At 57.1% G+C, this 57,671-nt stretch carries 53 protein-coding genes, 1 tRNA gene and 1 pseudogene (2 of these 55 cut by a window edge); 24 read left to right on the top strand and 31 right to left on the bottom strand.

Translation table 11 applies throughout. From position 1 onward, the window contains the following. The 4 genes from ACTG36_RS01935 to ACTG36_RS01920 form a co-directional block, all read left to right on the top strand. Window positions 1-641: the 3' portion of a sterol desaturase family protein gene (locus ACTG36_RS01935; RefSeq protein WP_375279654.1), read on the top strand. 343 nt of this gene lie to the left of the window's left edge; only the last 641 of its 984 coding nucleotides appear in the window; its start codon lies off the left edge, out of view; it ends in the stop codon at window positions 639-641. 99 nt (window positions 642-740) lie between these two features. After that, window positions 741-1,904 carry an acyl-CoA dehydrogenase family protein gene (locus ACTG36_RS01930; protein ID WP_375279653.1) on the top strand — a complete coding sequence of 388 codons (1,164 nt, stop codon included), beginning with the start codon at window positions 741-743 and terminating at the stop codon, window positions 1,902-1,904. 298 nt (window positions 1,905-2,202) lie between these two features. Beyond that, window positions 2,203-4,209, top strand: coding sequence for an acetate--CoA ligase family protein (locus tag ACTG36_RS01925; RefSeq protein ID WP_375279652.1), 2,007 nt, complete (start codon window positions 2,203-2,205; stop codon window positions 4,207-4,209). Next, window positions 4,206-4,988, top strand: coding sequence for a carnitinyl-CoA dehydratase (locus ACTG36_RS01920; protein WP_375279651.1), 783 nt, complete (start codon window positions 4,206-4,208; stop codon window positions 4,986-4,988). Before ACTG36_RS01925 ends, ACTG36_RS01920 begins: the two co-directional genes overlap by 4 nt. Here ACTG36_RS01920 and aroQ read toward each other — a convergent pair. Then, entirely contained in the window at window positions 4,985-5,416 is a 432-nt protein-coding gene (gene aroQ / locus ACTG36_RS01915; RefSeq protein ID WP_375279650.1) for a type II 3-dehydroquinate dehydratase, read from the bottom strand. The genes ACTG36_RS01920 and aroQ overlap by 4 nt on opposite strands. A gap of 39 nt (window positions 5,417-5,455) precedes the next feature. After that, on the bottom strand, window positions 5,456-6,076 hold the full coding sequence (locus ACTG36_RS01910; RefSeq protein ID WP_375279649.1) for a class I SAM-dependent DNA methyltransferase: 621 nt from the start codon (window positions 6,074-6,076) through the stop codon (window positions 5,456-5,458). Window positions 6,077-6,129: 53 nt separating this feature from the next. Between ACTG36_RS01910 and ACTG36_RS01905 the strand changes: the two genes are divergently transcribed. Further along, window positions 6,130-6,996, top strand: coding sequence for an SDR family oxidoreductase (locus ACTG36_RS01905; protein ID WP_375279648.1), 867 nt, complete (start codon window positions 6,130-6,132; stop codon window positions 6,994-6,996). On the opposite strand, the gene ACTG36_RS01900 is transcribed toward ACTG36_RS01905, so the two are convergent. Then, entirely contained in the window at window positions 6,950-7,600 is a 651-nt protein-coding gene (locus ACTG36_RS01900) for a hypothetical protein (RefSeq protein ID WP_375279647.1), read from the bottom strand. The genes ACTG36_RS01905 and ACTG36_RS01900 overlap by 47 nt on opposite strands. 68 nt (window positions 7,601-7,668) lie before the next feature. Between ACTG36_RS01900 and ACTG36_RS01895 the strand changes: the two genes are divergently transcribed. Further along, the gene (locus ACTG36_RS01895) at window positions 7,669-8,436 is read left to right on the top strand and encodes an ion transporter (RefSeq protein WP_375279646.1); all 768 of its coding nucleotides are present in this window, start codon (window positions 7,669-7,671) and stop codon (window positions 8,434-8,436) included. Window positions 8,437-8,526: 90 nt separating this feature from the next. Here ACTG36_RS01895 and dxs read toward each other — a convergent pair whose 3' ends face one another. From dxs to ACTG36_RS01865, 6 genes are all read right to left on the bottom strand, one after another. After that, window positions 8,527-10,434 carry a 1-deoxy-D-xylulose-5-phosphate synthase gene (gene dxs, locus ACTG36_RS01890; RefSeq protein ID WP_375279645.1) on the bottom strand — a complete coding sequence of 636 codons (1,908 nt, stop codon included), beginning with the start codon at window positions 10,432-10,434 and terminating at the stop codon, window positions 8,527-8,529. Between the two features lie 15 nt (window positions 10,435-10,449). Continuing rightward, window positions 10,450-11,334 carry a polyprenyl synthetase family protein gene (locus ACTG36_RS01885; RefSeq protein ID WP_375279685.1) on the bottom strand — a complete coding sequence of 295 codons (885 nt, stop codon included), beginning with the start codon at window positions 11,332-11,334 and terminating at the stop codon, window positions 10,450-10,452. Between the two features lie 3 nt (window positions 11,335-11,337). Further along, on the bottom strand, window positions 11,338-11,574 hold the full coding sequence (locus ACTG36_RS01880) for an exodeoxyribonuclease VII small subunit (RefSeq protein ID WP_375279644.1): 237 nt from the start codon (window positions 11,572-11,574) through the stop codon (window positions 11,338-11,340). Continuing rightward, a complete protein-coding gene (locus ACTG36_RS01875) occupies window positions 11,571-12,494 on the bottom strand; it encodes a histone deacetylase family protein (RefSeq protein WP_375279643.1) in 924 nt (307 codons plus the stop codon). The genes ACTG36_RS01880 and ACTG36_RS01875 overlap by 4 nt, the downstream gene beginning before the upstream one ends. Before the next feature lie 82 nt (window positions 12,495-12,576). After that, a complete protein-coding gene (locus tag ACTG36_RS01870) occupies window positions 12,577-13,278 on the bottom strand; it encodes a response regulator (protein WP_375279642.1) in 702 nt (233 codons plus the stop codon). A 4-nt stretch (window positions 13,279-13,282) separates the two neighbouring features. Further along, window positions 13,283-13,813 carry a MarR family winged helix-turn-helix transcriptional regulator gene (locus ACTG36_RS01865; RefSeq protein ID WP_375279641.1) on the bottom strand — a complete coding sequence of 177 codons (531 nt, stop codon included), beginning with the start codon at window positions 13,811-13,813 and terminating at the stop codon, window positions 13,283-13,285. A gap of 119 nt (window positions 13,814-13,932) precedes the next feature. Between ACTG36_RS01865 and ACTG36_RS01860 the strand changes: the two genes are divergently transcribed. Continuing rightward, window positions 13,933-14,802: a branched-chain amino acid aminotransferase gene (locus ACTG36_RS01860; protein ID WP_375279640.1), complete on the top strand. Its 870-nt coding sequence runs from the start codon at window positions 13,933-13,935 to the stop codon at window positions 14,800-14,802. A gap of 160 nt (window positions 14,803-14,962) precedes the next feature. On the opposite strand, the gene ACTG36_RS01855 is transcribed toward ACTG36_RS01860, so the two are convergent. From ACTG36_RS01855 to ACTG36_RS01810, 10 genes are all read right to left on the bottom strand, one after another. Beyond that, a complete protein-coding gene (locus tag ACTG36_RS01855; RefSeq protein ID WP_375279639.1) occupies window positions 14,963-15,904 on the bottom strand; it encodes a DMT family transporter in 942 nt (313 codons plus the stop codon). A 21-nt stretch (window positions 15,905-15,925) separates the two neighbouring features. Then, window positions 15,926-17,020, bottom strand: coding sequence for a PQQ-dependent sugar dehydrogenase (locus ACTG36_RS01850; protein ID WP_375279638.1), 1,095 nt, complete (start codon window positions 17,018-17,020; stop codon window positions 15,926-15,928). A 5-nt stretch (window positions 17,021-17,025) separates the two neighbouring features. After that, a complete protein-coding gene (gene queG / locus ACTG36_RS01845; RefSeq protein ID WP_375279637.1) occupies window positions 17,026-18,060 on the bottom strand; it encodes a tRNA epoxyqueuosine(34) reductase QueG in 1,035 nt (344 codons plus the stop codon). A 90-nt stretch (window positions 18,061-18,150) separates the two neighbouring features. Next, entirely contained in the window at window positions 18,151-18,816 is a 666-nt protein-coding gene (gene fzlA / locus ACTG36_RS01840; RefSeq protein WP_375279636.1) for an FtsZ-binding protein FzlA, read from the bottom strand. A 67-nt stretch (window positions 18,817-18,883) separates the two neighbouring features. Continuing rightward, complete coding sequence (mtgA, locus tag ACTG36_RS01835) at window positions 18,884-19,612, bottom strand: monofunctional biosynthetic peptidoglycan transglycosylase (RefSeq protein WP_375279635.1); 729 nt, start codon at window positions 19,610-19,612, stop codon at window positions 18,884-18,886. Between the two features lie 45 nt (window positions 19,613-19,657). Next, window positions 19,658-20,587: a Hint domain-containing protein gene (locus ACTG36_RS01830; protein WP_375279634.1), complete on the bottom strand. Its 930-nt coding sequence runs from the start codon at window positions 20,585-20,587 to the stop codon at window positions 19,658-19,660. A gap of 29 nt (window positions 20,588-20,616) precedes the next feature. Beyond that, on the bottom strand, window positions 20,617-20,790 hold the full coding sequence (locus tag ACTG36_RS01825; RefSeq protein ID WP_375279633.1) for a hypothetical protein: 174 nt from the start codon (window positions 20,788-20,790) through the stop codon (window positions 20,617-20,619). Window positions 20,791-20,905: 115 nt separating this feature from the next. Continuing rightward, complete coding sequence (gene gltB / locus ACTG36_RS01820; protein WP_375279632.1) at window positions 20,906-25,444, bottom strand: glutamate synthase large subunit; 4,539 nt, start codon at window positions 25,442-25,444, stop codon at window positions 20,906-20,908. Window positions 25,445-25,484: 40 nt separating this feature from the next. Further along, complete coding sequence (locus ACTG36_RS01815) at window positions 25,485-26,186, bottom strand: hypothetical protein (protein WP_375279631.1); 702 nt, start codon at window positions 26,184-26,186, stop codon at window positions 25,485-25,487. Window positions 26,187-26,228: 42 nt separating this feature from the next. Continuing rightward, window positions 26,229-27,698: an NAD(P)-dependent oxidoreductase gene (locus ACTG36_RS01810; RefSeq protein WP_375279630.1), complete on the bottom strand. Its 1,470-nt coding sequence runs from the start codon at window positions 27,696-27,698 to the stop codon at window positions 26,229-26,231. Between the two features lie 213 nt (window positions 27,699-27,911). Between ACTG36_RS01810 and ACTG36_RS01805 the strand changes: the two genes are divergently transcribed. After that, on the top strand, window positions 27,912-28,715 hold the full coding sequence (locus ACTG36_RS01805) for an undecaprenyl-diphosphate phosphatase (RefSeq protein WP_375279629.1): 804 nt from the start codon (window positions 27,912-27,914) through the stop codon (window positions 28,713-28,715). Here ACTG36_RS01805 and ACTG36_RS01800 read toward each other — a convergent pair. Beyond that, on the bottom strand, window positions 28,712-29,689 hold the full coding sequence (locus tag ACTG36_RS01800; RefSeq protein WP_375279628.1) for a complex I NDUFA9 subunit family protein: 978 nt from the start codon (window positions 29,687-29,689) through the stop codon (window positions 28,712-28,714). The genes ACTG36_RS01805 and ACTG36_RS01800 overlap by 4 nt on opposite strands. 191 nt (window positions 29,690-29,880) lie before the next feature. Here ACTG36_RS01800 and ACTG36_RS01795 point away from each other — a divergent pair. From ACTG36_RS01795 to ACTG36_RS01760, 8 genes are all read left to right on the top strand, one after another. Then, window positions 29,881-29,967: transfer RNA gene (locus ACTG36_RS01795), tRNA-Leu, on the top strand. A 35-nt stretch (window positions 29,968-30,002) separates the two neighbouring features. Next, on the top strand, window positions 30,003-30,614 hold the full coding sequence (locus tag ACTG36_RS01790) for a ribonuclease D (RefSeq protein WP_375279627.1): 612 nt from the start codon (window positions 30,003-30,005) through the stop codon (window positions 30,612-30,614). Then, a complete protein-coding gene (locus ACTG36_RS01785; protein ID WP_375279626.1) occupies window positions 30,614-31,573 on the top strand; it encodes a KpsF/GutQ family sugar-phosphate isomerase in 960 nt (319 codons plus the stop codon). Before ACTG36_RS01790 ends, ACTG36_RS01785 begins: the two co-directional genes overlap by 1 nt. Continuing rightward, the gene (locus ACTG36_RS01780) at window positions 31,574-32,161 is read left to right on the top strand and encodes a hypothetical protein (RefSeq protein ID WP_375279625.1); all 588 of its coding nucleotides are present in this window, start codon (window positions 31,574-31,576) and stop codon (window positions 32,159-32,161) included. 13 nt (window positions 32,162-32,174) lie between these two features. Continuing rightward, on the top strand, window positions 32,175-32,660 hold the full coding sequence (gene lptA / locus ACTG36_RS01775; protein WP_375279624.1) for a lipopolysaccharide transport periplasmic protein LptA: 486 nt from the start codon (window positions 32,175-32,177) through the stop codon (window positions 32,658-32,660). After that, entirely contained in the window at window positions 32,660-33,412 is a 753-nt protein-coding gene (gene lptB / locus ACTG36_RS01770) for an LPS export ABC transporter ATP-binding protein (protein WP_375279623.1), read from the top strand. The genes lptA and lptB overlap by 1 nt, the downstream gene beginning before the upstream one ends. Before the next feature lie 211 nt (window positions 33,413-33,623). Then, entirely contained in the window at window positions 33,624-34,199 is a 576-nt protein-coding gene (gene hpf, locus ACTG36_RS01765; protein ID WP_375279622.1) for a ribosome hibernation-promoting factor, HPF/YfiA family, read from the top strand. A 29-nt stretch (window positions 34,200-34,228) separates the two neighbouring features. Then, window positions 34,229-34,693 carry a PTS sugar transporter subunit IIA gene (locus tag ACTG36_RS01760; RefSeq protein WP_375279621.1) on the top strand — a complete coding sequence of 155 codons (465 nt, stop codon included), beginning with the start codon at window positions 34,229-34,231 and terminating at the stop codon, window positions 34,691-34,693. On the opposite strand, the gene ACTG36_RS01755 is transcribed toward ACTG36_RS01760, so the two are convergent. The 6 genes and pseudogenes from ACTG36_RS01755 to cysQ all read right to left on the bottom strand — a co-directional run bounded on the left by ACTG36_RS01755 (window position 34,690) and on the right by cysQ (window position 41,957). After that, window positions 34,690-36,114, bottom strand: coding sequence for a sulfotransferase family 2 domain-containing protein (locus ACTG36_RS01755; RefSeq protein ID WP_375279620.1), 1,425 nt, complete (start codon window positions 36,112-36,114; stop codon window positions 34,690-34,692). The genes ACTG36_RS01760 and ACTG36_RS01755 overlap by 4 nt on opposite strands. Before the next feature lie 3 nt (window positions 36,115-36,117). Then, a pseudogene (locus ACTG36_RS01750) lies at window positions 36,118-37,812 on the bottom strand (DUF5927 domain-containing protein). Beyond that, window positions 37,809-38,819 (bottom strand): glycosyltransferase family 2 protein, encoded by a 1,011-nt coding sequence (locus ACTG36_RS01745; RefSeq protein ID WP_375279619.1) that lies wholly within the window; start codon window positions 38,817-38,819, stop codon window positions 37,809-37,811. The pseudogene ACTG36_RS01750 and the gene ACTG36_RS01745 overlap by 4 nt, the downstream one beginning before the upstream one ends. A 152-nt stretch (window positions 38,820-38,971) precedes the next feature. Then, window positions 38,972-39,949: a glycosyltransferase family 2 protein gene (locus ACTG36_RS01740; protein ID WP_375279618.1), complete on the bottom strand. Its 978-nt coding sequence runs from the start codon at window positions 39,947-39,949 to the stop codon at window positions 38,972-38,974. A 74-nt stretch (window positions 39,950-40,023) separates the two neighbouring features. Beyond that, window positions 40,024-40,917 carry a UTP--glucose-1-phosphate uridylyltransferase GalU gene (gene galU, locus ACTG36_RS01735; RefSeq protein WP_375279617.1) on the bottom strand — a complete coding sequence of 298 codons (894 nt, stop codon included), beginning with the start codon at window positions 40,915-40,917 and terminating at the stop codon, window positions 40,024-40,026. 242 nt (window positions 40,918-41,159) lie between these two features. Continuing rightward, on the bottom strand, window positions 41,160-41,957 hold the full coding sequence (cysQ, locus tag ACTG36_RS01730; protein WP_375279616.1) for a 3'(2'),5'-bisphosphate nucleotidase CysQ: 798 nt from the start codon (window positions 41,955-41,957) through the stop codon (window positions 41,160-41,162). Window positions 41,958-42,101: 144 nt separating this feature from the next. Between cysQ and ACTG36_RS01725 the strand changes: the two genes are divergently transcribed. Together ACTG36_RS01725 and ACTG36_RS01720 are read left to right on the top strand one after the other, a co-directional pair. After that, the gene (locus tag ACTG36_RS01725) at window positions 42,102-42,923 is read left to right on the top strand and encodes an ABC transporter permease (RefSeq protein ID WP_375279615.1); all 822 of its coding nucleotides are present in this window, start codon (window positions 42,102-42,104) and stop codon (window positions 42,921-42,923) included. After that, window positions 42,920-43,513, top strand: coding sequence for an SH3 domain-containing protein (locus tag ACTG36_RS01720; RefSeq protein WP_375279614.1), 594 nt, complete (start codon window positions 42,920-42,922; stop codon window positions 43,511-43,513). The genes ACTG36_RS01725 and ACTG36_RS01720 overlap by 4 nt, the downstream gene beginning before the upstream one ends. 6 nt (window positions 43,514-43,519) lie before the next feature. Here ACTG36_RS01720 and ACTG36_RS01715 read toward each other — a convergent pair whose 3' ends face one another. Next, entirely contained in the window at window positions 43,520-44,155 is a 636-nt protein-coding gene (locus ACTG36_RS01715) for an alpha-ketoglutarate-dependent dioxygenase AlkB family protein (protein WP_375279613.1), read from the bottom strand. Window positions 44,156-44,308: 153 nt separating this feature from the next. Here ACTG36_RS01715 and dnaK point away from each other — a divergent pair, with 153 nt between their 5' ends. From dnaK to radC, 3 genes are all read left to right on the top strand, one after another. Next, entirely contained in the window at window positions 44,309-46,222 is a 1,914-nt protein-coding gene (dnaK, locus tag ACTG36_RS01710) for a molecular chaperone DnaK (protein ID WP_375279612.1), read from the top strand. 72 nt (window positions 46,223-46,294) lie between these two features. Next, window positions 46,295-47,440 carry a molecular chaperone DnaJ gene (gene dnaJ / locus ACTG36_RS01705; RefSeq protein ID WP_375279611.1) on the top strand — a complete coding sequence of 382 codons (1,146 nt, stop codon included), beginning with the start codon at window positions 46,295-46,297 and terminating at the stop codon, window positions 47,438-47,440. A gap of 39 nt (window positions 47,441-47,479) precedes the next feature. Then, a complete protein-coding gene (radC, locus tag ACTG36_RS01700) occupies window positions 47,480-48,298 on the top strand; it encodes a RadC family protein (protein WP_375279610.1) in 819 nt (272 codons plus the stop codon). Here radC and ACTG36_RS01695 read toward each other — a convergent pair. The 3 genes from ACTG36_RS01695 to secA form a co-directional block, all read right to left on the bottom strand. Continuing rightward, window positions 48,295-49,548, bottom strand: coding sequence for an OmpA family protein (locus ACTG36_RS01695; protein ID WP_375279609.1), 1,254 nt, complete (start codon window positions 49,546-49,548; stop codon window positions 48,295-48,297). The two genes, radC and ACTG36_RS01695, sit on opposite strands and share 4 nt — an antisense overlap. 287 nt (window positions 49,549-49,835) lie before the next feature. Continuing rightward, window positions 49,836-50,978 carry a hypothetical protein gene (locus tag ACTG36_RS01690; protein ID WP_375279608.1) on the bottom strand — a complete coding sequence of 381 codons (1,143 nt, stop codon included), beginning with the start codon at window positions 50,976-50,978 and terminating at the stop codon, window positions 49,836-49,838. 123 nt (window positions 50,979-51,101) lie between these two features. After that, a complete protein-coding gene (gene secA, locus ACTG36_RS01685) occupies window positions 51,102-53,813 on the bottom strand; it encodes a preprotein translocase subunit SecA (protein WP_375279607.1) in 2,712 nt (903 codons plus the stop codon). Window positions 53,814-53,999: 186 nt separating this feature from the next. On the opposite strand from secA, the gene ACTG36_RS01680 reads away from it, so the two are divergent. Genes ACTG36_RS01680 through mutT form a run of 3 tightly spaced genes read left to right on the top strand, consistent with a single transcriptional unit; the run spans window position 54,000 to window position 56,463 of the window. Next, a complete protein-coding gene (locus ACTG36_RS01680) occupies window positions 54,000-54,854 on the top strand; it encodes a peptidylprolyl isomerase (RefSeq protein WP_375279606.1) in 855 nt (284 codons plus the stop codon). Next, entirely contained in the window at window positions 54,854-56,068 is a 1,215-nt protein-coding gene (argJ, locus tag ACTG36_RS01675) for a bifunctional glutamate N-acetyltransferase/amino-acid acetyltransferase ArgJ (protein ID WP_375279605.1), read from the top strand. Before ACTG36_RS01680 ends, argJ begins: the two co-directional genes overlap by 1 nt. Next, window positions 56,065-56,463 (top strand): 8-oxo-dGTP diphosphatase MutT, encoded by a 399-nt coding sequence (gene mutT / locus ACTG36_RS01670; RefSeq protein ID WP_375279604.1) that lies wholly within the window; start codon window positions 56,065-56,067, stop codon window positions 56,461-56,463. The genes argJ and mutT overlap by 4 nt, the downstream gene beginning before the upstream one ends. Window positions 56,464-56,795: 332 nt before the next feature. Here mutT and infB read toward each other — a convergent pair whose 3' ends face one another. Next, window positions 56,796-57,671: the 3' end of a translation initiation factor IF-2 gene (gene infB, locus ACTG36_RS01665; protein WP_375279603.1), read on the bottom strand. Its footprint extends 1,608 nt past the window's final position; the window shows 876 of its 2,484 coding nt (coding positions 1,609-2,484); the start codon falls outside the window, past its right edge; it ends in the stop codon at window positions 56,796-56,798.

The following is a 57,671-nucleotide window of genomic DNA, read 5'->3' as shown; positions in this document are numbered from 1 at the left end:
CGTTTCCGCGCAACGGACGGATGTTCACGTTTTCCAGCCAACTCAAAGACAATATCTTCTGGACCATCGCGTCAGGCGTAACGATCTGGTCGTTGTTTGAAGCGTTCATGTGGTGGTCTATGGCCAACGGCTATGCCGCTGTGATCACATATCAGACAAACCCTGTCTGGTTCATCGCGATCTTCTTTCTGATCCCGGTTTGGGAAAGCTTCTACTTCTATTGGATGCACCGTTTTTTGCACACGGACGTTATGTACCGCTTCCACGCTTTGCATCACCGCAACAGCGATATCGGCCCGTGGTCTGGCCTGTCGATGCATCCCGTTGAACATCTGTTTTACTTCGGATCGGTCTTGATCCACTTCGCCATCGCGTCCAACCCGGTCCACATCATTTTCCATCTGATGTTTTATGGCCTCTTGGCAATCACGACCCATACTGGGTTCGAAGGCGTGCTGTTCCGAAACAAAAAACGCATGCATCTTGGAAACTTCCACCACCAAATTCACCACCGCTACTTCGAATGCAATTATGGAAACCTCGATGTGCCATGGGATAAACTCTTTGGCAGTTGGCACGACGGCACTGCCGCCGGCAAAGCCAAGCTGGCCGAACGCCTGAAGGCCCGAAGACGGACATGACTTTTTTCGACGATCTGACAAAATGGACAAGTACACGGCGCTTGGGACGACAAAGCAGGCCCTAAACCAGCTTGTTTTCTATTTCTCAAAGGCACCCACATGACCATGTACGGCCTCACCGATGAACATACGATGATCGCAGACACCGTCCGCAGCTTCGTTGAAAATGAAATCTATCCCCACGAAGACCTCGTGGAACGCACAGGCGAGGTCCCCGCCGAGATTGCGCAAGACATCAAACAGAAAACCATCGACCTCGGCTTCTACGCCTGCAATTTCCCCGAAAGCGCAGGCGGCGCTGGCCTGAACCACGTGGAATTTGCACTGGTTGAACGCGAACTTGGGCGTGGGTCCATGGCGCTGACGCATTTCTTCGGGCGCCCCCAGAACATTTTGATGGCCTGCGAAGGGGACCAGATCGAACGCTACCGTGACCCGGCGGTCAAAGGCGAAAAGATGGATGCGCTGGCCATGACAGAACCCGGCGCTGGGTCCGACGTGCGTGGTATGAAATGCAGCGCAGTGCGCGATGGCGGCGATTGGTTGATTAACGGCACCAAACACTTCATCTCAGGCGCGGAGCATGCAGATTTTGTGATCGTCTTTGTGGCGACCGGCGAAGACGACACGCCGCGCGGTCCCAAAAAACGCATCACAACCTTTCTTGTGGACCGTGGAACCCCCGGATTCACCATTCGGGACGGGTATAAATCGGTCAGTCATCGCGGCTACAAGAATATGATCTTGGAATTTGACGACTGCCGCCTGCCAGACAAACAAGTCCTGGGCGAAGTCGACGGTGGCTTTGCCGTTATGAACGAATGGCTCTACGCCACGCGCATCACCGTCGCTGCCATGTCTGTTGGTCGGGCCCGTCGGGTCTTTGACTACGCATTGGCCTATGCTGCCGAACGCGAACAGTTCGGACAGAAAATCGGTAAATTCCAAGGAGTGAGTTTTCAGCTCGCTGATATGATCACCGAGATTGATGCCGCGGACTTATTGACGCTGGCGAGCGCGGATCGGTTGGACAAGGGCCTGCCCGCCAACCGTGAAATCGCCAGCGCAAAACTCTATGCGTCGGAATGTCTGGCGAGGGTGACAGACGCGGCCATTCAGATACACGGCGGGATGGGGTTGATGGACGATTATCCCTTGGAACGGTTCTGGCGGGACGCGCGGGTTGAACGGATCTGGGACGGAACATCCGAAATCCAGCGCCACATCATCAGCCGAGATTTGCTGCGGGCTTTGGGGGCATGATCTGCGATCAGCGCATGCTGCGGGCGGGGGACAGGGGGCTAGCCCCCTCGCGCTTACGCGCTCACCCCCAGAGTTTTCGGATCAGAAGAATAGATGCAGGTCCACCCCCCGAACCATTCCAGTCGCGGGGGGCTTCTCCTGATACAACCCATCGGTCTCCACCTAGGATTGCCCCGTCACCATGGTCGATTAAGGTTAACGATCCGTTACCGGGTGGCAGAGCGACATCCCCCGTTCTTCTGATCCGCAAACTCCCGCCGGAGGCTCCGACCTCGCACCATCGAACCGCAGTGCGCCCATGACACGCATGCTCAGCCGCCTCCTCCGTCCAAAATCCATCGCCGTCATCGGCGGAGGTGCGTGGTGCCGATCTGTCACCGAACAACTGGTCAAAGCGAACTATCAAGGCGAGGTCTGGCCAGTTCACCCACGTGCAGAAGACATCTGTGGCCTGCAGGCTTACCCCACGGCCATAGACCTGCCTGGTGCACCCGATGCCACTTTTGTCGGGATCAATCGCGATGCGACGATCGGGGCGGTGGAACGATTGGCCCGCATGGGTGCGGGTGGCGCGGTTTGCTTCGCCAGCGGTTTTCAGGAAACTGAAGATGGGCATGACGCGAACGCACGGCTGCTGAAGGCGGCCAAACGGATGCCAATCCTTGGCCCCAATTGTTACGGAATGATCAACGCATTGGACGGCGCATCTTTGTGGCCCGATCAGCATGGCTGCCGACCTGTGGACACCGGTGTGGCCATCCTCACCCAGAGTTCCAACATCGCGATCAACCTCACGATGCAACGCCGCGGATTGCCAATCGCCTACGTGGTCACGTGTGGAAATCAGGCCCAGCTGTCCATGGCGGAAATCGCCCATGCGATGTTGGAGGATCCCCGTGTGACGGCAATTGGTCTCCATATCGAAGGGTTCAGCGATTTGCTTGCATGGCAGGCTTTGGCCCGCGCGGCGCATCAAAAGAACGTCCCGCTTGTCGCGATCAAGGTTGGAAAATCGGATGAGGCCCAATCTGCTGCTATTTCTCACACCGCCTCACTTGCGGGCAGTGACGCGGGGGCGCAGGCGCTTTTGGATCACCTTGGAATTGCACGGGTCGATGATCTACCGAGCCTGATCGAGACCCTCAAACTGTTGCACGTGGCGGGGCCGTTGCATTCGAACCAAATCGCGTCCATCAGCTGTTCGGGGGGAGAGGCGAGCCTGATTGCCGACATGGCCCATGACACGCCTTTGACCTTCCCGCCACTGAATGATCGCCAAAGCACTGAGCTGGGCACCGCACTTGGTCCGAAAGTGGCGGTGGCAAATCCGTTGGATTATCACACCTACATTTGGCGGGATACGGAAGCGATGACACAAGCGTTTTCCGCCATGATAGACCCTATTTTGGCCCTCACGTTCCTTGTGGTCGATTTCCCCCGCGATGATATTTGCGATCCCTCTGATTGGGACTGTGTCATCGCAGCCGCCATTGCGACGAAGGCGCGAACCGGTGGTGTAATTGCGATGGTCGCGACCATGCCTGAACTGATGCCCGAAGACGTAGCCACCCGTCTGATGGCAGGCGGGATCATCCCCATGTCCGGTCTTCATGAGGCCCTAAATGCCGCAAGTGCCGCGCGAGTCCGGCAACCGGCCTCCGAAGATTTAATCGTGCCAAAGCCGACGTCGGAGACCGCTGACCTAAGCGAAACCGACGCAAAGGCTGCCCTTTCCTCGTTTGGCGTTTCAATCCCGCAGTCGTGGTCTGGAACGGTCGATCAGGTTATTACACAGGCAACCGGTGGTCCCTATGTCTTGAAATCCACTGGATCGGCGCACAAGAGCGAAACGGGTGGCGTCATTTTGAACCTGAATGGCCCCGAAGAGGTCCGCGCGGCGGCGGCCCGTATTCAAACCGAGCAAATGCTGCTTGAGGACATGATTTCAGACACTGTTGCAGAGCTTTTGATCGGGATTGTCAAAGATCCCGCACATGGCTTCGTTCTGTCGATCGGGGCGGGCGGCATCTACACCGAGATCATGCGCGACGTTGCATCCACCCTGTTTCCGGCGACGCGCGAAACCCTTAAACAGTGTCTAACACAGCTTAAGATTGCCCCAATTCTGCAAGGCTACCGCAATCAACCTGCCGCAAATTTGAACGTCATTCTTGACGCGATAGAGGCGGTTCAGGCCTATGTTCTTGCCAACATCGACACGGTCGAGGAGGTCGAAATCAATCCTCTCATCGTGACCCCCACCCGCGCAATCGCAGCGGATGCCCTGATAAGGAAAGCCCAATGACCGATCCCATCAAGACCAGCCGCGAAGGGGCGATCCTCGAAGTGACCCTCGACCGGCCCAAGGCCAACGCCATCGATCTGGCGACGTCAAAAATCATGGGCGACGTTTTTGCCGATTTTCGGGACGATCCGGACCTGCGCGTCGCGATCCTGACCGGTGCGGGAGAGAAGTTCTTTTGCCCCGGATGGGATCTGAAAGCCGCTGCAGATGGCGATGCTGTGGACGGGGATTATGGCGTGGGCGGTTTTGGCGGGCTGCAGGAACTGCGCGACATGAACAAACCGGTGATTGCAGCAGTGAATGGCATTTGTTGCGGTGGCGGGCTCGAACTGGCGTTGTCAGCGGACATTATCCTTGCGGCGGATCATGCCACCTTTGCCCTCCCCGAAATCCGAAGCGGGACAGTGGCAGACGCGGCTTCGGTGAAGCTGCCCAAGCGTATCCCCTATCACATTGCGATGGAACTGTTGCTGACCGGCCGTTGGTTCGACACGTCCGAAGCTCTCAATTGGGGCCTGATCAACCACGTTCACCCCGCTGCGGACCTCATGGACCAAGTATGGGAAATGGCCCGCCTGCTGGCCTCTGGCCCACCGCTGGTCTACGCCGCCATCAAAGAGGTCGTGCGCGATGCCGAAGACGCCAAGTTTCAAGACGCCATGAACCGAATTACCAAACGACAATTGGCGAGTGTTGATAGGCTCTATTCCAGCGACGATCAGCTTGAAGGCGCGCGCGCCTTTGCCGAAAAACGCGACCCTGTATGGAAAGGCCGCTAAAGCCGCTCCACGGCCTCTCGTAGGGCGATTGAATACCCCTCAACCCCTTTGCCGATGATCGATGCATCTGCGCGGTAGGCGACGTAGGAGTGGTGGCGAAAGTCTTCGCGTTGATGAATGTCGGAGATATGGACCTCAATCACCGGGCCTTCAAACACGTTCAATGCATCCAGAATGGCGACGGATGTATGGGTGTAGGCGCCAGGATTGATCACGATCGCGGCCATATCGGTACGGGCCTCTTGGATCCAGGTTACCAACTCGCCCTCGTAGTTGGACTGTTTGCAGGTGACCTGAACGCCAAGCTCCGCCCCCAAGGTCTCCGCGCCCCGTTCAACATCGGCAAGCGTCGTATGTCCGTAGACCTCAGGCTGGCGCACGCCCAGCATGTTCAGGTTTGGACCGTTCAAAAGCAAAATCTGTTTCATGATGCGACCTAATGCGATGGACCGATGCAAGGCAAGCGATCAGATCGTCCGAAAGATGACCAAACGCGCCCTATCATACCGGTGGGATAGGTCCGCCTTGTCAGAATAAATCCGGATGTCTTCAAAAACAGGTGCGGTGATCCGGCCCGCCATCGACGCAAACGCCGCCTCAAAATCCGCGCTTTTGAAATGTTCCAGATTAACCGACAGCACAAACAGGCACCCAAGGCGTGCCGCATCCAACAACGGTGGCAGCCCTTCAGGTCCCACATGCCCCAATGTGAAGGTTCCGGCGCTCACCACGCCCGAATACCCTGAAACGGGCAGGGCTAGGGTCACATCGGCTGCAATCAAATCACGGTAAATCCCTTTCTGTCGTGCCACGTCGAGCATCTGCGGCGACAGGTCGAGGGCATCAACAGGCCCGGCACCAATGCCGGCCAACCCCTCCCCCACAAGACCGGTCCCTGCGCCCACATCCAACACAGGTCCGGCGCCACCGTGGGCCGAAAACGCACGAACAACTTCACGCGGAATTTGATAGCCCTGCGCGTCGCCAAACTCCGTATCATAGGTCTTCGCCCAATCTGCATACAGCCGCTTCGCGTCATCCGCTGTTTTCAGCGCGTAGGCGTCTGTCAAATCTGGATCATTGCTCATGCGCAAAGACTAACACATCTTGCACCCTCTTGTCGCCTGCGCCACCAAGGGGCATGACACAAACGCTTCTCTCCTTTGGCCATGGCTACTCCGCCCGCGCCCTAACGAAATTGCTTTCAGATGATTGGCGCATCATCGGCACCACACGGTCCGAGGACAAGGCCAACGCGCTGATGGCCGAAGGGACCGAACCTCGCATCTGGCCCGGTGCCGATCTTACCCCCGCATTGAACGCAGCAACCCATCTTTTGATTTCTGCGGGACCGAACGAAGATGGCGATCCCGTTTTGGGCCAGCTCAGGGGCGAAATCGCCGCCCGACGCGATCAATTCGAATGGGTCGGTTACCTGTCCACTACCGGTGTCTACGGCGATCACCAAGGCGGGTGGGTGGATGAAGACACCCCCCTCACCCCGTCCACCAAACGCGGACAAATGCGGGTCGAGGCCGAAGCCGCATGGCGGGCCCTTGACCTTCCCCTCCATATCTTCCGGCTGGCAGGCATCTACGGCCCCGGGCGCGGTCCCTTTGCGAAGGTCCGCAATGGCACGGCGCGACGCATCATCAAAGACGATCAGGTCTTTAGCCGCATCCACGTCGATGACATCGCACAGGTGGTCGCCGCGTCCATCGCGCATCCAAACCCCGGTGCGGTCTATAACCTTTGCGACGATGACCCGGCCCCGCCGCAAGACGTGATCGCTTATGCCGCTGAACTGTTGAACCTACCCGTTCCGCCCGCGCAAAATTTCGAAGACGCGGACATGACCCCCATGGCCCGCAGCTTTTATGCCGAAAGCAAAAAGGTCCGAAACGACCGGATCAAAGACGAACTGGGCGTCAAGCTGCTTTACCCTGACTACCGCGCGGGGCTTAAGTCTCTGCTGGCCGTGGAAACAGGCGGCGCATCGCAAAGCTGACGCTCGCAAACGCGGCCAAGACAACCACGGCAACCGCGAAATTGACGCCGTAGAACGTGGCGCGACCCGCCAGATCCAGATTGTTCAAGAACGGATAAGGCAGCCCGCTGGTCACAGAACCAACCGGGCTGTCATTCATCGGCCCGACGATCAATTCCGCCCAAATAACGTAGCCGGCAATCACCCCAGCCAACAGCCCAAGCGTCCGCCATAGCTTGCGAAATGCACGGTGGATAAACGTCGCATCAATCCACTGCAACGCAGGCCCCAGTGCGTGCATGTACAGCTCCAACCACAAATCCCCCAGTTGTCCGTCCCGCGTTACCGATGCGGGGTCCGCGAAATAGAGCCGCCAGTACAAGATAACGACCATAGCATTCACAACCGCGGTCGTTGCCACAAAGGCATCCCACCGCCGTGTTGTTCGACCCTCTTCCAGCGCAATCATGCGGCTGGCAGCAAAGAATGACATGAACAACGCCCAGATCGTCAAATAGCGGAACGGGCCGCCAAATCCGTCAAAGCTCCCGAAAAAGATCGTCCGCAGGCAGTACCCCGCCGCCAAAAGAAACACGACCCACCGGTAGATCAAAACCCAACGCATCCGAAATACTCCCCACTTGCCTCAGCCCCTTGCAATGGGCATATCGACCCAAAGGAAGGGACACCAGTATGACGCTCCGTGACAGGATTTCCGCATTCGTCGAAAACCCGCAATTTCAGCGGTTCATCATTGGCGTGATCATCTTCAACGCGGTGCTCTTGGGATTGGAAACGTCGGACACCGTCATGGGCGCAGCAGGCGGCCTGATCCTCGCATTGGATGCGGTGTGCCTTTACATTTTTGTGGTCGAGATCGTCCTCAAACTGTTTGCCCATCGTCTTGCCTTCTTCCGGTCAGGCTGGAACATCTTTGACTTCGCGATTGTGGGCATCGCACTCGTCCCCGCCGCACAATCGTTCTCGGTCTTGCGGGCCCTGCGCATCCTGAGGGTGTTGCGCGTCATCTCCGCCACGCCGTCACTGCGCCGCGTGGTCGAAGGCTTCCTGACCGCACTTCCCGGCATGGGAAGCGTCTTCATGCTGATGTCGCTGATTTTCTATATTGGCTCTGTCATGGCGACAAAGCTGTTTGGCGATGCCTTCCCCGAATGGTTCGGCAGCCTGGGCGCCTCCGCCTATAGCTTGTTTCAAATCATGACGTTGGAAAGCTGGTCCATGGGCATCGTGCGCCCGGTCATGGAACAATTCCCCTACGCCTGGGCCTTCTTCGTGCCCTTCATCATGGTGACGACCTTTGCGGTGGTGAACCTTCTGGTCGGCCTCATCGTGAATTCCATGCAGGACGCCCATGCTGAGGAATCCAACGCCGCCACAGACACCTACCGTGACGAGGTTCTCAAGCGGCTTGAGTCGATCGAAAAACGTCTGCCCAAATAGCGCCGCGTCCCCCTTCATCTGGCCCAAAAACTCCCGCCGGAGGCCGCGCGATGGTGGGAGGGGCGTCGGCGCAGCCGCGCGTTGACCCCATCACGCCCGTTGGCTCAACACCTCAACACCCAGCACATCCAGAACCTTCGCCTCAATATGCTCCGCATTCATCGCCGCGGTGTCGTACATATCGCGGGGGCTGGATTGGTCGATGAACACATCCGGCAAGACCATCGACCGGAACTTCAGCCCATGATCAAATACACCTTCGTCTGCCAAAAGTTGCGCCACATGTGACCCGAACCCGCCGACAGCGCCTTCTTCCACGGTGATCAACGCCTCATGACCGCGCGCCAATGCTAGGATCATCTCTCGGTCCAGCGGCTTGGCAAACCGCGCATCTGCCACCGTGGGCGTCACCCCTCGTGCCTCCAACGCCTCAGCCGCCTTTTCGACTTCTTGCAGGCGCGTGCCGAAGGACAGGATCGCCACACGGGACCCCTCGCGGATCATACGACCTTTGCCGATCTCCAGCGGCTTCGCATCCTCGGAGATGTCTACGCCCACACCTTCCCCGCGGGGGAAACGGAACGCAATCGGGCCTTCGTCATGGGCCACAGCCGTGGCCACCATCCGCACCAATTCGGCCTCATCCGCGGCGGCCATCACTACAAAACCGGGCAGGTTGGCCAAATAGGCCACATCGAAGGACCCCGCATGGGTCGCGCCATCGGCCCCGACCAATCCGGCGCGGTCGATGGCAAACCGCACAGGCAACCGCTGCAGGGCCACATCATGCACCACCTGATCATAGCCGCGCTGCAGGAATGTCGAATAGAGCGCGCAAAACGGTTTCATCCCGCCCGCAGCCATACCGGCGCAAAACGTCACCGCATGTTGCTCCGCAATGCCGACATCAAAGCAACGCGATGCAAAACGCTGCATGAAACGGTCCAACCCTGTGCCGTCCGGCATCGCTGCCGTAACCGCCACGATCTTGTCGTCCCGCGTGGCCTCTTTGATCAGCGCATCAGCAAAGACAGAGGTGTAGGAAGGCGCATTGCTCGGCGCTTTTTTCTGTTCGCCTGTAACCACATCAAACTTGGCGGTCGCATGTCCACGGTCTGCGCGATGTTCAGCGTAGCCTTTGCCCTTTTTGGTAATCGCATGGATCAGAATGGGCCCCGTTGCGCGGTCCTTGACCGTCCGTAATACTGACAGCAACTGCTCCATATCGTGGCCATCAATCGGCCCAAGATAGGAAAACCCCAGTTCCTCAAACAAGGTCCCGCCGACAGTCATGCCCTTCAGCATTTCTTTCGCCCGGCGCGCGCCTTCCTGAAATGGCTCCGGCAAAAACGACACGGCCCCTTTCGCCGCCGCCTTGAACTCCTGAAACGGCGCACCAGCATACAGTCGCGACAGGTAAGACGACATCGCGCCCACGGGGGGCGCAATCGACATTTCATTGTCGTTCAAAATCACGATCAGACGTTTCTTCAGATGTCCGGCATTGTTCATCGCCTCATAGGCCATGCCTGCCGACATGGACCCATCGCCAATCACTGCAATAGCGTCCCCGCCTTCACCGCCCAAATCCCGCGCCACAGCAAACCCCAATGCCGCAGAGATCGAGGTGGAAGAATGCGCCGCCCCAAATGGATCGTACGAAGACTCGCTGCGCTTGGTGAACCCGCTCAATCCGTCCTTCTGGCGCAAAGTGCGGATGCGGTCGCGCCGTCCTGTCAGGATCTTGTGGGGGTAACACTGGTGGCTCACATCCCAAATGATCTTGTCCTTGGGCGCGTCAAACACCGCATGCAGGGCCACGGTCAGTTCAACCACCCCAAGCCCGGCCCCTAAATGTCCGCCCGTCTCAGACACCGTTGAAATCGTCTCAGCCCGCAGCTCATCAGCAAGCGTGCGCAACTGACCGTCACTCAACCCTTTAAGGTCGCTGGGCAAATCAACCCGGTCCAATGTCGGAGTGTTCAGTCTATCAGCCATAGGTCCGGCCCTTTCTCAGTGCGACCGCGCGATCACAAACCGCGCCGCCTCGCGCAGTGTATCCGCTGCTTCGCCGTAGACAGATAGCGCATCACACGCCTCATCCACCAAATCTTTGGCGCGACGCTTCGCCCCATCTAGCCCCATCAACGACACGAACGTGGCCTTACCCGCGTCCGCATCCTTGCCCACGGCCTTGCCCACGGTCGCTGCATCGCCTTCCACGTCCAGCACATCATCTGCAATCTGAAACGCAAGGCCAAGCTTGTCGCCATAGGTTTCCAACGCATGTGTTTCGGCCTGCGCCAACATGGCACCTGCCATCGCCGACCATCGGATCAAGGCACCGGTTTTTCCGTTCTGGACCGCCTCAATCTGGTCCAGCGTATGTCCCGACACCCGGCTTTCTGCCTCGATGTCCAGCATCTGCCCGCCAACCATGCCAACACGCCCTGCCGCAACAGCCAGCGCATACCCCAAATCGCGCGACACCTCGGCCCGGCCAATGTCACCATGGGCCAACAACTCAAACGCCATAGCCTGCAGGGCATCACCGGCCAAGACAGCAACGGCCTCATCCCACTTGCGATGGACTGTGGGCTGACCCCGGCGCAGATCATCATCATCCATGCAGGGCAAATCATCATGGATCAGCGAATAGGCATGGACACATTCGATCGCCAAAGCAGCCATGCTAGCAGGTCCAATCTGCACATTGTGCAGCCGTGCACCCTCCAGCACCAAAAATCCCCGCAGCGCCTTCCCACCCACAACCGCATAGCGCATTGCCGATGTCAGGTTATCGCCCCGTTCAGGCAGCATGGCATCCAGACAGGTCTGAACGACCCGCTGCGCCCTCGGCAAAGCCTCCGAGAACGGAAGCGGTTCAATCGCGTGCATCACTTAGCCGTCCAATGCCGCCGTGCCAGTAGGGGTGCCATCGGCATCCAACGTCAGCTTGGCAACTTTTTCCTCAGCGTCTTTCAACTTCGCCTCACAGCGCTTTTTCAGCGCAGCGCCACGTTCATAGAGTTCGATGGATTTATCCAACGGCACCTCACCGCGCTCCAACTGGCCCACGACCTGTTCCAACTCGCGCAGCGCTTCTTCAAAGCTCATCTCGCTGACATCTGTGCTCATCGTCCGCGGTCCTCCAAAACCTCAACATGTGCGCGGGCCGACCGGCCCAGCGCGCCCAGATCATATCCCCCCTCAAGGCAGGACACCACCCGACCGCCGCAAAACTGATCCGCCAAATCACAGAGCTTTTCCGTGATCCAGGCAAAATCGCTGTCCTGCAACATCATACCCGCCAATGGGTCATCCGCATGTGCATCAAATCCCGCTGAAATGATCAGAACTTCAGGTTTAAATGCTTCAATTCGCGGAAACACATGATCGGTCCAAGCCGCCTGAAACGCAGCTGACCCCGCACCATCGGGCAAAGGCACGTTTAGGACATTTCCAACGCCGGTTTCATGGGCAGCCCCCGTGCCTGGGTAAAGAGGCATCTGGTGGGAGGAACAAAACAAAATCCGCGCGTCTTCTTCCACCAAATCCTGGGTGCCATTGCCATGGTGCACATCGAAATCGACGATTCCCACGCGGGACAGCCCGTGAAAATCCAACGCATGTTTGGCGGCAACAGCGACATTCCCGAAAAAGCAAAACCCCATCGCCGTCTCACGTTCTGCATGATGTCCGGGCGGACGCATGGCCACAAAGGCGTTGCGAACATCACCCGCCATGACCATATCGACAGCCTTTACTGCGCCACCCGCAGCCCGAAACGCCGCCTCGAGTGATCCAACGGACATATGCGTATCCGCATCCAAAGACCGCCACCCATCGCTTGGCGCCGCCGCGCGGATAGCCTCAAGATGGGACTTGGGGTGGCAGCGCAACAAATCGTCCTCAGCGACCAAAGGCGCGTCGACGGAAACCAAACTCATCCCTTCAAGCGCACTTAAAACCGCGTCCAACCGCGCTACCTGCTCGGGATGACCGGGCGGTGTCACATGATCATAGCCCGCTTGATGGCTCACCAATGCCGTCGCCATATGCGCAGCCTCCTTGTCTTTGTCTCAAAAATATCCCCGCCGGAGGCAACAAAATTCCGGAATTTTGTTCCCCCGCTAAAATTTAATCAGGTGCCAGCATGTAGCCCGCACCGCGTACCGTCTGCAGATAACGCGGCTGCTTGGGGTCCGCTTCCAATTTGCGGCGCAAACGGGTGATCTGAACATCCACCGCACGTTCCTGCGCCTGCCCTCCGGCACGGCCCAGCTTTTCCACCAAATCGGTCCGGCTCAATGCCTCCGCTGGCGTGGCAGAGAAAATCTTCATCAGCTGCACTTCGGTCGCCGTTAACCGTACCAGATCTTCGCCCTGCCACAGCTCCCCGCGTTCCATGTCGTAGCGCAGCGGCCCAAGATGAAGAACTTTTGGCACCTCGCGCTCCGCTTCGCTCGGCGGCACGCGGCGCAAGACCGAATTGATCCGCAGCAATAGCTCCTTGGGTTCAAACGGTTTAGCCAGGTAGTCATCCGCCCCCGCTTCAAGTCCAGCGATCCGATCACCCGTCTCCGCCTTGGCTGTCAGCAGCAAAATTGGCGTGTCGCGGTCCTTGCGCAAATCTGCGCATAGGGTCACGCCATCTTCACCAGGCATCATCACATCCAGCACGATCATGTCAAAATCCAAACCTGACAAGATGCGCCGCGCATGGGCCGCCTCTCGGGCGGCGGTCACCAGAAAACCGCTGCGGACCAGAAATTTCTGAAGCAAAACACGAATGCGTTCGTCGTCGTCTACGATCAACAAATGGGGTTGGTCGTTGTGCATCGCGCTATCCCTTCAGATCCTTCAGCGCCGCATACCGAGCAGCGCTCTCCTCATCCATCATCGCCTCAAGCACCTGCCTGAACCCCGCCACGGCCTCTGGCCCCGCAGCACGGTAGGCCGCCCGCATTCTGTCCCGCTGGGCGTCCGACAATGTCCTCTCAAGGGCCACGCCTGCATCTGTCAAAAACAAATGCCGCTCACGCTTGTCACGCTGGCCCACCTCGCTGCGTACAAGACCATCCTCGACCAACGCGCGCAATACACGGTTGAGAGACTGCTTTGTGACCCCAAGGATTGCCAACAGATTGTTCACCGTCGTGCCTGGGCTGCGATTGATGAAGTGGATGGCGCGGTGATGCGCGCGCCCGTAGGCCATATCTGCAAGGATACGATCCGGATCAGCCGTGAACCCACGATAGGCAAAAAACATCGCCTCAATGCCTTTGCGCAGCTGTTCATCGGTCAAAAACAGCAGCGCGTTGCCACTCTCCCGCGCGCCCATGTCCATGGCGGCCTCCTTCACATTCATCGTCATAATACGTCAGCTTTGTTGACATTCCAAGCACCCAAAGGTATCGAATCGCAGGTTTGGCGCAATAAAATGACCGCATCGGACCTAAGGACGTAATAAATGCAAATCTAATGGAGGGCGTTATGGCCGGTGCATATGATGATCGTGATGGCAAAATCTGGATGGACGGCCAATTGGTCGACTGGCGTGCAGCCAACGTACATGTCCTCAGCCATGCCATGCACTACGCCTCTTCCGTTTTCGAAGGCGAACGCTGCTACAACGGCAAGATTTTCCTGAGCCGCGAACATTCCGAACGGCTGCATTTCTCTGCCGGTGAGCTGGACTTTCAGATCCCCTATACCGTCGACGAAATCGAAGCCGCGAAAGCCGAAGTGATCAAAGCCAACAACCTGTCCGACGCCTACGTGCGTGCCGTCGCTTGGCGCGGTGCAGGCGAAGACATGGGTGTCGCGTCCCAACGCAACCCGGTCCATTTGGCGATTGCCGCGTGGGAGTGGGGCAATTACTACGGCGACGCCAAGATGAAGGGCGCGAAAATCGACATCGCGAAATGGAAGCGCCCGTCCCCCGAAACGATCCCCGTGCATGCCAAGGCTGCCGGTCTTTATATGATCTGCACCACCTCTAAACATGCCGCCGAAGCCAAGGGCTGCTCCGATGCCTTGTTCATGGACTACCGTGGCTACGTGGCTGAGTGCACCGGCGCGAACATCTTTTTCGTCAAGGATGGCGAGGTACACACACCCAAAGCCGATGTCTTCCTGAACGGCCTCACCCGCCAGACAGTGATCAGCCGGTTGAAGGACCGACAGATCGCTGTCCATGAACGGGTCATCATGCCAGAAGAACTCGAAGGGTTCGAACAATGCTGGCTGACCGGCACCGCTGCCGAAGTTACCCCAGTGGGCCAGATTGGCGACTATAATTTCGAGGTCGGCGCACTGTGTCGGGACGTGGCTGAAGATTACGAAAAGCTGGTCCGCACCTAGGCAAGGGGAGGAAGGGGGCCAGCCCCCCGGCCTGCGGCCTCCCCCCGGAGTTTTCTGATCAGAAGAATAAAGGACGCGGCGCCCAACACGGGACGTCGCGTTTTTTGTTCGGGCACGCAGGGTGGGCACGCTCGTCGTAAGACGGCGGGGCCAGCGGGCGTTATTGCAGGCCCTTCGCCCGTACTTTGCGTCGCGCCGTTTCATCCCGACCCAACGCGCGTTCGCGCAGTACGATAATCACGCCTGCACCAATTACAAACCCTGCACCGACTGTCATGCTCATGGTTGGCACTTCATTGAACCAGATCCATCCGATCAGAACAGACCAAAGCATCGACACATAAGTGAAGGGGGCGAGGACCCCGGCCTCCGCAAAGCGGTAACTCGATGTCAGTAAAATCTGACCGAGGCCACCGACCACACCCGCGCCGACCAACAACGTCAATTCCACGCCAGTAGGCCAGACCCAGCCAAACGGGACGGTCACCAGTGACAAGACCGCAGATGTCATTGAAAACCAAAACACGATGGCCGTCGTGCTTTCTTGCCCAGCCATTCCTTTGACAAACACCTGCGCCAAAGCGGCCAAACAAGCGGACCCAAGCGTCAGACCAACGCCCAAAGCCTCCGTTGACCCGATGCCCACCGATAAACGTGGGGCCACGATGATCACAACCCCCACAAAGCCAAGCAAAACCGCTGCGATGCGCACAAATCGAAACTTTTCGCCAAGGATCAAGGCCGCCAGTACGACCATTACAATCGGGGTGACAAAACGGATCGCCGTGACCTCGGGCAATGGCAAAAACTTCAGCCCCGCAAACCCAAGGCCCATGGCGCAAGACCCAACGATCCCACGCACCGCATGATTGCGCACCGACTTGGTCCGGATGCCCGCACGAATGCCCCCATGGGTGACCAACCAAACCAGCAAGATGGGCATCGCCATCACCGAGCGAAAAAACATCGCCTCACCGGCAGGCACCCTAACCGCCGCTTTGATAAAAGCCGACATCACCGTGAACACCGTTACTGCGGACAGCATCAAAAACACGCCACGCGCGACATTTGGGACAGGGAGGCTTGGGGCGGCTGAGGTCATTCCTCTGCCTACGCCGATCCGCTACTCGGCACCACCCACAGGCGTCACGCGAAGAATATCCGCATCGGGCGCATCGACCAGAACCAGCAGATCACCGTTCGCCAAAACCTCAACATCACGCACGCGGCCCACGTCGCGCAGCAATCGCTCCTCACCCACAACACGCCCGTCGTCCAGCTTCAATCGATTAAGCCCACCGGGGTTCAGAGAGGACACAAACATATCCCCCCGCCACGACGCGAAGTCCGCATCCTCGGGATAGGTGCCCATCCCACCGGGTGCGATCACCGGGTCCCAGTAATAGACCGGCTGTTCATAGCCTTCGGCCGCAGCCTCACCGCCGGTAATATCGCGGCCGTTGTAGTTAATCCCGTATGAAATCACCGGCCAGCCGTAGTTCAGCCCCTGTTGCGGGCGGTTCAATTCATCCCCGCCGCGGGGGCCATGTTCCACCGTCCAAAGATCGCCATCGCGGATCACAGCACCCTGAATATTGCGGTGCCCCGTCGACCACACGCGCACGTTCGATCCATCAAACCAGAGAACTTTACCAACTGTATTGTCCCCTTGTGACAACTCCGGTGTGCCACGATCACCGGATGTGATCCATGCGCCACCCTCCACTGGGATAATGCGGCTGCCAAAATGTTGCCCCGCATTCGTCGCGGGCGATTGCACAAAAATATCCTCAACATCGACCAGCGCCGTACCGTTCAGCCGACCACGTGCGGCCGCTAAGGCAACGCCCCCTTGCACGGCCTTGGAATACGTCCAATAGACCAGACCGTCCGGCCCCACGGCGACATCCAGAAGGCCACCCTGACGGATGGCTTCAACCGCTGGCAATCCGCTGATGTCTGTGACATCGCCATCTGTGCCAACCAACCGCATCCGCCCGCCACGCTCGGTCACCAAAAACCGCCCGTCTGCCAGAGGCGCTATGCCCCAAGGAAAATCAAACCCACCGGCGAAGGTGCTGACCTCAACCTGCGTGGCAGGCATCTCGGGCGCGCGGGTCTGATCTGCGAATGCCGGTAAAAAGTCCGCGTTCTTGGGCCCCTGTTCCACTTGCCCAAACGCCATCACTGGCAGGACACACAAAACATATCGCAACATCAGATTTACCTCCTCAAACGTTCAACCGCCCAACGCGCCGCGTCCGCGACCTCAGCTGCCGGATCATCCACCAAACCAACCGCCGCATCGCTGAGCGATCTGTCGGCAGAATTGCCGATGGCATAAAGCACATTGCGGACAAATCGGTCCCGCCCGATCCGTTTAATCGGGCTACCAGAAAACATGGCGCGAAAACCCGCGTCGTCCAGCGCCGCCAAATCACGCAACCGTGGGGCACGCAAATCCGCGCGTGCGGCGTAGCGCAACTCTCGTGCCTCAGCGGCAAACTTGTTCCATGGACAAACCGCCAGACAATCGTCGCACCCGTAAATCCGGTTGCCCATCAGGCCGCGCAACTCTTCTGGCACGGGGCCCTTGTGTTCAATGGTCAGATACGAAATGCACCGCCGCGCATCGAGCTGAAATGGCGCCGGAAACGCGTCGGTTGGACAGACATCCAGACAAGCGCGGCACGACCCACAATTCTCGAGGCCTGGGTCATCCGCAGGCAACTCTACTGTCGTAAAAATCGCCCCCAGAAAAAACCAATTCCCCAAATCGCGGCTCAGCAAATTGGTGTGTTTGCCCTGCCAACCAAGCCCCGCCGCCGCCGCCAGCGGTTTTTCCATCACCGGCGCTGTGTCAACAAACACCTTGATCTCACACTCCGCCGCATCGACCAGCCAACGCCCGACACGTTTTAGCCGCTTCTTCACCAGATCATGATAGTCGCGATTATGCGCATAGACACTGATCGCCGCGCGGTCGCGTTGCTCCAACACCTCCAGCGGATCATGTTCTGGCGTATAGGGCTCCGCCAACATGACCACAGACCGTGCCTCAGGCCATAACGCGCCCGGGTCACCGCGCCACGCCATACGCTCCGCCATCCAGGCCATCTGACCGTGCCGCCCGTCCGCCACAAAAGCGGCCAGTCGTTCAGGCAACTCAGGCACCGCATCCGGTCTGCACACCCCAAAGCCCGCAAAGCCCTCTTCAAATGCTTTGGTCCGTAGACGCGCTTTCAGCTCGCGACTCATGGACGTGTTTTCTCTGGTTCAAAAATACCCTCGGGGGTCTGGGGGCAGCGCCCCCAGCGGATCGGATGAGCGAAGCTCATTCGATCCAAATTAAAAATCCAGATCCGCATAATGCGACGGCTGTGGAAATCCTGAAATCTGATCGGCCAGAATAGACCGGAACGCAGGCCGGGATTTGATCTTGGCATACCAATCCTTGACGATCTCCGACCGGTTCCAATCAACGTCGGACACATAGTCCAAACACGACAAATGCGCAGCGGCCGCAAAATCGGCCAGCGTCATATCGTTGCCCGCCAACCACCGACGTTGATCCAGCAACCAGGTCATATAGTCGAGGTGGTACTTAATCGCCTTGGCACCCGCCTTAACGTTCGCACTGTCAGGATACCCCGTCCCCATCACCTTGCGGAAGACCCTCTCCCCCATCAGCTTGGTCGTGACCTCTTCGTTGAATTTGTCATCAAACCACGCCACCAGACGCCGCACCTCATAGCGCGCCTCTGGGCTGCTGGGCAGTAGGGCAGGCGTCGGATGCACCTCTTCAAGGTATTCGCAAATCGCGGTGCTGTCGGCCATCACGCGGCCGTCCATCTTCAACACCGGCACCTTGCCAGCGGGGTTACGACGCAGGAAATCCGCGTCCTGCTCCCAATAGCGTTCCTCGACCAATTCGACCTCAATCCGCTTTTCCGCAAGGCTCAACCGGACTTTGCGCGAAAACGGAGACAGCGGATAATGGTACAATCGGTTCATCTTGGGTCCCAAATCAGGTGCTCCCCTTCAATGCCCCAACGGTCCTGCCGTTACAATCCCGCGTGCGCTATTGAAAACATCCCGCGCGGCCATCCGCTGCAATAGTCGCTGCTCCGTCACGGATACTGGCAGCACGGCGTTGCACAAAAGACGTAGGCTGGGATGCCGACCGGCTTTTGGGCGCGGGCAAGATCGCAGCCAGCCGCGCGGCCTGCACATCGGTCAAATCCTGTGCCCGCACGCCGAAGTAATGCACCGCAGCGGCCTCAACCCCGAACACGCCTTCGTCAAACTCGGCCACGTTCAGATAGACCTCAAGGATCCGCTCTTTGCTCCAGACGGCCTCGACCAAGGGCGTCATCAGTGCTTCAAGCGATTTGCGCAACCAAGACCGGCCCTGCCACAGATACACATTCTTGACGACCTGCTGGGAAATCGTGGACCCGCCGCGGTTCCCGCCATCTTCCAAGGCTGCGCGAATGGCCGTCAGGTCCAGCCCCCAATGGGTGCAGAAATTTGCATCCTCGGCGGCCACAGCCGACCGCGCCATCGCGGGGGCGATCTGTTCCATTGGAACCCATGTCTGGTTCACACCACCGACCCGTCGACCCTCGGCAAACATATACGGTGTGGTCGGGGGATTCACCGCCGAAAACGCCAATGTCGCCACAACAGCCAAAGCAATCACAATCAATACCCCTCTGAGTACATAGCGCAGCAGCCAACGCACCAGCAGTCCGGGGCGTTCCCGCAACTTTACAGCTTGTTTGGTCTTCTTCGGGGTCTTGCGTGCCATATCCGTCCTTCACCCAAGCAACCCACTGCGGTCAACCGGTCTGTCTTACGCGGCGATCAACCTGTCACCACAAAGCACCGATGCTTCACGCCCAGTGACAACGGGCCGCGCCGTTGTCCACGTCTTGGAAACCTTGCGGCGAACGCCGGGGAAAACGGCGTCAATCTCTCGGCGCAGATCGCGGTCGGCCATGATGTGCGGGCCGGGGAAAAAGCTTTCGCTCGGTGCGCCTTCGGCAAAGATGACCTCATGGGCATCGAACATGAGATGATGATACGAAACCTCACGCTGGGGCACGCGGCAAATCGTGTCGTGATTGACCAGATGCGCAGCGGCGGCCAAAATCTCCGACTCCCCAAAAAACATCTCCGCACGCCAACCGGTCACAAGCATTTTGTGTTGCGGAGACACCATCAGGGGGCGCGTGTTACCCACGGTGCCGGCTGCAAAACGGATTGGTGCAAGATCCCCCATAGCCGGCACAGACCGGAGGCCATGCCAACGCACGGGCTGTAGACCATTGTCAGAGGTCCGGACCAAGTCGTCCACGTCAATCTGCTCGATCGGAACGGCGCCCCGATTGGTTTCAATACGCGTTCCAGCCGCAAAACATGGCGGGCCAAGATCGCCCACATCCAGTGGTCCCTGCGGGAACACGAAACTCGCATCGAAAAAGATACCATCCTGCAGAACCTGCCCGTCTGTCGGGGTGAAAACCCGCTGACCGTTGGCCAGATAAAAGGTCGTGCCGACGTAAGTGACATTACCACCACCCGCCACGGTAATGGTTACCGTGTCGCCCGGGTAAGACGATGAGACATCAGATCCATTGACGCTATCGCCGTCAAACCGGTCGATGTCACCATCATCGTTCTGGTCCGTCAGGCTAAACGTCGAGAACGTAACAGCCGTCCCGCTTGGGGGCGGGTTCGCGGGATCAAAGGTGTAAAACTGGTCTGTATAGGTTGTCGGCATAACTGCACCTGCACTCTTATGATATGCAGTCAGTTTCCCCGATCATCGCGGTGATATTCTGGAGCGATTAAGGTTAATTCGTGAACAATCAAAAAGATCGTTTCCCAACTGGAAACGATAAAATCGCCTCCAACGTATTGAAAACAATTTATTTTTACGAGATCGCCTTTCAGCACCTGCTTGTGTTCTAGGGCATCAGCCATCCAGGAACCGCATAACAATGTCGGCAAAACTGTGACGCAGGGTCAACTTTCATCAAAGTAAAATCCCGCCCTTGTAACACAAGGACGGGGCTCATTTTTGTTTGGCTGGTCCGGCTTATTCTGCAGGAACCGCTGTCTCTTCGATCTCCAAAGGGGCCGGCAAGTGGATTAGCATTTCCTTGGGGCAGACCTGAACGAAATTGCCCAGTTCAGTATCCCAATTCTGCAAGATGTCAGCGGCCTTGCGGCTGCCTGTTTCGGCGTGATGACGTTCGACCAGACCGCGCAGTTGCGCTTCCCAATGGTCAACGCCAACCGGACAGGTCACCAGAGTTTCCATGTTGATCAGGGCATCGGCCTCTCGCTGTGGGTCGTACAGATAGGCCATGCCACCCGTCATCCCCGCACCGAAGTTGGCACCGATGGACCCAAGGATCACCGCAACGCCACCGGTCATGTATTCACACCCGTTGGACCCGCAGCCCTCAATCACCACCTTCGCACCAGAGTTCCGAACGGCAAACCGTTCCCCCGCACGACCGGCCGCGAACAAGTAGCCGTCCGTTGCACCATACAGCACCGTGTTGCCGATGATCGTATTCTCGGATGCGACCAGCGGGCTCGCCATAGGCGGCCGCACAACAACCGTGCCGCCGGACAGGCCTTTGCCGACGTAGTCGTTGGCGTCGCCAGAGACTTCCAGCTTCAACCCCGGTGCCGCAAAGGCCCCCAAAGATTGACCGGCAGACCCTTTCAACTTCACCGTCAGATGGTCCGGCTGCAGGTTGTTCCGCATCCCGAAGTTCTGGACAATATGGCTCGACGTGCGGGTCCCGATGGTCCGCAGTGTATTCTGCACCGCATATTCCAGCTGCATCTTTTCCCCATCGTTGAGGAACCGTGCCGCATCCTGCACGATCTGCGCATCCAGCGTATCAGGCACGGCATTGCGTGGCTTGTTGCGGTCGTAAACGATGTCTTTTGCGCCATCGACAGTGATCAGCAGCGGGTTCAAATCCAGATCATCCAGATGCGCCGACCCACGGCTCACCTGATCCAATAGGTCCGCACGGCCAATCACCTCATCCAAACTACGCGCCCCGATCTCGGCGAGGATTTCCCGCACTTCGGTCGCATAGAACGTAATCAGGTTCACAACCTTGTCCGCATTGCCGGTGAACTTGTCACGCAGGGCTTCGTCCTGCGTACACACACCCACGGGGCAGGTGTTGCTCTGACACTGACGCACCATGATGCAGCCCATGGCGATCAGCGCAGCGGTGCCGATCCCGTATTCCTCAGCGCCCAGCATTGCGGCCATGACAATGTCACGGCCCGTGCGCAGGCCACCATCGGTGCGCAGGGTCACACGGTCGCGCAGGTTGTTCATTGCCAGAACCTGATGCGCCTCGGTCAGGCCCATCTCCCACGGCAGACCGGCGTATTTGATCGACGTGGCAGGGGACGCACCGGTGCCGCCATTGTGCCCCGAAATCAGGATCACATCGGCCTTGGCCTTCGCTACACCGGCGGCAATCGTGCCGACACCAGAGGACGCCACCAGTTTCACCGTCACCTTACAGCGCGGGTTGATCTGTTTGAGGTCGTAGATCAGCTGCGCGAGGTCTTCGATCGAATAGATGTCGTGGTGCGGTGGCGGTGAAATCAGCGTCACACCCTTGGTCGAATGGCGCAGCCGCGCGATCAGGTCGGTGACCTTCATGCCGGGCAGCTGGCCGCCCTCGCCGGGCTTGGCACCCTGCGCGACCTTGATTTCCAGTTCTTCACACTGGTTCAGATACTCGGCGGTGACGCCAAAGCGGCCCGACGCCACCTGCTTGATCTTCGCAGACGGGTTGTCACCGTTTGGCTCTGGCACAAAGTGTGCCGGATCTTCGCCACCCTCACCGGAATCAGACTTCGCCCCAATCCGGTTCATCGCCACGTTCAACGTCTTATGCGCCTCTGGCGACAGCGCACCCAGCGACATGCCCGGCGTCACGAACCGTTTGCGGATTGACGTTATGGATTCCACCTCTTCAATCGGGACTTTCTTGCCCATGGGCTTGATCGCCAACAAATCGCGCAGGTGGATCGGCGGGTTGCCTTGCATGGCACCCGAATACTGCTTCCACAGCTCATAAGATGCGCGGTTACAGGCCTGCTGCATCAGGTGCATCGTCTTTGCTTCCCAAGCGTGCTTTTCGCCCTGACGACGCGCTTTGTAGAAGCCACCAATGGGCAAAACATCCTTGCCACCCCGCCAACCGGCCTGATGCACCTCTTCCACCTTGCGCTGGATACCGGTGACACCGATGCCGGAAATCCGGCTCTGCATGCCGGGGAAATACTCGGCCACCATGGCACGGGACAGGCCCACAGCCTCAAAGTTCAGACCACCACGGTAGGAGGAGATCACAGAAATCCCCATCTTCGCCATGATCTTCAAGAGACCTTGGTCGATGGCATTGCGATAGCGCGCGACGGCCTCGGTCAGGGTGCAATCCAGCAGGCCCCGTTCGATCCGGTCATCAAGGGAATCTTCGGCCAAATAGGCGTTCACCACCGTGGCACCACAGCCGATCAGCACAGCAAAATAATGCGGGTCGATACATTCAGCAGACCGCACGTTCAGCGACGTGAATGTCCGCAGACCTTTACGGGTCAGCCAGCTGTGCACCGCAGATGTCGCCAAAATCATCGGCATAGGCACACGGCCCTCACCCTGATGCTGGTCCGTCAGGGTCAGATGCCCTGCACCGGACCGAACCGCATCCTCAGCCTCGGCACGGATACGTTTCAGGCCCTCTTCCAAAGCACCGCGTTCCCCGTTGGCAGGGAAGGTACAATCAATCTCGACGCAGGGCGCATTGAACGCCCCTTGCAGCGCATCCCACTGGGAGTTGCCCACGAACGGGCTGTCCAGCACAAGGATTTCGGTCTGCGACGAATCCTCGTCCAGAACGTTCTTGAGGTTTCCGAACCGCGTCTTCAGCGACATCACGCGGAATTCCCGCAAGCTGTCGATCGGCGGGTTCGTCACTTGGCTGAAGTTCTGGCGGAAGAAGTGGCTGAGCGGACGGTACTTTTCGGACAACACGGCAGACGGCGTGTCATCACCCATCGACGCCAACGCCTCTTTGGCGTCTTCGGCCATAGGGGCCAGAATGTTCTCCAGCTCCTCAATGGTGTACCCAGCGGCGATCTGACGCTTGCGCAGCTCGGCCCCTGCATAAAGCGGGCTTTCGGTCACGGCACCCAGTTCGGTGTCCAGCTCATTGATCTTGCCGACCCAATCGCCGAACGGCAGCGCGGCAGCCATTTTGTCTTTCAGTTCTTCATCATGGAACAGCGCACCCTTGCCCATGTGCACACCGATCATCTGACCGGGGCCCAGCGCGCCTTTTTCCACGACATCGGCTTCGTTGATCGGGACCATCCCTGCCTCGGATCCGGCAATCAGCAAGCCATCACCGGTCACCACATAACGCATGGGGCGTAGGCCGTTCCGGTCGAGGCCTGCACAAACCCAACGACCATCGGTCATCGCCAAAGCCGCAGGGCCATCCCAAGGCTCCATCACCGAATTGCAGTAGGAATACATATCGCGCCACGACTGCGGCAGCTCAGTTGCCTGCTTGGACCAGCTTTCAGGGACCAACATGGTTTTCGCCATAGGCGCAGACCGACCGGCACGCACCAGAACCTCAAACACCGCATCCAATGCGGCCGAATCGGACGACCCGCCCGCCACAACCGGCTTCACATCCTCAGCCATGTCCCCAAAGGTCGACGACGCCATGCGAATCTCATGGGATTTCATCCAGTTCAGGTTGCCCTTCAGGGTGTTGATCTCACCGTTGTGGGCCAGCATGCGGAACGGCTGTGCCAACCACCACTGCGGGAAGGTATTTGTGGAATACCGCTGGTGATAAATCGCAAAGGCGGAAATGAACCGTTCATCCAATAGGTCGGGGTAAAACTCCGCCACCTGTTCGGCGAGCATCATCCCTTTATAGATGATCGACCGGCACGACAGTGACGCCAGATACAGCCCGTTGATCCCAGCAGCTGCTGCGGCTTTCTCAATCCGGCGGCGGATGACGTACAGCTCACGCTCGAACGTCTCTTCGTCCACGCCTTTGGAGTTTGAGATCAGGATCTGTTCAATCTCAGGCCGTGTTGCATTGGCCTTTTCACCCAGACAGTCGATGTTCACCGGCACATGGCGCCAGCCATAGATGTAGTACCCCATCCGCAGAACTTCGGTTTCCACGATGGTCCGGCAGGTTTCCTGCGCGCCAAAATCCGTACGCGGCAGGAACACCTGACCCACGGCCAGCATTTCACCGTCCCGCAAGGTGTGGCCCGTGCGTTCGACCTGTTCACCGAAGAACTTGAACGGAATCTGCACGTGAATGCCCGCGCCATCGCCGGTCTTGCCGTCCGCGTCCACAGCCCCGCGATGCCAGATCGCTTTGAGGGCAGAAATCCCGTTTTCGACCACGGAGCGGCTCTTTTTGCCGTCGATGGACACGACGAGACCAACACCGCAGTTGGCCTTTTCATCGGCCTCATCATACAGGCCGTTCTGCGCCATCCACGCGCGCTTCGTGCGCTCGGCCTCTGCCCATGCGTCATCATACTTGGTCATGTTATTCTCCTCGGCCCGGCCCCTCGCGGGGCGGTAAAATTCAGTTCGCTGCAGGAAGGATCAGGGGGGACGCGTCAAACGACGACATCTCGACCCCGCATCCGTGTTTCGGGTTCACCGACAAATAGCCCTCTTCACCGGGGAAGATAAATTCCACCGGCGTGTCATCGCTGTCAAAGGTACCGTTACTGGTCGTCACCGTGCTGGTGCCACCAATGAACATGCGCCATTCAGGATGCACAAATTCATTGCCCGCCGACCGCCAGATTTCTTCGCCTTCAGCATCAAATGCCGTCAGCGCGTATTCCGTGCGCAACAAGGTCACGCCATCAATCACAACGCTTTCGCCAGTCAGTTGGTCAAAGCCTACATACTGGCTGTCACCGATTTGATCGCTGGCGGTGGTGAAATCCCACGTGTCCACGTCGCCGGCCAACAAGTCGGTCATCATCATCCGGTCGGCCGACGACATCAGTTGTTCGGTATGGCCAGACCGCAGGTGGATACTTTCGACCCACTCAGCCTCGGAATTGATTTTGCCAACGTAGGTCAAACCCTCTTCGTCCAACGTCGCGCGGCGCTGTTCGCCTTCGGCGTCAAAGTCGCAGATGAAATGGTGCGACACGTTGCACGATGCCGTCTGGATCGTCAGGTAGCCCTCACACCCTTGAGGAAGGGTGAACTGCTGCGCGGCCACGGGGCTTGCAGCCAGCAGGGCGATGGTCACTGTTGTCTTCATCATTACGTCACACTCCATGTCTGCAGTTTTGAACGGGGTACCCCGTCATTCAGCGGCGACAGACGCCCCTTGGCTCAGGTAATCCATGATTGCATCGGCCGCCTCACGACCGTCCTTGATCGCCCAGACGACCAAGGATGCACCACGCACGATATCACCGGCGGCGAACACACCATCAAGGCTGGTTTGGCCTGTGTTGAACTCCGCCTTTACGGTGCCCCAACGGGTCACTTCCAACCCGTCGACGCCCCATAACTTTGGCAAGTCCTCTGGTTCAAAACCAAGCGCCTGAACAACTAGATCGGCGTCTTCGACGTAGTCACTGCCGTCGATCAACTCGGGCGATTGACGACCCGTCGCATCGGGCGCGCCCAGACGCATTTTCTGCACCTTCACACCTGTCACGGAGTTGGGCATTTCAACAGCCCGCGCTGGGCCATCCGCGCCGCCTGCAAACCCATTGGGCGCGGCCAGCCAGACAAATTCCACGCCTTCTTCTTCGGCGTTCTGAACCTCACGCTGGGAACCGGGCATGTTCGTACGGTCACGGCGGTACAGACATTTGACAGAGGTCGCCCCCTGACGGATCGCTGTGCGCACACAGTCCATTGCCGTGTCACCGCCACCGATAACAACAACGCGCTTGCCTTCCGCGTTCAGTTCTCCGTTGTCGAATTCTTCAACATCGTCGCCAAAGCTTTTGCGGTTGCTGGCCGTCAGATAATCGATCGCGCGCACGATTCCATCGTTGTCGACGCCGGGGGCTTCCAACGCTCTTGTTTTGTAGACACCCGTGGCAATCAAAACGGCCTCATGTTTTCCACGGATCGCATCGAATGAGATATCCTCACCCACGTTGCAATTCAGCACAAACTCGACACCGCCATCTTCCAGCTGCGCCATGCGTTTCATGACGACGTCTTTTTCCAGTTTGAACCCGGGGATGCCGTAGGTCAGCAAGCCGCCGCCACGATCATAGCGGTCATAAACCGTGACCTGCACACCCTGACGACGCAGCATATCCGCCGCCGCCAACCCGCCAGGGCCAGCCCCGATGATGCCCACGCTTTCGGGGCGTTCGGTGTGCGGGCGGATGGGTTTGACCCAGCCCTGCTCGAACGCGGTATCTGTGATGTACTTTTCAACCGACCCGATGGTGACTGTACCGTGACCGGATTGTTCGATCACACAGTTGCCTTCGCACAGACGGTCCTGCGGGCAAATGCGGCCGCAGATTTCGGGGAAGGTATTGGTGGCCTGGCTCAGCTCATAAGCCTCTTCCAGACGGCCCTCCGCAGTCATGCGCAGCCAATCGGGAATGTTGTTGTGCAGCGGACAATGGGACTGGCAATAGGGCACGCCACACTGGCTGCAGCGCGATGCCTGCTCTTCGGCCTTGGCCGTCGCAAATTCTGCGTAAATCTCGCCGAAGTCCTCGGTGCGCAAGTTGGGGGGCCGCTTCTCCGGCATATCCCGTTCCACCTTGGTGAATTTCAGCATCTTTTGACCAGCCACAGGACATTCCTCCGAAAATAATTCTGAACCGCCTCTCTAATCTCACTCTTTCAGAAAGAAAAGTCAGTATAGTTTACCTAATTGCGACTTTTTCAACGTGAGGCAAGCAAGTTTTCACCTATCAGGGTATTTTTTAGGACCGATGCGGACCCATCATGATCCTTTCCCCAGAATCCTTTTGTTCTACAAAGGGCAAAACGAATCGGAAGAGCCATGCCACTCCTGACCCTTGTCCTCGCCGCTTTGATCCAAGGGATCACAGAATTTCTGCCGGTTTCCTCCTCAGGGCACCTTATTTTATTGCCTCAATTGACAGGGATGGACGATCAGGGCCAGGTCATCGACGTCGCCGTCCATATCGGCACTCTTTTCGCGGTGATCCTTTATTTCTGGCCTGATGTCCGCGCGGCACTGGTGGGGCTGACGCGGGTCCTGCGTGGCAAAATCGACACCCAAGGCGCGTTTCTGGCCCTATGTCTGATCCTTGCAACGATCCCTGTGGTGATCTTCGGGCTGGTGCTGAAACTCACTGGTTTGGACGACATGATGCGATCAATGGCAGTGATCGGCTGGACCATGCTGATCTTCGGATTGGTCCTGTATTGGGCGGACCAGACCGGGACCACGACCCGAAAAGCCAACGATTGGACATTGAAGCACGCCCTTACCATGGGCCTGTGGCAGGCAATCTCGTTGATCCCCGGAACATCCCGCAGCGGCATCACAATCACCGCAGCCCGCCGCCTTGGCTACGCCCGCGAAGACGGTGCAAAACTGGCCATGTTGATGTCGATCCCAACGATCATCGCATCGGGTGTTCTGATCGGGGCAGAGGTCGCTTCAACTGCTGACGCACAAGCCGCACGCGACGGCGCAATAGCTGCCGCATTGGCCTTCGTCGCGGCGCTTGCAGCACTTGCGTTGATGATGCGCTTGCTCAAATCCGTCAGCTTCACGCCCTACGTGATCTACCGCGTCATCCTCGGTCTGATCCTGCTGTGGATCGCCTACACCTAGACCTTAAGGTTCTTGGCGCTTTCCTTGATCGCGTCATACTGGCCGCTTGGACGGAACCGCCACAGGTAGTCAGGCAGGACAGCCTCCATCGCAGTTGGCGCGATATCAAGATCATCGAAACCCTTGGCGCCTTCAGACACGACATTGTCGACGGCGAGGTTTTTGACCTGATCTGCGGTCAAAGGCCCGCGCACCAATCCCAACGACAAAAAACGAACCACTGAGAAGCCGAAGGCCATAACCCGTGCCATCCAAAACGGAATGTTCAGGATCAAACGACGGCGGCGCACGATTTCTAGCATCTGCTGCATCAGTTCACGGAACGTATGCACATCCGGCCCGCCCAGCTCATACACGCCGTGCGCATCGCCGTTCACGCCCATGACAGCCGCTTTGGCCACATCGTCCACATAAACCGGCTGAAACTTCGTCTCAGCACCTACAACAGGCAGAACCGGACCGAACCGCGACATGCCTGCAAACCGGTTGAAGAACCCGTCTTCCATGCCAAAGATAATCGAGGGCCTCAGGATCATTGCGTTTGGCATATGCCGTAGAACACCGTCCTCACCGGCAGCTTTGGTCTTGGCGTAATCGCTGTCAGCCTCAGCATCGGCGCCGATAGCAGAAATCTGCACCATTGCGTCCACACCCTGCTCGGCCGCGATGCGCGCGATGCGTTCGGCGCCTTCCGCCTGAACCGCCTCGAAGGTGTTTTTTCCGACCTCATCCAGTACGCCCACGCAATTCACGACCGCATCAGCGCCCGTCATCACGGACCTCACGGACGCGTCATCACGGATATTGCAAAAGACAGGTTCCACCTGACCCACAGCACCATAAGGCTTTACGAACATGGCCTCATTGGGGTTGCGCACTGCCACACGAATGCGCCAGCCGTCTTTGGCCAATCGCCGCGCAATATAACGTCCGACAAAACCGGACCCGCCGTAGATGGTGACAAGTTTGGACATGGCGAAATTTCCCTTGGGCTGACTTTCCCCCGATCTAACTCCACGACCCTTAAGAAACAAGGTCGTTATGGCCGCACCGCTTTGGCTTCGTTTTGCCAAAAATACTCAAAATCCCAAAGCTGCCAAAATCGCCGCCGAATCCCGTTGACAGGCCTGCCTCACCATCTTAAACGCCCCCTCACGTGATCTGTGCCCAGATGGCGGAATTGGTAGACGCGCCAGCTTCAGGTGCTGGTGTCTGTATGGACGTGGAGGTTCGAGTCCTCTTCTGGGCACCATTCACTTCCCACTAAACGGAAGGTAGACAGATCACATGACAAACCATCTTTACAAAAACGACCTCCCCGCTGACCTCGACCTTGGAACTATCGTCGCGATTGACTGCGAAACGATGGGATTAAACCCCCACCGAGATCGCCTGTGCCTGATCCAGATGTCGGGCGGTGACGGCGATTGCCATCTGATCCAAGTCGAAAAAGGCCAGACTGAGGCCCCGAACCTGTGCAAGATGCTGGCGGACCCGAACGTTTTGAAACTTTTTCACTTCGGCCGATTTGATATTGCCGCGATGGCCAACGCCTTTGGCACCACCGCAGCCCCGGTCTATTGCACCAAGATCGCCAGCAAGCTGGTCCGTACGTATACGGACCGGCATGGGCTGAAAAATCTGCTGCAGGAATTGCTGTCCGTCGACATTTCCAAATTTCAACAACAATCTGATTGGGGCGCAGACAAGCTGACAAATGCCCAACTGGACTACGCGGCATCTGACGTTTTGTACCTGCACCAGCTGCGCGAAAAGTTGAATGAGCGGCTGACCCGTGAAGACCGGATGGATATTGCTCAGGCCTGTTTTGACTTCTTGCCTATGCGCGCCACGCTCGATCTGGCCGGTTGGCCTGAACAGGACATCTTTTCGCACTGATGGGACGATTTCTCGACACGGCGCGGCGCGTCATCCGCGAGGAGGCAAAAGCCCTCGAACATCTGGCGGATGGCCTTGACGCGACGCTGACAGAAGCCGTCGAAATGATCCTCAAGGCGCACGGCCGTGTCGTCGTGTCTGGGATTGGCAAATCCGGCCACATCGCCCGAAAAATCGCCGCCACCTTGGCCAGCACAGGCACCCCCGCACAATTCGTCCACCCTGCCGAGGCATCCCACGGGGATCTTGGCATGGTCACCAAACAAGACGTTGTTCTGGCAATTTCGAATTCAGGTGAAGCACCGGAACTGGCCAATCTTCTAGCCTACACCCAACGTTTTGACATCCCGTTGATCGGCATATCCAGCAAACCGGAAAGCACGCTTGCGCGGCACAGCGACATCCTGCTTACCATGCCTAAAATTCCCGAGGCTTGCGGCACAGGTGTCGTGCCCACCACGTCGACGACCATGACACTCGCCCTTGGGGATGCGCTGGCTGTCGCCCTGATGGAGCACCGCGATTTTTCGGCCGAAAACTTTCGTGATTTTCACCCCGGAGGTAAACTGGGCGCGCAATTGGCCCGTGTGGGCGATCTGATGCACGCCGGCGACGCCCTGCCGCTTGTCACAACATCCACCCCCATGAGCGATACCCTGCTGATGATCAGTCAAAAGGGCTTCGGCGTTGTTGGTGTTCTCGATAAGGCGGGTTACCTTTGCGGCATCGTGACCGACGGCGATTTGCGTCGGAACATGGCCGGTTTGCTGGACCTGACCGCGGGGCAAGTCATGACACGTGACCCTCGCACGATTGGTCCTGATGCGCTGGCCGAAGAGGCTGTGAATGTAATGCAAGACCGCAAGATCACTTGTCTGTTTGTTGTCGACCCGGACGGGTCGCAGGACGTGACGGGTATTTTGCACATTCACGACTGCCTTCGCGCAGGCGTGGTGTAGATGTTCGGCGACGAAAGCTATTCTCAATTTGTTGGGTTCCTGAAGGTGACGTTGCCCTTGGCGGCACTTGCCCTGATGTCCACCGTCTTCCTCTTTGCGCGCGCGCCCACACAAGACAGCACGATCCCCTACGCCGAGATTGAGGAAATCGCGCGCGAGCCGCGTTTGTCCGGCCCGCAATTGTCAGGCGTGGCCGATGATGGATCAATCATCAATCTGGCCGCACGCACCGCCAAGCCGCAGGGTGATATCTTGTCGGTTGAGGCAATGACCGCCAATATTCAATCCGCCGACGGCACCATTATCGATATCCGCGCGGGCATGGGTGAGATCGACAACACCAACAACACCGCGCGCCTGACGGGGTTGGCCCACCTCGAAACCTCGAACGGGTATGAGATGGAGACCGCCGGCATTTCCGCCGACCTGACCACAGGGCGCATTTTCAGTGACGGCGCGCTTGAGGTGCAGGCGCCTTTTGGGTCTCTGACCGCCGGTCAGCTGGTTATCGAAACCCCTGACGCGGGCACCGGACAAGTGATGCTGTTCCAAAATGGTGTTCGGCTGGTATACACACCCCAACCCTAACGGAGAGTGCGACGTGACGCTTTTGAAATCTGCCTTGCTGACTGCGGCCTTGTTGCTGGCGACACCAATCGCGGCCCAGACGAATGTGAACCTTGGCGGCATCAGCGCAGACCCATCCGCACCTGTCGAAATCACGGCAGATAACCTCACCGTGGATCAGGACAGTGGTACCGCAGTCTTCGAGGGCAATGTTGTTTTGGGCCAAGGCGAATTGCGGCTGTCCGCCGGGCGTGTTCAGGTCGTGTATGACGGCACCGCCGGCCAGATCAGCCGCCTTAACGCCAGCGGTGGCGTGACATTCGTGACCGACACGGAAGCCGCAGAAGCCGCAAGTGCGGAATACAACCTTGATGCGGGCACCCTGACGATGACCGGCGATGTTCTTTTGACCCAAGGGGCAAGCGCCATTTCAGCGGACACCATGCGGATCAACCTGACCACCGGTGCTGCACAAATGGATGGCCGCGTGCGCACAATCCTGAACCAAGGCGGCAACTGATGCCCGACCTGACCGTGACGGATGGAGATGTCGGCCTGAAGGTCGTCAACCTTCGCAAAAGCTACCGCAAACGGTTGGTCATTCGGGACGTGTCCATGCACCTTGGCCGAGGTGAAGTCGTGGCATTGCTGGGCCCCAACGGATCGGGAAAAACAACCTGCTTTTATTCCATCGCGGGCCTTGTGACGCCCGAAGGGGGCCATGTCGTGGTCGACGGGCGCGATGTGACGGCCCTGCCGATGTACCGCCGTGCCAAGTTGGGCATCGGCTACCTGCCGCAAGAGATGTCGATTTTTCGCGGCCTGAATGTCGAAGACAACATTCTGTCTATTCTTGAGATCGCCGAACCTGACCGCACCCGCCGCCGTGAGCGGCTGGAGGAACTGCTGTCGGAATTCAACATCGGTCACATCCGCCGCGCCCCCGCGATGGCCCTATCTGGCGGTGAACGCCGCCGCGCTGAGATCGCGCGCTGTTTGGCCGCCGACCCGAAATACGTCCTGCTTGACGAACCATTTGCAGGTGTAGACCCGATCGCAGTTGGCGAAATTCGCGCCCTGACAGCGGACTTGAAGAACCGTGGCATCGGCGTTTTGATCACCGATCACAATGTTCAGGAAACCCTGCAGATTGTGGATCGCGCCTATATTCTGCATGACGGAAAGATCTTGATGTCGGGCACCACCAAAGAGGTGGTTGAGGACGAAAATGTCCGCCGCGTCTACCTTGGTAATTCCTTCCGCGTGACGTGATGTGACACCCCGCCCATTGACAGACTGCAATTTTGGGCGCCCAATGTGGGGGATGACAGTCACGGTTTCACATGTGGTCGGCAACACGCCTTTCGGGCGCCGGTCGCACACAGCCACGGGACTGACATCATTTCCGACAATCCGGACGTGACTTAACGAACCTTAAAGGTTCTCACGCCCCTATTGTCTGCATTGAATTGAAGGAGACAAGATGCGCTATCAGATCACAGGAAAGCAAATCGACATTGGCGAAGCCCTGCAAACACACGTGCAGACCGAAATGGGGGAGGTGTTTAGCAAGTATGCAGGCCGCCCAACTGACGCGAATATCGTCTTTTCCAAAAGTGCGCATGAATATGTGTGCGAAGCTGTGGTGCATCTCTCAACCGGTCTGACGGCGCAAGCCAAGGGCAAAGATACTGAAATCTATGCTGCTTTTGACAGCGCATCCGAGAAAATGGAAAAACAACTCAGGCGGTATAAACGCCGGTTGAAAGACCACCACAACGGGCGATCACAACCGGTTGAACTCTCCGATGCGGGGTCCTATATCCTCGCCTCACAGACTGAGTCGGAAGAGAATGAACCGGACGGCGTCAGTTCCATGATTGTAGCAGAGATGGAAACCAAGATTCCGTCTCTCTCCGTTGGGGAAGCGGTGATGCAAATGGAACTCGCAGACGCGCCGGTTCTTGTCTTTCGGAATGAGGGAACAAAAGGGATCAATGTCGTATACCGCCGCGATGACGGCAACATCGGCTGGATTGACCCCCGCAACGCGAGTTAGAACGAACCATGGTTCGTTCGGGGAATGACATGACCATTCAGGATATCCTTCCGGCAACGGGTATTAAGGTGATTGCATCAGCCACCAGCAAAAAGCGGCTGTTTCATGATCTTGGCGATATGGCAGAAACCTGCTTCGGGCTGGACCATACGACCGTTGTGGATGCCCTGATGGATCGTGAAAGCCTCGGACCAACAGGTGTGGGGCATGGCGTTGCTTTGCCCCATGCCCGACTGCCTGGTTTGACCAAAGTCTGCGGTCTGTTCCTGCGTCTAAAAAAATCTATCGATTTCGATGCTGTGGATCGTCAGCCGATTGACCTCGCCTTTGCGCTGTTTGCCCCGCAGGATGCGGGTGTTGAACACCTTAAGGCGTTGGCGCTGGTGTCACGGACGTTGCGGGACGAAAACATCTGCACCAAGCTGCGCGCCAATGAAGACCCATCCACGATCTACACGATCCTGACTGAGATGAGCGCGGCCCAAGCGGCCTAAGCGTCATAATCCCCAAAACCAAACGCCACATAATCGCGCTGATACACGTCGCGCGCGGCGTCTTCGACCTCTGCGGTGTAAATGTCGCGCAATAGGCCCGCATAGACGTCGGTGTCTTCGGAAACCTGAGGCATCGTCGTCTTGCCGATCTGGGCCGCGACAATCGCAAGGCTTTCTTCAAGGTTCTCTTCACGCAGAACGAAATCAGGCGTGCCGAATTCAGCATACCCTTCAAGCACCTGCGCTTGGCTGGCCCAGTGTGCATCTACGCGAATATTTGTCTGGGCTGACAGGTTCGCTTTGACAAACTTCAAAAAGCCCAAGAACGTCTCTCGGTGTTCACGCGTGCCATATTTCGCATCTGGATAACGCGCAGGAATGGGAAGTTTGAATTGCTTGCGCAGAACACTGCGAATTTCAGAGAAACTGCCCTCGCCGCCCATCAATATCTTGGAGCAGAATGCAGAATGCGCCCGCGCCACCGGGTGACGCAAAACCGTGAACGTGCGGTGTCCCGGCCTATCGCGTTTCCACGTGCGCAGGGATTTCTGCGTGAATTTGCCCACCAAGGCATCCACATCCGCATCATCGAGGCCAGCCAGCCACGCCTCAACCGCTTGGGTCGGGCCGGACTTGATTGGCAAATACAAAAGCGGCGACGACGGGGCCGCCAAATAGCTGGGCACGGACGGCCCGCGACGTGGTTCGAAATTCGGCGTGCGTGTCAGATTGAACCGATCCGCCCGCGCCAAAGCCGCAGCCATATCATCAAAGTTCTCAACCTTGTCGGCCAGGGACCCTGGGTTTTGCTTTTTCAACGTATCATCCAACGCCTTCAGACGGGACGGGATTCCCAAAAATCGCGCGATACCGTTCATGACATCGACGTTCTGAAGATCTTCATAGTCCACATAAAACGCCGTCTGACCGGATGTCTGAAGGGCGTTCAGCAATTTGATTTGGAACGCCTGCAGTCGCGCTATGTGGGCGTCGAATTCATCGGCATCGAAGGTGATCGTCTCACTGCGTAGACGTTTCACATCGTTCAACTTCCACTGCTTCGTGGCCTTAGCGATCTTATAACTCACATAGCTTTCTGCGGGATTTCTGGTCAGTACAATCTTGGCGCACCGACGGTCTTTCAGGATCGGATCGAAGACGCGCATGTCATGATCACTGAAGAACCGGAACCCGTTCAATCCATCAGCCGCAGACACAGCATCCAACAGCGCTTGTGGGTCGGCATCACGTTGGTCTGCGGACAGACCCAATGTGGTTTTTCGACTGGGGTAGCTGATGAAATGGGGGTTAAACGCCTCCCCGTGGCAGGTCACACCTTCGAGGGCATTCAAATTAGCCTCAAGAAAATTGGACCCCGTCCGCATTTCCGCAAACACCACAAAACTATCGAAATCCGCCATGGTCTATCGCACCAGATAAGGACGTCGTCGGGTCGTTCGGTCAATAACAGGGGCGTTGTCTGCTGGAAAATCGCCCATGAGATACGGATGCATCCCTTGGTTCTTCAGGTTCTGCAGAAACTGGCCAAAGCCGGTCAGGTCAGCCATCTTCGGTGCCTCGGTCACGCGGCGCAGGTTCTTGGCCCCCATTTCATCCAGCACAGTTTGTAGTGCTTCCATCGGGGTTTCAATGAAGTCCGCCAACGTCCAAATACGCACCCGCGCCTTGGTCTGGGGCGATCGCAACGCCCCGAGGTGTTCACTTTCGATACGTTGAAGTTCAGCCGCCTCCGCCCGAATGTCCGAAAAGTTCCGGTTGCTTTGAAATAGCGGAATGGCCCACGCGCCGGAAATCACACTGATTTACGCGTTCGGGTCCTTTGCTAAATCCCAGCTGGCGAATTGCGTGTCCGTCGGGCCGAACTGAAAACACTGCCGTTCACCACGGGTGTTCCAGACCAGATTGATCAGGAACAATTGTGCGTGGTGGTCACGCAGTTTGGCGTTGTCACACAATGCGCCGCTAAACGTCTCCTGTTCCGCCTCAAAATGAACGCGGTCTTTGGCGTAAAGATGTCCATGAACGCGCGTCCCGGTCATCCGCGCAAGCCATGGTTCAAAATCTTCAAAAAGCTCAGAAAATCCTTCGAACACCGAGTAGGGCGCAGAGGTAAATCCGTTCTCATGTCCCGGCCTTGGCAGGCGGCTTTGCATGAACAGGCCAGCGCGCCCGCGCGTCCGCCGTTCCACTGCTTTTGAGAAAATACGGTCTATCTTACCCGGGTTGGGTTCAGCCCCCTTAAGCGGATTTTCCTCATTCAGGAAGTGATCGTACAATCTGTCCGCATGGGGCCAGATTTTACGGGCCACAAAGCAATCGGATCGCCGCAACAGTTGCAGATGATCGTCATAAAAGATGTGCGGTTTGCCTTGGTAGTCGAATTTCGACAGCGTCAAAGACCGGCTTTCGATGTTTTGTGAATACAGCCGGACCAGCGTCTGGAAATAGCTTTCGTCAGGAATCCAGACCCGTTTGAAGTAACGATCATAAACCGTTCTTTCAGGATCTTCCAAGATCGCAGACAGGGTTTGGCGTGTCAGGCACCACCACTGCGACCCCATGTGCGGCACAATTCCATCTGGAACACGGCGGTAAATCTTCAACCGGCGCTGAAATTCGACGTAGCGGTCAAACAAGAACCTCTGCTTGCGCCACGAAAAGGGAAAGCGCAGGGTGAACCGTTCGAAATCAAGCCCACCTTGGGTCCATGGCACATCCGCAGTTGTCGCACTTTCGATGAAATCCGTGCGAGGGCGTTCTTCAAGATACGCCTGCAGGTCTTTAATCGGGCGCAGCGGCAAACATGACCCCGATGCGAGATAGACGTGACGCACATCGGGAAAGGACTTTAACATCAAAGCAGAGGCCGATTGCGATGCTGCAACAATACCCCACGTGCCCCATTCACAACGATGGCGTTTTGAAAAGATGACATCGGGAACGTCTGCCAAGGTTTCGACAAAAGCATCATAGGTCGCGCGGCTTACGTTTTTGTCGACATGGATGACCACAGGGCAGCCCGCATCAGACCAGTGACGGACCACCTGTTCGGCGCGATCCAGCGCTGTATGAACCAGCATGACGACCCCGACGCTCATGCCCAGTTGCCTTTCGACATGAGGCCCAAAATCTCAAGCTGGCGCCAGTTGATGTACTTTTCGGACCATTTGCACCACAGATCGGGGTGTTGGGCGATGCCATCGGCGTAGGCTTTGTATTCGTGAGAATTTGCATAGTGCTGGTTGCGGGTCAGCTCCTCTGCCGCCTTTTTGCCAAAGGTATCAAGGAACTTGGCATGGAGCAGAATACCCGATGCTTTTTCACCGCCCCACTCGTCATACACAAGGTTCAGACCCCTTGGCAAAACCATATGGGTGGAACTGACATAAGCATATTTACGATCCCACTTGATCAGGGGGGTTTTGTTCAACGCAGGTGCGCGCCATGGTTCATCCCGGAAAAACATCCGCGCCCTTGGGCCCCCTTGGATCCACAGATTGTAGTACAGATGGTTCTTGGAAATAGTGTAGTTGCCACTGTCAAACCATGTGGCGATTTCCATCGGGTTTTGTCCGCGCCGATAGGGCACGGCATCAAGCCGCCCCTTGGGGTACATATCCAAAAGCATCGCGCCAAAACTGCGGATATCAGACGCATCAAGCCAATCGGTTAGGGCGCGAATGGGTCGTGTATCGCAAAACGGGTAGACAAAGAATTCATCGGGGTCGACGACAAGGGTCCAGTGTCCATGGGCGTATTTGCGTTGCAGATGGTTGAGCCAATCGACCCCAAACCGTGACCGCCGATAACTGCCCTTCGCCCGCCACAAGGACACATCAGGCTGTTGGGCAACATAATCGGCCCCGTCATCATCGCTTTCGTTGTCGACCATGATGAAATGATCGACGCCCAAATCGCGGTAGTATTTGAGGAAGAAAGGCAGCCGGATGTCTTCGTTGCGAAATGTCGAAAACAGCAGAATATCGCCCTTTTTGATCTTCTCCGTCCGGTCAATGACCGAATTCAGCTCACGCGACTTGCGCCGGGCACGAATGTGCCAGCGCTTTCGCTGAAGGCGAAGTCGATATGAAGTCAAGGCGCCCAAGTCGGTCCTTCCGTTCTGCCCATGTGCCCGTGGGTCTTCGTTAGTGCATCGTCGTTAACACTATATTGAAAACAGACACAAAAGCCTCCCTTTGTCTCCATTCAATAAACAACGAGGGAGAATAGGCAACCGTTGCCAATGACACGAATGGATCACCAGTTGCCGCGAGACATCAACCCAAGGTTAACCAACTGATCCGGGCCAGTGTAGGTCACTGAGGCATCGCACCACAAATCAGGGTCATCGATCAGCGCAGCGTAGTACGGTTTGTACAAGTCGCTGTTTTCAAAATGCTGACCGCGAGACAGCTCTTCTTGAGATTTGGCGCCAATGTTGGGGAGGAATTTAGTGTGCAACAACACCCCTGACACCCGATCCCCTTGCCCCGTGTCAAAGACATCGTTCAACCGACGAGGCAAAATTTGATGGGTCGACGTAACATAGGCAAAACCGCTGTTCCATTTGACCAAAGGGGTCTTGTTCAGCGTCGGCGCGCGTTCAGGCTGGCTGCCAAAGAACAAACGATCCCGCACACCGCCTTGGATCCATAGATTCCCGAAAACCCGATGCAGCTGCGCACGATAATTGTCGGCGTCAAACCACCTTAGAATGGAAAGGGGATCGTCACCGGCTTCATAGGACGCTTTCCCAACAGGACCTTTTGGGTAAAGGTCCAACATCAAGCAGCCAAAGGCCCGGCGTCCATCGTTGTCCAGATGTGCCGTCAAAGCGTTCAAATCACGCCTTTTATCGTCAGGATAGACCAGCAATTCATCCGCATCGACCGTCAAACACCAACGTCCATGGCCATGTTCACGTTGAAGGCAGGTCAGCCAATCAACCCCAAACCGGGACGCCTTATAACTGTGGTCCGTGGTCCAAACCGACACATCAGGTTGCGCGGTCAAATAGTCGGTTGTTCCGTCGTCTGAGCCATTGTCGACCACAAGAAAGTGCGTAACGCCCAGCGCGCGGTAATGGTCCAGCCAGTGCGGCAGGCGGAGCATTTCATTGCGCATGGTAGAAAAGACAAGAACGCCATCAGACGGTATCTGCCCACCGGAGATCAGATTGATTTCGTTGCGGCGTTTCCAAGACCGATACAGCAAACGCCGGCGTTTCCACCGCATCCGATAGGCAAACCAAGCGCCCGATTGGGGATGGCCTGACGGGGATCGGACGGGAAACACCGGCGCTGTTGCCGTTATTGCGCGGCTTGCTGCATGGAGATCAAGTTGCGCAGGTAGCCGTCAAATTCGTCCCGAAGGTCTTCGCGGGCCAGACCGAAGGCCACCGTCGCCTGCAAGAACCCGGCTTTTGATCCACAATCGAACCGCTGCCCTCGGAATCGGTATCCAAAGACATCTCGACCTTCGCGCAATTCGGCATCAATCGCGTCCGTCAGCTGAATTTCACCGCCAGATCCCGACTTGATCTTGTTGAGGTTGCGCATGATCTGCGGGGTAAGGATATAACGTCCGATCACCGCCAGATTTGAAGGCGCATCTTCCGCTTTTGGTTTTTCGACCAAGCCATTGACGGACACAACGGACCCCATGTCATCTTTGACATCAATCATACCGTAGGATGACGCCTTTTCAGCAGGCACCTCCATCGCGGCGACCATACAGCCACCGGTTTCATTGTGTGCTTCGACCATCTGCTGCAGGCACGGCTTTTCGGCCGCGATCACGTCATCTGGCAGGATCACCGCAAAGGATTCGTTGTGCACCAGACGGCGAGCGCACCAGACCGCATGGCCCAAACCCAAAGCGCGCTGTTGGCGGATGTAGGCAATCGCGCCACTGTCCATGTTCGTCGACTTCAACTCGGCCAGAAGCTCCGTTTTGTCTTTCTTCCGCAGCTCCGCCTCAAGGTGGGGTGCCATGTCAAAATAGTCTTCAAGCGCGGATTTCCCGCTAGATGTTACAAAAATAAATTCTTTAATTCCCGCGGCTCGCGCCTCATCAATCGCATATTGGATCAATGGGCGATCGACGAGGGTCATGATTTCCTTCGGAACCGATTTCGTGGCTGGCAGAAACCGCGTTCCCAGCCCTGCGACGGGGAAAATCGCTTTAGTGACGCTCTTGCTCATAATAAATTCTTCGCTCCAACATTCGGAATAGTACTCGCACCGCTTAACAGAAATATGCTCCACGGAGTATGGTGTTCGCCCTGATGTATACCCGGACTGGTTTCATTCGTATCATATCGATCAAAATCTTAAGATATGATGGAATCGGTTTTCCAGCTCTGTTGCTCAAATACTGAACCAAAGACGGCCTCGTATCACATCAGACCAACACTCGACCCGCCCCCAATGCGACTTGCATATATTCAAGGCAGCTTAAGATCGATTCCCGGCGCATAGGCGATGAAGAACGGATTGGCGAAGTCGGACTTGCCATAGATTAGCGTCGTGTGATCATCAAATCGCACCACATGACCACCCGCTCCGGTCAAAACGGCATGGCCTGCCGCCGTGTCCCACTCCATTGTTCGGCCAACCCGTGGATAAAGATCAGCCTCACCCGTGGCGATCAGACAGAACTTCAGCGAAGACCCGGCGCTTTTCATGTCGTTGACCGCGTATTTATTGATGTAGTCGTCTGTTGCCTGATCACGGTGGGACTTTGAGGCCACAACCATCAGGGCTGTATTGTCAGGGGTGCTGACGGAAATCGGAACCGTCGTGCCGATGGTCTCTTTTTCCAACGCGCCCACCTCTTCGACCGATGTGCCGTCCGCCGTGGTGTAAAACAGCCGGCCCTTGGCAGGCGCATAAACCACCCCCCGCACGGGCGATCCGTCTTTGACGTAAGCGATGTTCACTGTGAAATCGCCACGACGGTGAATGAATTCCTTGGTTCCATCCAGAGGATCGACAATCAAAAATGTGGTGGCAGACAGGGCATGACTGTCCGCTTGTTCTTCGGTGATCAACGTCACATCAGGAAAAGCCGCGCGAAGTCCGGCTGAAATATGCGCGTCCGCTGCTTCATCGGCCGCCGTCACCGGACTGTCATCGCTCTTGGATTTCACCTCAAAATCGTCGGCGTTGTAGATGTCCATGATGATGTCGCCAGCCTCAAGTGCCAGCTTACGCATCACGTTTGTCAGCGTCTCAAAATCCATACTGCCCTCTGCAAATTAGTGATCACGGCTGTTTTCATTGATCCGTGTGAATTGCCCCCTTATGCTGCGATGCTAAAGGTTCGGCAAGAAATTCGTGCCACAAGGCACAACGCCGACATACGGCACAGCAAATGGCAGGCACTTATGTTTGAAGCACGTCGTCCGACGACACGGTCCAGATCCGCGCTCAATATTCTTGAGCTGATTTACCATTCGATCGTCCGAAATATCCGCAGCGGCCACCGCAATGCCTTGGTCGGGCTGATCCTGAACATGCTGCAAACGATGATCTTGGTTGCGGCCTTTTACTTCATGTTCAGCCTTTTGGGCGTGCGCAAGGTGGCGATCCGTGGGGATTTTCTTCTCTACATCATGACCGGCATCTTTATGTATATCACTCACATCAAAGCATTGAGTTCGGTCATGGGCGCTGAAGGGCCGACGTCTGCCATGATGCTACATGCACCAATGAACACCATCATCGGGATCGCCTCTGCCGCCCTGTCGAGCCTGTATATTCAGGTCCTGTCGCTGTCGACTGTGTTGTACCTGTACCACGCGATGTTTGAGCCGATCACGATCTACCAGCCCGTTGGCGCCTTTTCGATGCTTCTGGTGGCTTGGTTTACCGGCTGTGCGGTAGGGGTCGTTTTCCTGTCTCTGAAGCCATGGGCCCCCGATTTCATTCAAGTCGCATCCATGATCTATATGCGGGCCAACATGATCGCGTCCGGCAAAATGTTTGTCGCCAACACCCTGCCCAGCACGATGCTGGCTATGTTCGACTGGAACCCGTTGTTCCATGCCATCGATCAATCGCGCGGCTTTGCATTTATCAACTACAATCCACACTTCAGTTCAGTGTCTTACCCCCTAAAGGTTGGAATCGTTATCCTGACAATCGGGTTGATGCTTGAATTCTATACGCGCCGCAAAGTGTCCAACAGCTGGAACGCCGCACGGTGATCCGACTTGCCGCCGCCTTAATTTTAGTTGCATCTGCCCCGCAGGCCCAACTGCTGCCTGACCGCTATTCGGTCACGGGTGTCGATGCGAATGACGTGCTCAACATCCGAAGCGGGCCGGGCGTGTCTTTCGACGTCATCGGTGAACTCGGCCCCTATACTTTGAACGTGGAAGTCATCGACACTCAAGACGGATGGGCCATGGTCCCCGCAGGAGAGGTCAACGGATGGGTCGCACTTCAATATCTGACACCCCATCCTCTACCCGAAAATGAGGTTCCGCGCCCATTGATTTGCAGCGGAACAGAGCCGTTCTGGGACATCGGTCTTTATCCACGTGGTGCCGAATACAATGACCTCGCCCTCGGGGACCGGCAGGATCTGACTGTCGTTCGCGAAACAACAGCGCCCAACGGATACCTGATCGAAATGCAAGGGTCGCCAACGGTAACAAAAACACTCACCGTCAAAGCGGGGTATTGCTCAGACGGGATGAGCGACCGATCCTTCAACATGTCCGCTCTTTTGTTCAGCCAAACACCGGACGGCAATTATGTCGAAACCGGATGCTGCACGTTTCAGCCGAACTGATCCGCTTTAGGTGACCACCCTCATCGTCAAGTTCAAACGCCCGCCGCCCGACAGCAAAGTGGATGACCCCAGTCTCGTCTTGTCGATTCCATGAAAGATCAGCCTAGCATCGCCGCCCATGACGACCACATCCCCGGATTTCAGCCAGATCTTCTCTGTCGTTCCGCCGCGTGTCATATTCCCGATGCGGAACAATCCATCATCCCCCAATGAGATGGAAACAACCGGATAAGAAAAATCAGCCTCATTCCGGTCTTGGTGCAACCCCATCTTTGCGGCCTCACGGTAGAGGTTGATCAAACAGCTGTCCGGTCCTCGGCTGGACCCAGACACAGCGTCCCAAACCGCACGAACTGTCGAGGGAATTTCCGGCCAAGTCGTCCCGTTTGGGTGGGTCGTCTCGTACCGGTACCCTCCCCGATCTGTGATCCAACCAAGCTTCCCCGCGCTGGTCATTTGGACAGACATCTTACGCCCCGATGGCGTGACAGGTTGAACCAGTGGAGCGACCTGCACGACATCCCGAATCTGCGCCAACATGGCCAATTGATCCGCACGATCGAGCCACCCTTGAAAGACCTGAACGCCCCTTAAAACGACAGTTGGTTGAGGCGTAACCGCTTCTTCATCATTTTTGCGCATTTCTGCAGCACTCCACCGGTTGCAGGCCCTTATTTGCACACCTATATACCCTTCGATCCGAATGGGCGTACCCATTCGAACCAATCAACCATCAGGCACGGGTGCCGGAACGGGTCCGTGCCGCCTCACATCGCCTAGGAAAGGGATTTGAACATGGCAAAAGTCATTGGCATCGACCTCGGGACAACGAACTCCTGCGTCGCAATCATGGACGGCTCACAGCCTCGCGTTATCGAAAACGCTGAAGGCGCGCGGACAACGCCCTCCATCGTGGCCTTCACCGACGATGAACGTCTTGTGGGTCAGCCTGCAAAACGTCAGGCTGTCACGAACCCAGAAAACACCGTCTTTGGCGTCAAACGTCTGATCGGTCGTCGGTTTGACGATGCGGACCTCGCGAAAGACAAAAAGAACATGCCGTTTGCTGTCATCAACGGCGGCAACGGGGATGCATGGGTGGAAGCCAAGGGTGAGAAATACTCCCCTGCTCAGGTCTCCGCCGTCATTCTGCAAAAGATGAAAGAAACCGCTGAAAGCTATCTTGGTGAAGAAGTCACTCAGGCTGTCATCACGGTTCCTGCCTACTTCAACGACGCCCAGCGTCAGGCCACCAAAGACGCCGGCAAGATTGCCGGTCTTGAGGTTCTGCGGATCATCAACGAGCCGACAGCTGCCGCACTGGCCTATGGTCTGGACAAGAAAGAGACCCAGACAATCGCCGTCTATGACCTTGGCGGCGGTACATTCGACGTCACCATCCTTGAGATCGACGATGGTCTGTTCGAAGTGAAATCCACCAACGGCGACACGTTCCTTGGCGGCGAAGACTTCGACATGCGCATCGTGAACTACCTCGCGGATGAGTTCAAAAAAGAGAACGGCGTCGATCTGACGAAGGACAAGATGGCCCTGCAGCGTCTGAAAGAAGCTGCTGAGAAAGCCAAGATTGAACTGTCCTCCGCATCTTCCACGGAAATCAACCAACCGTTTATCTCCATGGGGCCCGACGGGTCGCCACTGCACATGGTCGTGAAATTGACACGTGCTAAGCTGGAAAGCCTTGTGGGCGATCTGATCAAGGCATCCATGAAGCCATGCGCGGCTGCGTTGAAAGACGCCGGTTTGAAAACCGACGACATCGACGAAGTCGTGCTTGTGGGTGGTATGACCCGTATGCCCAAAGTCATCGAAGAGGTTTCCAAGTTCTTCGGCAAAGAGCCGCACAAGGGTGTGAACCCTGACGAAGTCGTCGCCATGGGTGCCGCCATTCAGGCCGGTGTTCTGCAAGGTGACGTCAAAGACGTGGTTCTGCTGGACGTGACGCCATTGTCCTTGGGTATCGAAACCTTGGGCGGTGTCTTCACCCGTCTGATCGACCGCAACACGACGATCCCGACCAAAAAGTCGCAGATCTTCTCCACCGCGGAAGACAACCAGAACGCCGTGACGATCCGCGTGTTCCAAGGTGAACGTGAGATGGCGGCCGACAACAAAATGCTCGGTCAATTCAACCTCGAAGAGATCCCACCGGCCCCACGCGGCATGCCCCAGATCGAAGTGACCTTCGACATCGACGCCAACGGCATCGTGTCCGTGGGCGCGTCTGACAAGGGCACCGGCAAGGAACAGAAGATCACGATCCAAGCCTCCGGTGGTTTGTCCGATGAGGACATCGAAGCCATGGTGCGCGACGCTGAGGAGAACGCCGAGGCCGACAAGGACCGTAAGGAACTGGTCGAGGCGAAGAACCAAGCGGAGAGCCTTATCCATTCGACTGAAAAGTCCATGGAAGAGCATTCCGACAAAGTCGACCCAACCACAATCGAGGCGATCGAATTGGCGATTGCTGCCCTGAAAGACGATCTTGAAGGCGACGACGCTGGCAAGATCAAGTCGGGCATCCAGAACGTGACGGAATCCGCCATGAAACTGGGTGAAGCGATCTACAAGTCCGCGCAGGAAGAAGCCGGTGAGGCCGAACCTGACATGCCGGGTGCCGACGAAGGGGCTGCCGACGACATCGTCGACGCCGATTTCGAAGACCTCGACGACGACAAGCGGGCCTAAAGGCTGCGATTTAACGAGACCGGCTCGGGCAACCGGGCCGGTCTTGTGCATCCCAGGTAAGGGGACACGATCATGTCAAAACGCGATTATTATGAGGTCTTGGGGCTGTCCAAGGGCGCATCGGCTGATGAGATCAAGAAGGCCTACCGCACCAAGGTCAAAGAACTTCACCCTGACCGCAATTCCGACAACCCAAACGCCGAAGCCCAGTTCAAAGAAGTGGGTGAGGCCTACGACGTTCTGAAAGACGGCGACAAGAAAGCCGCTTATGACCGCTACGGTCATTCAGCCTTCGAAGGTGGCATGGGCGGCGGCGGCCGTGGCCCCGGTGGTATGGGCGGCCAAGGCGATTTCGGATCGGCCTTCTCGGACATTTTCGACGATCTGTTCGGCAATATGGGCGGTGGACGCGCCGGTGGCCAAAACCGCGCCCAGCGCGGCAACGACCTGCGCTACAATCTGCGCGTCACATTGGAAGACGCCTATGCCGGTCTTGCCAAAACCATCACCGTGCCAACCTCCGTTGGTTGCGGGTCGTGCAATGGCACGGGTGCCGAAGGCGGGTCTGAACCACAGACCTGTCCGACCTGTTCGGGCATGGGCAAGGTCCGCGCGCAACAGGGGTTCTTCACCGTCGAACGTACCTGTCCGACCTGCAATGGCATGGGCCAGACCATCAAGGATCCTTGTCATACCTGCCATGGTGCGGGCCGCGTCGAGAAAGAAAAATCTCTGTCCGTAAACATCCCCGCTGGTGTCGAAACCGGCACTCGCATTCGACTGGCCGGTGAGGGTGAAGCCGGTATGCGCGGTGGACCAACGGGTGATCTTTATATCTTCATCGAAGTTCGCGACCACGAACTGTTCGAACGTGAAGGCAACCACCTATTCTGCCGTGTGCCTGTGTCTATGACAACAGCCGCCATGGGTGGCGACATCGAGGTACCGACAATCGATGGTGGCCGGTCACGGGTGAAAATTCCGGCAGGGTCTCAGTCGGGCCGCCAGATGCGCTTGCGGGCCAAAGGTATGCCAGCCCTGCGCGGGGGTGGCCCCGGCGATATGTTCATCGAAATGGCCGTGGAAACACCGGTTAACCTGACGACGCGGCAAAAGGAACTGCTGCGCGAGTTTGAGGAGCTATCGGTCGAAAACAATCCCCAAAGTTCCACTTTTTTCAAATCGGTAAAGTCGTTTTGGGAATCGATGAAAGGCTGATTAACCATTCAGAAACGGAATCAGCTGACAAAGGGGCGCATGAAACATGCGCCCTTTTTTGCTGAAGGCCCTCAGGCCGCACTTTTCGATGATGACGAAGTTCAACTCATCGAACCGTTCGATCCGCCGAAGTCTGCGACGCTGGACAAAGCCCCCGCGACGATCGCTGGCAAAAAGCCCAAAGTACCGTCCTATCTTGCAGATCATCGTAAACGTCTGCGGCACCGCTTTCTGACGGGTGGCGCCCCTGCAATGCCGGATTATGAAATCCTTGAATTGACGTTGTTTCGCTGCATCCCCCGTCAAGACGTCAAACCCTTGGCACGCCGCTTGATCGACACCTTTGGGGATATCAACGGCGTTCTGTCTGCGCCCGTTGGTCGGCTTGAACGGGTTGAAGGCGTCGGTCCCGCAGTGGCGCTTGAACTGAAAGTTATGGAAACAATGACACACCGGATGGCGCGCGCGCGGGTCATGCAGCGCCATGTCATCAGTTCATGGGACGCCGTGCTGGACTATTGCCATACCGTTATGGCCCACCGCGACACAGAACAATTCCGCATCCTTTTTCTTGACCGAAAGAATGTGCTTATCGCGGATGAACAACAGGGCGAAGGCACGGTTGATCACGTGCCGGTCTACCCACGTGAAGTCGTCAAACGCGCGTTGGAGCTCAATGCTTCTGCGATGATCCTTGTCCACAATCACCCATCCGGTGATCCAACGCCATCACAAGAAGACATCGACATGACACACCAGATCGAAGTCGCAGCAAACGCCCTGGGCATTACGCTGCATGATCATCTGGTGATCGGCCGGTCGCGCGAACTCAGCTTTCGATCTCAAGGAATTATCTAGTCGGCCTCACTCACCCACAGTTCGACCCGCCGGTTCGTTTGCTGGCCCCAAATCGTGTCATCACAGGCCATGGGCAATGCCTCCCCGAAGGCTTCCACGTCGAGCATCACGTTTGTTGGAACATTTCCGCCCAAAGCGGACGCAACCGCGCGCCGCACCGCTTCCGCGCGGGCTGCTGAAAGATCACGATTGGCCTCAGCCGGTCCACGACCATCGCTAAAGCCAACGAACATCAGCCGTTTCGCACCGAAGCGCCCATCCCGTACCGCTTGGGCCAACTGCATGACATTGGACCGCGACTGACCATCAAGACGGGTCGATCCGGGCTCAAACCGGAACGTCGTCGACATCCGTACTTGGGGCGACAAGACTCGGATCATGCGCTGCAATTCACCCAAAGGAACTTCCTCTCCAGCAGCAGAAATTGCTGCCGCCAATCGATCCCCTTGATCAGCAAGGGGGATAGGAACAGCCGCCAGATCAACAAACCCTGCCCTGCGAATAACAAGCTGCGCGGACGGTGATCGCATCCAATCCAAAAACCGATCGACCTGCGGATGCCGACTGCGCTGCGGCAGGTAAAGAAACATCGGAAACGTAAGTGGGTAGTCTTCTGTCTTCAGCGACAAAAACGCAGGCCGTGACTGCAATCCGCACGGGCCGTTCAGGGCCAAAGGTTGCGCCGTGCCTGTTTGCCCATATGGCACCAAAGCAAGGTGATCGGAAGAGATGGAAAGCTCTCCCAGCAAAGGTTGAAGATCGGAAACGGTGAATGTTTCTGCGGCGACCGCCAAACCGAAAGGCGACATGAAGCGGTCTTCAAACCCTTCTAATTGACCTTTCAATGTCTGCGCTGTGATCACATTAAAGGTGTCCGACGCCCCAGAAAACGCCTTTGTCAGCGTTGCCATATCAATAGTCGTTAGGTCAGACGCAGCACCTACCACAGGTACCAATGCGTCCAGCGCCAAAATTCGCGCCTGCGGGGCGCGGTCGAGCCGCCCGAGACCTGCGGCCTCTGCGGTAGACACTTCGCGTGAATTGAGCTCCCTCACCGACAATAAAACATCTGCTTCGTGCGCGGCGAAGGTATCGAAAGCCACATTGGTGTCTGCAACCGACAAGTTGATATCCAATTGGACAGCGCCCGTACTGCGTGACAATGAAAACCCTTCAGCATCCTCGCGCACTTGCCATCCTTGATCCCGCGCATAGGCGTCAATCAGCGATGGGATCAGGACATCTGCCATGCGAGCCCCACCAATCATACGGATCCGCGGTACGTAGTTCTCTAGATCAGGGCAATCTATCCCTTCGCAGACCATCCCAGTGGCACGAAACGACACAAGACCGGACCCAGACAGGACCGTCGCGACGATCCCATCGAAATCAACAAAACGTCCTTCAACGACCACAGCGTCATCGGAACTGCGAAACGTGACATCTTGCGCAAAGGCTGTACCCGCACAAACGAAGTGTGCGGCGAAGACCGCCGCACACCTGAACCGTTTTGAAAATCGTTTAACGTTCGCCCAAATCATCTTGAGGCGAGTGTCAGGTCCTCAAACATGTTTTGCAAGATCAGAAAATCACCAACTGCATCGCACTCTGGCATCATCATCGTAAGATCAAGCGCAGAGGCCTCACCCGTTGGGGCAACCTGGATGCTTTGTGCGGCGAGTTCGTTGCCGCAGTTTTCTGCCGTGATGGCGGCCTCTGCAACAAGCATGACGTCAGTCGTTGTCGATGTACCCGATGGATAGGTGTAGACCTCGGCCATCAAAGGATCGTCTGTTGCGACGTCTCCGAACCGCATCAAATATCCACCTTCGGATGTTTCCAAACGCGCCATATCACCGGGATTTGCGGCGTGAATGTGGGATGGATCGCCGTAGTTCGCACCGTTTTCGTAGGCGCTCAACATAACGTCAGCGCTGCCTTGCCACTGTAAGACCGCACGGTCGTACATGGCAAATTCCGGCACATCAGCCATAGCAACAGCGCCATCGCCATTCGCGAAGGCCACGATGATGACTGCGGTTTGCGCCAATGCGGGAACAGTCAATTTCGATGTCCCGCCTTCGTCCGTCATGGCTGTAAACATCATGCCCTGATGGTGCACCGTGAATGCTGTGTCCGTGTGGCACGGGGCCACCAAGGCGACATCCACCATCGCCGCCGCGGCGGGTGCTGCCATCATGGTCGGGACACAATCCACATCGACCGTGACGGTTTCGCGTGTTGGTGCTTCGTCGATCTGCGGCATCACCTCTGCGTCGATGCTGGCCAACTGAACAGGTGCTTGCTGCGTATCCGGCAGACGCGCATCGTCTGGAAGGGCAACAGCGGCCTCCGCGATAGGCTCAGGTTGTTCAAGCGAAGGCGCTGTCGGAGATACGTCGCTTGCCGCGACTTGCAACTCATCTGTCTCGGCCATGGGCAATGCGATATCGGCCTCTGCGACGACGGCCTCTGCGTCTATCGCGGTGGCGTCGGCCGACAGGTTTGCTTGCACCAGCTGCACGGGTGTATCCGGCGTTGCTGCAAAGGGTGCGGGTCCTGCAACGTCTTCGGAACCAAAGCGGCTTGCCAAGGCGTCGCCGTTTTGCATGACGAAACCGATGCCCAGCGCCACGCTGAACGTGCCTGCGGCCATTCCGATTTTCTTCAATTGTGCCATTCGTTTCACTCCTTCCCAAAAGGGGTCAGAGTCGAAACTGCCCCAACCGCATGTCCTTTGAAGGGCAGCGGTTGGGTGTCTTTCAGTCGGGATTGCGGCGGAAAAGCGGCGTTTGCCTTGCTTTTAAGTCAAACTGCCATGGCAGTGTTTGAACTTCTTTCCTGATCCACAAGGGCAGGCGTCGTTGCGGCCAGGGTTGCCCCAGGTTGCGGGATCATCCTCAACAAAACCTGGCTTGGCATCGGCTGCCGCTGGCGTCGCAGCTGCCGCACCACCCGCCGCGGCGGCCGCAGCAGCGGCGGCCTGACGTTGCTGTTCTTGCGCCTGCGCGATCATCGCTTGCTGCTCTTCCTGCGTCATGGGCCGGATTTGTGCCAGCTTTTGGGTCACGTCAGACCGCAGACTGTCGAGAAGGCTTTCGAACAATTGGAAAGATTCGGTTTTGTATTCGTTCAGCGGATCACGTTGCGCATAGCCGCGGAAACCCACCACTGACCGAAGATGTTCCAAGGTCAAAAGATGTTCACGCCATTTCGCGTCAATCGTCTGCAGGATGATCTGCTTTTCGATGTTGCGCATGACGTCCTTGCCGAACGCTTCTTCTTTTTCAGCCATATGATCGTCGGCTGCTTTTTCTAGACGTTCGCGCAGGTCTTCGTCATCGACGCCTTCTTCGTTGGCCCAGTCAATCACCGGCACATCGATACCAAGCTGCGCGATGACCTGTGCATAAAGCCCTTCGGTGTCCCACTGGTCAGCATAGGATTTGGCGGGGATGTACAGATCGACCAGATCGTCGATCACCTGTGACCGCATGTCGGCTGTAATTTCGGAAAGGTCTTCGGCTTCCATAATTTCGCGACGCTGGCTGAAGATGACCTTTCGCTGGTCATTCATCACGTCATCAAATTTCAAAAGCTGTTTGCGGATATCAAAGTTGCGGCCTTCAACTTTGGCCTGCGCCCGTTCGAGCGATTTGTTCACCCATGGGTGAATGATCGCTTCGCCCTCTTTCATACCCAAAGACGACAGCACCTTATCGAGCCGTTCGGACCCGAAGATGCGCATCAGGTCGTCTTCCAAGGACAAGAAGAACGAGGACCGGCCCGGGTCACCCTGGCGGCCAGACCTCCCGCGCAGCTGGTTGTCGATGCGGCGGCTTTCATGGCGTTCGGTGGCAAGCACGAACAAGCCACCCGCCTCTTTGACGGCCTGTTCGTCGGCTTTGTGTTCTTCCTCGATGCGCGCACGGATTGCATCGGCATCGCCATCTGGATCGGCGGCGATCGCCTCCATGATCTTGAATTCGACGTTACCGCCAAGTTTGATGTCCGTGCCGCGACCCGCCATGTTGGTGGCGATGGTCACTGCGCCAAGCTTACCGGCATCGGCCACGATCTGGGCCTCTTGTTCGTGCTGACGCGCGTTTAGAACGTTGTGGGCGACGCCTTCGGCGGTCAACAGCTGGCTGAGGAATTCGGATTTCTCAATCGAGGTTGTGCCAACAAGCGTGGGCTGCCCCTTTGCGTGGGCCTCTTTGATCGCCTTCACCACGCCATCAAATTTTTCTTTCGCCGTGCGGTACACCTGATCGTGTTCGTCCACACGTGCGATGGGCCGGTTCGTCGGGACCTCGACAACGCCAAGACCGTAGATTTCCTGAAACTCTTCGGCTTCGGTCAAGGCCGTGCCGGTCATGCCGGACAGCTTGTTATAAAGCCGGAAATAGTTCTGGAATGTCACAGAGGCGAGGGTCACGTTCTCTGGCTGGATCTTGCAGCCTTCCTTGGCCTCAATCGCCTGATGCAAGCCCTCGGACAGACGACGACCAGCCATCATACGGCCTGTGAATTCGTCGATCAGGACAACCTCACCATCGCGGACGATGTAGTCTTTGTCTTTGGTGAACAGCTTATGCGCACGAAGGCCCTGATTGACGTGGTGCACGATCGTCGTGCTTTCAGGGTCATACAACGACTGGCCTTCGGGCAAAATCCCAGCGGTCAGCAAACGTTCCTCAAGGAAATCGTTGCCCTCATCCGTGTAATTCACGCTGCGGGTCTTTTCGTCCAAGGTGTAGTGGTCTTCCTGAATTTCAGGAATGATTTTATCAATCGCCAGGTACATATCGGTGCGGTCCTGCGCAGGGCCCGAAATGATCAGCGGCGTCCGCGCCTCATCGACCAGAATGGAATCGACCTCATCCACGATGGCGAAGTTGTGGTCGCGCTGGTTCATCTGGCTGAGTTCAGCCTTCATGTTGTCCCGCAGGTAATCAAAACCCAACTCGTTGTTGGTGGCGTAGGTCACATCGCAGCGGTAGGCCGCGTGCTTTTCATCCTCTGGCTGCTGGGGATAGATCACACCGGTCGTCAGACCCAGCGCACCATAAACCTGGCTCATCCACTCGGCATCGCGCTTGGCGAGGTAGTCGTTCACCGTCACAACATGCACGCCCTTGCCCGTCAGCGCGTTCAGATACGCAGGGAAGGTGGCAACGAGGGTCTTGCCCTCACCTGTCTTCATCTCAGAGATGTTGCCCTGATGCAGAAAAATGCCGCCCATCAATTGGGTGTCAAACGCGCGCAGGCCCAAGCTGCGTTTTGCAGCCTCACGGCAGTTGGCGAAGGCCTCAGGCAGAATGGCGTCCAGACTTTCGCCGCCCATGGCGCGCTGCGCCAATTCTTCGGTCTTTTGTTTGATGCCCTCATCGCTCAGCGCTTCGAACTCAGGCTCCAACGCATTGATCTTTTCGACCAGCGGGCGCGTGGCCTTCACCTTGCGGTCATTTGGCGTTCCAAAGACCTTTTTCGTGAGTGTTCCAAGACCGAGCATATTCTCTCCAAGCGCGGCATTCCGCGTCTCTAACATCAAAGTGTGAGGAGGTTGGTTGTGCCTGGTAAGCGCACCCCATAGACATGGGGCCAAGACCGGCCCCCTCCGGACCTTTAAGCGATGTAAGGGGCCGCTACATAGGTGTCAACGCCGCGGCCTCTCGCGGCTTATCAAGGGACTGTTAACATGGGTTATCACACCAAATTTCTGGCCACTGTGGCCGCTGTCGCACTGACCACCGGCTCCGCATGGGCGGACGGGCATTCTGAACCAACAGCCGAAACTGTCGTGGCTTCGGTTGACGGCATGGACATCACCTTGGGGCAGATGATTATGCTGCGGTCCCAGCTGCCTGAGCAGTATCAACAGCTGCCTGACGATCTGGTCTTCAATGGTCTTGTCGAACAATTGGTCAACCAACAGCTTTTGGCGAATTCGCTGGGCGAAACCCCTGCCCGTGTCGAAATGACGCTCGAGAATGAACTGCGGTCCCTTTTGGCCGGTGAAGTCGTGAATTCAATTACCTCAGCGCCCGTGGACGAAGCTGAACTTCAGGCCGCCTATGATGCGCGTTTTGAGGGCGTCGAACCCACATCCGAATTCAATGCGGCCCACATCCTCGTGGAAACCGAAGAAGAAGCACAAGAGATCATCGCCCTGTTGGAAGGTGGCGCAGATTTTGCAGCGACCGCACAGGAACGCTCCACCGGGCCGTCTGGCCCCAATGGCGGCAATCTTGGCTGGTTCGGCCCCGGTATGATGGTCGCCCCGTTCGAAGAGGCGGTCGTCGCCCTTGACGTTGGCGAAATCTCTGCCCCTGTTCAAACGCAGTTCGGTTGGCACGTCGTCAAGCTGAACGAAACCCGTCAATCCGAACTGCCCACCTTGGAAGAATTGCGCGCTGAATTGACCGGTGAGATTCAACAGGCTGAACTGACCGCCCTGATCTCCTCTCTAACAGATGCTGCCGAAATCACCCTGCCGGAAGAGGGTGATTTTGACTATTCGCTGATCCAGAACCTCGACCTGTTGGAGGAATAATGCCGGTCTCCCCGCTTGCCCCCGCTTCGTTTCCTGACCTCCCTGTCATTGACGGTGTCCGGTTCGCATCGGTGGCGGCGGGGGTCCGGTACCAAGGACGCACCGATGTGATGCTGGCCGAACTTGCAGCAGGGACGTCCGTGGCTGGGGTTTTCACCCGGTCATCCACACGGTCGGCCCCTGTGCTGGATTGTCAGGCGAAACTGGGCGGCGACCCTTCCCAGCCTGCCGCAATCCTTGTGAACTCAGGCAATTCTAACGCCTTCACCGGATCAGCTGGCGAAAAGTCGGTTGAGGCGATTTGCGATGCGGTCGAAGCAGCCACTGGTACTGCCACAGATCGGATTTTCACAGCCTCAACCGGTGTCATCGGTGAACGTCTGCCCCATGACCGGATCACAGCCGTCATCGAGAGGCTGAATGGCAATCTATCCCCCGATGGAATAGAGGGCGCGGCCCGCGCCATCATGACGACGGACACCTTCGCCAAAGGCGCATCCACCGTGGTTGAGATTGAAGGACAGGCCGTCACAATCGCGGGTATTGCCAAAGGATCTGGCATGATTGCGCCAGATATGGCGACGATGCTGGTCTATCTGTTCACAGACGCTAAGATCGAACAGCCCGCGTTGCAGGCCCTATTAGGTGCGCTGACGGATCAAACTTTCAATTGCATCACCGTCGACAGTGACACATCGACGTCCGACAGTCTGATGATCGCGGCCACGGGCACGTCAGGTGTTGATGTGACGGAATCTGCTGGTTTCACGCAGGCGCTGCACGGTGTGATGCTCGACCTAGCCCATCAGGTCGTCAAAGACGGCGAAGGTGCCACAAAGTTCGTCGAAGTGCGCGTGACGGGCGCCGCAACCGATCAGGAGGCCCGCAAGGTCGGGCTTTCTATCGCCAATTCCCCCCTCGTGAAAACGGCGATTGCCGGTGAAGACCCCAACTGGGGCCGGATTGTTATGGCCGTGGGAAAATCAGGCTGCCAAGCAGACCGAGATAAGCTGACGATCAAGTTCGGGGACATTGTTGTGGCTGAAAATGGCTGGGTTTCGTCCGGCTATACCGAAGACGCAGGTGCTGCGTATATGCGGAATGAAACTATCGTGATTTCCGTCGATCTAGGCATCGCCGGGGGGCTTGGCACGGTGTGGACCTGCGATCTGACCCACGGGTACATCACGATTAACGCGGACTACCGGTCGTGAAGTCCGTACTGGTCTCCGCCGTCGCCCTCATCGACGTGGATGGCCGCGTTTTGCTGGCCCAGCGCCCTGAAGGCAAATCCATGGCGGGCCTTTGGGAGTTTCCTGGCGGCAAGGTCGAAGTTGGCGAAACGCCCGAGGCCGCTTTGATCCGTGAACTGGATGAGGAGTTGGGCATTCAGACTTGGAACTCATGTCTCGCCCCGCTGACGTTCGCCAGCCACAGCTATGACGATTTTCACCTTCTCATGCCCCTGTTCGCCTGCCGAAAATGGGAGGGCACGCCGCAGCCACGTGAAGGACAGACATTAAAATGGGTCCACGGGCGGGACCTGAGAAATTATCCGATGCCTGCGGCGGATATACCCTTGATTCCCATCCTGAGAGATTGGCTTTGACCTGATTCAAAATTGATCTAAGATTCCTGGAAGGGGGAGCAGTGTACACCCTCGGTCGTTAATCAGTGTTTTCGCGCGCCATGTTGTCGGTCTGCACATATCAAGCATTGCCTGGGGAGGATGTTATGCTTCGAACGATCACCGTAGGGAACTACGTTCAAATTCAGGGTCTTTTCGTAAAGGAATTGGAAGATGGGCGCGTTATCGTGTCTGTGGACGACCGCCTATACGAAGGAAAACCTGTGGTGAAACGTCCAAATTAGGGCATTCACCAAGTCCAAAAGCAAAGGGACGCCAGTTTGGCGTCCCTTTTTTCATTCTAATGAACCGGTTTAGAGCGACCGTTCAACTTCTTCGCGTTCGAAGATTTCGATCACGTCATCAGGACGGATGTCTTCGTAGTTCTCGAACGCCATACCGCATTCCTGACCGGACTGAACTTCCGCCACTTCATCCTTAAAACGCTTCAACGTCTTCAATGTGCCTTCGTGGATCACCACATCGTCGCGCAACAAACGTACACCGGCGGACCGGCGGGCAACGCCTTCGGTGACCAGACAACCGGCAATTTTGCCGACGTTGGACACCTTGAAGACCTCTTTGATCTTTGCGTAACCGATGAACTTTTCGCGCACTTCCGCAGACAAAAGACCTGAAGCCGCTGCTTTCACATCATCCACAAGATCGTAGATGATCGAATAGTAGCGGATCTCAACGCCCTTTTGGTTTGCCGTATTCCGCGCTGACGCATTGGCACGCACGTTAAAGCCAATGACCGGCGCGCCGGAGGCTTCGGCGAGACCAACATCAGATTCCGTGATCGCACCCACACCGGAGTGCAGAACCCGAACGCGGACTTCGTCGTTGCCGATCTTTTCCATGGCCTGAACGATGGCCTCGGCAGAACCCTGCACATCGGCTTTTACCAGAATGGGCAGTTCGGACACGTTTTCATCGGCCTTGGCATTCGCCATCAGCTGATCAAGGGTCACTGCCGCACCAGCTGCTGCGCGTTTTTCTTTCGCGGCGTTCTCACGGTATTCCGCAATCTCACGCGCCTGCGCTTCGGTGGATGTTACGTTCAGAACGTCACCGGCCTCAGGTGTGCCGTTGAGGCCAAGAACCTCAACCGGAACAGATGGGCCAGCCTCTTTGACGCGGTCACCTTTGTCGTCGATCAACGCGCGGACCTTGCCCCACTGTTCACC

This window comes from Pseudooctadecabacter sp. (genome assembly GCF_965657175.1).
Classification (GTDB): Bacteria; Pseudomonadota; Alphaproteobacteria; order Rhodobacterales; family Rhodobacteraceae; genus Octadecabacter.
This window is presented reverse-complemented; position numbering and strand designations above follow the sequence as displayed.

What these genes read in the sequence shown, in the direction of transcription:
- ACTG36_RS01760 (WP_375279621.1), top strand. Translation starts at nt 34,229, where the DNA reads ATGACCATTCAGGATATCCTTCCGGCAACGGGTATTAAGGTGATTGCA.
- ACTG36_RS01755 (WP_375279620.1), bottom strand. Translation starts at nt 36,114, where the DNA reads ATGGCGGATTTCGATAGTTTTGTGGTGTTTGCGGAAATGCGGACGGGG.
- ACTG36_RS01900 (WP_375279647.1), bottom strand. Translation starts at nt 7,600, where the DNA reads ATGCGTTGGGTTTTGATCTACCGGTGGGTCGTGTTTCTTTTGGCGGCG.
- ACTG36_RS01920 (WP_375279651.1), top strand. Translation starts at nt 4,206, where the DNA reads ATGACCGATCCCATCAAGACCAGCCGCGAAGGGGCGATCCTCGAAGTG.
- ACTG36_RS01910 (WP_375279649.1), bottom strand. Translation starts at nt 6,076, where the DNA reads ATGAGCAATGATCCAGATTTGACAGACGCCTACGCGCTGAAAACAGCG.
- gltB (WP_375279632.1), bottom strand. Translation starts at nt 25,444, where the DNA reads ATGACCAAGTATGATGACGCATGGGCAGAGGCCGAGCGCACGAAGCGC.
- ACTG36_RS01780 (WP_375279625.1), top strand. Translation starts at nt 31,574, where the DNA reads ATGTTCGGCGACGAAAGCTATTCTCAATTTGTTGGGTTCCTGAAGGTG.
- ACTG36_RS01885 (WP_375279685.1), bottom strand. Translation starts at nt 11,334, where the DNA reads ATGCACGCGATTGAACCGCTTCCGTTCTCGGAGGCTTTGCCGAGGGCG.
- ACTG36_RS01905 (WP_375279648.1), top strand. Translation starts at nt 6,130, where the DNA reads ATGACACAAACGCTTCTCTCCTTTGGCCATGGCTACTCCGCCCGCGCC.
- ACTG36_RS01930 (WP_375279653.1), top strand. Translation starts at nt 741, where the DNA reads ATGACCATGTACGGCCTCACCGATGAACATACGATGATCGCAGACACC.
- ACTG36_RS01875 (WP_375279643.1), bottom strand. Translation starts at nt 12,494, where the DNA reads ATGGCGACGGCATTGGTGAGCCATCAAGCGGGCTATGATCATGTGACA.
- ACTG36_RS01785 (WP_375279626.1), top strand. Translation starts at nt 30,614, where the DNA reads ATGGGACGATTTCTCGACACGGCGCGGCGCGTCATCCGCGAGGAGGCA.
- ACTG36_RS01740 (WP_375279618.1), bottom strand. Translation starts at nt 39,949, where the DNA reads ATGCGGTGGAAACGCCGGCGTTTGCTGTATCGGTCTTGGAAACGCCGC.
- ACTG36_RS01715 (WP_375279613.1), bottom strand. Translation starts at nt 44,155, where the DNA reads ATGCGCAAAAATGATGAAGAAGCGGTTACGCCTCAACCAACTGTCGTT.
- ACTG36_RS01695 (WP_375279609.1), bottom strand. Translation starts at nt 49,548, where the DNA reads ATGGCAGATGTCCTGATCCCATCGCTGATTGACGCCTATGCGCGGGAT.
- queG (WP_375279637.1), bottom strand. Translation starts at nt 18,060, where the DNA reads ATGAGTCGCGAGCTGAAAGCGCGTCTACGGACCAAAGCATTTGAAGAG.
- ACTG36_RS01895 (WP_375279646.1), top strand. Translation starts at nt 7,669, where the DNA reads ATGACGCTCCGTGACAGGATTTCCGCATTCGTCGAAAACCCGCAATTT.
- galU (WP_375279617.1), bottom strand. Translation starts at nt 40,917, where the DNA reads ATGAGCAAGAGCGTCACTAAAGCGATTTTCCCCGTCGCAGGGCTGGGA.
- dnaJ (WP_375279611.1), top strand. Translation starts at nt 46,295, where the DNA reads ATGTCAAAACGCGATTATTATGAGGTCTTGGGGCTGTCCAAGGGCGCA.
- dnaK (WP_375279612.1), top strand. Translation starts at nt 44,309, where the DNA reads ATGGCAAAAGTCATTGGCATCGACCTCGGGACAACGAACTCCTGCGTC.
- ACTG36_RS01855 (WP_375279639.1), bottom strand. Translation starts at nt 15,904, where the DNA reads ATGACCTCAGCCGCCCCAAGCCTCCCTGTCCCAAATGTCGCGCGTGGC.
- ACTG36_RS01860 (WP_375279640.1), top strand. Translation starts at nt 13,933, where the DNA reads ATGGCCGGTGCATATGATGATCGTGATGGCAAAATCTGGATGGACGGC.
- ACTG36_RS01830 (WP_375279634.1), bottom strand. Translation starts at nt 20,587, where the DNA reads ATGCCGACAACCTATACAGACCAGTTTTACACCTTTGATCCCGCGAAC.
- hpf (WP_375279622.1), top strand. Translation starts at nt 33,624, where the DNA reads ATGCGCTATCAGATCACAGGAAAGCAAATCGACATTGGCGAAGCCCTG.
- lptB (WP_375279623.1), top strand. Translation starts at nt 32,660, where the DNA reads ATGCCCGACCTGACCGTGACGGATGGAGATGTCGGCCTGAAGGTCGTC.
- ACTG36_RS01805 (WP_375279629.1), top strand. Translation starts at nt 27,912, where the DNA reads ATGCCACTCCTGACCCTTGTCCTCGCCGCTTTGATCCAAGGGATCACA.
- ACTG36_RS01690 (WP_375279608.1), bottom strand. Translation starts at nt 50,978, where the DNA reads ATGGCACAATTGAAGAAAATCGGAATGGCCGCAGGCACGTTCAGCGTG.
- ACTG36_RS01815 (WP_375279631.1), bottom strand. Translation starts at nt 26,186, where the DNA reads ATGATGAAGACAACAGTGACCATCGCCCTGCTGGCTGCAAGCCCCGTG.
- ACTG36_RS01680 (WP_375279606.1), top strand. Translation starts at nt 54,000, where the DNA reads ATGGGTTATCACACCAAATTTCTGGCCACTGTGGCCGCTGTCGCACTG.
- cysQ (WP_375279616.1), bottom strand. Translation starts at nt 41,957, where the DNA reads ATGGATTTTGAGACGCTGACAAACGTGATGCGTAAGCTGGCACTTGAG.
- fzlA (WP_375279636.1), bottom strand. Translation starts at nt 18,816, where the DNA reads ATGAACCGATTGTACCATTATCCGCTGTCTCCGTTTTCGCGCAAAGTC.
- dxs (WP_375279645.1), bottom strand. Translation starts at nt 10,434, where the DNA reads ATGGCTGATAGACTGAACACTCCGACATTGGACCGGGTTGATTTGCCC.
- ACTG36_RS01825 (WP_375279633.1), bottom strand. Translation starts at nt 20,790, where the DNA reads ATGGCTGATGCCCTAGAACACAAGCAGGTGCTGAAAGGCGATCTCGTA.
- radC (WP_375279610.1), top strand. Translation starts at nt 47,480, where the DNA reads ATGAAACATGCGCCCTTTTTTGCTGAAGGCCCTCAGGCCGCACTTTTC.
- ACTG36_RS01880 (WP_375279644.1), bottom strand. Translation starts at nt 11,574, where the DNA reads ATGAGCACAGATGTCAGCGAGATGAGCTTTGAAGAAGCGCTGCGCGAG.
- secA (WP_375279607.1), bottom strand. Translation starts at nt 53,813, where the DNA reads ATGCTCGGTCTTGGAACACTCACGAAAAAGGTCTTTGGAACGCCAAAT.
- aroQ (WP_375279650.1), bottom strand. Translation starts at nt 5,416, where the DNA reads ATGAAACAGATTTTGCTTTTGAACGGTCCAAACCTGAACATGCTGGGC.
- ACTG36_RS01870 (WP_375279642.1), bottom strand. Translation starts at nt 13,278, where the DNA reads ATGCACAACGACCAACCCCATTTGTTGATCGTAGACGACGACGAACGC.
- ACTG36_RS01725 (WP_375279615.1), top strand. Translation starts at nt 42,102, where the DNA reads ATGTTTGAAGCACGTCGTCCGACGACACGGTCCAGATCCGCGCTCAAT.
- ACTG36_RS01790 (WP_375279627.1), top strand. Translation starts at nt 30,003, where the DNA reads ATGACAAACCATCTTTACAAAAACGACCTCCCCGCTGACCTCGACCTT.
- mtgA (WP_375279635.1), bottom strand. Translation starts at nt 19,612, where the DNA reads ATGGCACGCAAGACCCCGAAGAAGACCAAACAAGCTGTAAAGTTGCGG.
- argJ (WP_375279605.1), top strand. Translation starts at nt 54,854, where the DNA reads ATGCCGGTCTCCCCGCTTGCCCCCGCTTCGTTTCCTGACCTCCCTGTC.
- ACTG36_RS01800 (WP_375279628.1), bottom strand. Translation starts at nt 29,689, where the DNA reads ATGTCCAAACTTGTCACCATCTACGGCGGGTCCGGTTTTGTCGGACGT.
- ACTG36_RS01925 (WP_375279652.1), top strand. Translation starts at nt 2,203, where the DNA reads ATGACACGCATGCTCAGCCGCCTCCTCCGTCCAAAATCCATCGCCGTC.
- ACTG36_RS01850 (WP_375279638.1), bottom strand. Translation starts at nt 17,020, where the DNA reads ATGTTGCGATATGTTTTGTGTGTCCTGCCAGTGATGGCGTTTGGGCAA.
- ACTG36_RS01865 (WP_375279641.1), bottom strand. Translation starts at nt 13,813, where the DNA reads ATGACGATGAATGTGAAGGAGGCCGCCATGGACATGGGCGCGCGGGAG.